Here is a 57,671-nt window from a genome sequence, read left to right on the forward strand (position 1 = left end):
TATCTAGGGTAAACTTTAATTGGGTCATTATTAATCTCTCCTCATTGTTTATCGTCGTTGAAAACATTGTAACCAAGAGGGATTAATTTGACCCTTTTCCTTTTTACACAATTATATGGACTTAATCAGTTCAAAAGGCGTAAGTGCAAATTGATTGCCTCTATGCGCAAGTTCAAGAACCGTATGCACAAATTCCGAGAGCATGTGCAAACTCAGTTGCGTTATCCGCAAGTTCAAAAGGAGTAAGTGCAAATTAATCGCCTCTATATGCAAGTTCAGGAGCCGTATGCACAAATTCCGAGTGCATCCGTAAACTCATTTGCTTTATCCGCAAGTTGAAAGGCGTAAGTGCAAATTGATTGCCTCTATGGGCAAGTTCAGGAGCCGTATGCGCAAATTCCGATGGCATGCGAAAACTCATTTGCGTTATCCGCAAGTTCAAAAGGCGTAAGTGCAAATTGATTGCCTCTATGTGCAAGTTCATCTCCTCCAAGCGCAAATTCAGGAGCCTCATCGGCAAATTAGAGGCGCTGCACCCTTTCTATTATTCAAAAAGGAAACAAAAAAAGACACACTGTTTTTCAATGTGTCTTTCATTTGTTGTACAATTTATTCGTTCTATTATTAGATTTAGAGATTTATTTCAAACAAAACACAACATCTCCATGACAGTTAGGAAACTGACTCCTCGCTTCTCGGGGAAGACATTGGCGTTTGTTTTCTTATAATACGATTAACTCTTTAGGGAACTTCGTAAGTACTTCGACACCATCTGCTGTGACAACTACATCATCTTCAATTCGAACTCCTGTAATTTCAGGGTGGTATATTCCAGGCTCAATTGTAAATACCATGCCGGTTTCTAGTTTCATATCATTTACACCGGTGATTGATGGGAATTCATGAACAGAGATGCCAAGTCCGTGTCCTAAACGATGTGTAAAATATTCTCCATAACCAGCCTCAGTAATTACATCGCGAGCAGTTTTATCTAATTCCATAGCTGTAATACCTGGTTTTACAGCGTTTACCGCAGCTTCTTCCGCACGGCGGACTGTTTCGTATATCTCACGCTTCTCGGCACTTGGTTCGCCAAAAGCTACTGTACGTGTGATGTCTGAGCAATAGCCGTTGTAAACAACGCCAAGGTCAAATAATACAAAGTCGCCTTTTTGGATTTTACGGTCCCCAGGGTTACCGTGTGGAGAGGCGGTTTTAGGTCCACTTAATACCATTGTATCGAATGCCATTTGTGAACCACCTTTATCTTTTACAGCTAGTTCAATTGCTGTTAATATTTCTAATTCCGTTTTACCTTCTGCAATTTCTTTGCATCCGACTTCAATTGCATAATCTGCAAGTTCTGCTGCTTTTCTCATATTTACTAATTCTTCTTCTGATTTAATGACACGTAATTCATTAATTTTTTCATCCAGTCTTGAAATTTGAACAGAAGGTATTCTATCTAGAATCGCTTCTTGACGTTCAACTGTCAAATGGGCTTTTTCAATTGCTAATGTATTTATTGACCCAACTTTTTCTTGTATATTTTGGACTAAAATATCCCAAGCATTTTCTGTATCTTGATGACCAACAATACCTCCCGTCCACCCAGTTGCTAATGCATCTGGAACTTCCATTTGTGGGCAAATAATGAATGGAGTTTTATCTTTAAAAATCGCAACACCGAGTAGTCGTTCATGTGGATTGCTTCTGAATCCTGTGAAATAAAAAACATTATCTGGAGTTGTTATAAACGCTACATCAATATTGTTTGATTGTAAAAAACTTTGAATTTTTTCTACTTGTTTCATCTAGGCACCTCTTTTAAATTTTATATGTTAAGAATATCAGAATAAAGGATTTCTAGCATCTATGTTGAATGAGAATAAGAGAATAAATATGTATTAAAAGGAGAGAGTAGACGATGAAAATCAGTTACCACGGACATTCAGTTGTAAAAATTAAAACAAGTACACATACAATTTTAATTGATCCATTTATAACGGGGAATAGTTTAACCGATTTAAAAGTCTCTGATGAAAAACCAGATGCAATTTTGTTGACTCATGGACATAACGACCATGTTGGCGACACTCTTGAAATTGCTAAGCAATGCAATGCACTAGTAGTTGCAACATTCGAGCTAGCTGAATACTTAGAGACATTAGGTGTTAAAACACATGCAATGGGGATAGGTGGTTCATATACTTTTGATTTCGGCCAAGTAAAATATACGCAAGCTTTTCATAGTTCTTCATTTACAACTACAGAAAATGAAACTATTTATACTGGAACGCCAGGAGGAATATTATTTACTGCTGAAGGAGAAACGGTTTATCATGCTGGAGACACAGCACTTTTTGGCGATATGCAGTTAATAGGTAAGAGAAATAATATTGATATTGCCTTTTTACCAATTGGGGATAATTTCACAATGGGGCCAGAAGATGCGGCATATGCAACTGAACTTTTAAATCCTAAAATTGTAGTGCCGATTCACTATAATACATTTCCTCCAATTAAACAGGATCCAACAAAATTTGAGGAATTAGTAAAAAATTCAGAAGTTCAACTACTAAACGCAGGGGATTTTGTACAAGTGTAACGATGCTGGAAAAAATGCGAAATGTGGTACAATAGACGAATAACAATCGTTTGGATGTGACTACATGACAACAAAACACGAGCAAATTTTAGCATATATAGAAAAACTACCTGTAGGGGATAAAATATCGGTAAGACAAATTGCGAAAGATTTATCTGTTAGTGAAGGAACTGCATATCGTGCCATAAAAGAAGCAGAGACAAGAAGGCTTGTTAGTACAATTGAACGAGTTGGGACTATTCGGATCGAATTAAAGAAAAAAGAACATTTCGAACGACTTACTTTTGCGGAAGTTGTAAATATAGTAGATGGGCAAGTTCTGGGAGGAAAAGCAGGCCTTTATAAAACATTAAATAAGTTTGTCATTGGTGCAATGCAAGTAGAAGATATGATGCGTTATGTTGAGCCTAGCAATTTACTTATCGTTGGAAACCGTTTTAGAGTACATGAACATGCTTTACGAGCAGGTGCAGCGGTACTTGTGACAGGTGGTTTTGATGTTTCAGAAAAAATTAAAAAAATAGCAGATGATTTGGAGTTACCTGTCATTTCCACGAGCTACGATACTTTTACAGTCGCTACGATGATTAATCGAGCAATCGACGATCAACTTATCAAAAAAGATGTACTTCTTATTGAAGATATATATATTCCCCTTAAAGATACTACGTTTTTACGTACTCATGATTATGTGAAGCATTATCGAGAATTGAATGAGTTAACGACGCACGGAGGATTTCCGGTTGTTGATCAGGCAAATAGATTGGTTGGCATAGTGACAGCTAGAGATGTGATAAGTAGAGATAGTATCGAATTGATAGAAAAAGTGATGACGAAACATCCTATTTCCATTACCTTGAAAACAAGTGTAGCATCAGCAAGTCATCGAATGATTTGGGAAGGAATCGATTTGATGCCTGTTGTTGGGGACAACAATCATTTAGAAGGTGTAATAAGTAGACAAGATGTCTTGAAAGCTTTGCAAGCGGCATCTAGACAGCCACAAAATGGTGAAACAATTGATGATATTGTAAAACAGCAAATAAAATCAGTGTCGACAGAGGATTTTATTTTTGAATTTGTTGTGACACCGCAAATGACAGATCACTATGGTGCAATGTCCTATGGCGCTTTTTCCATACTACTAACAGAGACAGGATCACAAACATTAAAAATTCGAAAACGTGGAGAAAGTGTTGTAGAAAATATGACTATTTATTTTTCGAAACCAATACAATTAGAAAGTATTCTTCGCGTGCACACTAGAGTGTTAGAAATGAGTAGAAAAGTAGCGAAAATGGATTTAGAAGTATTCAATGAAAAACAACTTGTAGGTAAAGCAATGATAACGTATCAGTTGTTAGAACGATAAAAAAATGATGCAGCTCTCTTAGCTGCATCATTTATTTAAACTAAGTTCCTCTTCCACGAACTTTCCGTAGTGCTTGGATGCTTTAAAATTGTGAAACATAAAATAGCCTCCAAGAAAGATAAATAATCCTGAAATGACATAAGTAACGGATGAAGGAAAAACTAGTAAATAATTAAATCCAAAAAACAATAAGAATGCTCCTAAACAAATAGAGGCTTTCGCAGAAAACCACTTTTTTCGTATAGGTAAATTAGTTCGAAACTGTTTCGTTTTGAAATAAAAATACCACACAAATGAAACAATAATTGCAAATACTAATATTCCATTAAGTATCATTATGAACCTCCAATAAAAAGATAAGCTTCCATCATTGTAAAGGGAAAATGGTTAAAATGCGAATAGTAAACTTGATTAAGCGAGGGAATATGACATGAAAAGACAAATCATTGACACAATCGAAGGATATGACACAATTATTATACATCGGCATGTAAGGCCAGACCCTGATGCATATGGCTCTCAAATAGGGTTGAAAGAGCTTATCTCGTTAAACTATCCAAATAAAAAAGTATTAGCTACTGGAAATCATGACAGTACATTAGACTTTTTAGCACAGCCAGAAAATGTTACGGATGAGGACTTTCAAGATGCTTTAATTATTGTTACAGATACAGCAAATACAGAAAGAATAGATGATGATCGATATAAACTTGGTAAGTATGTTATTAAAATTGATCATCATCCAAATGATGATACATATGGAGACTTACTTTGGGTTGATACGAATGCAAGTTCAGTGAGCGAAATGATTTGTGAACTTTTTGAAGAAGCGAAAGCTTATAAAGGCTGGAAGATGGACAAGGTTGTTGCAAGGTTACTTTTTGCTGGAATTGTAGGAGACACAGGAAGATTCATGTTTCAGAGTACTACTTTGCAAACAATGAAGTATGCTGGTGATCTACTTTCATATGAATTTAACCGTACAGACCTTTTTAATGGTATGTATGAGATGGATAGAAATCTACTTCACTTAAAGGGTTATGTGTATGAAAACTTTGAGATGGATGAAAACGGAATTGGATTTGTTAAACTGACAAAAGAGATTTTACAAAAATATAATGTAGCAGAGTCCGAAGCCTCATTATTAGTAGGTTCTTTAGCAGAAGTAAAAGGAATGAAAAGTTGGGTATTCTTTATTGAAGATATAAAAGAAATCCGTGTACGCCTACGTTCTAAAGGTCCAGTTATCAATACCATTGCAAAAAAATATGGTGGTGGAGGTCATCCACTTGCTTCTGGAGCTTCTGTAAAGACATGGGAGGAAGCAGATCAAGTTATCGAGGACTTAAAAAAAGCTGTAAATTGAGGTGTTTTATATGGAAACAGTATATCCACAAATTGTGACATCAGCGGATATGCTGAAAAGTACAATTCAATTGGAGCAACTCATCCAAAAATTGAAAAAGAATAACGCGAAGGCAGCCGCTATTACAAACAGTAAATTGTATGGTATGTTGCCTTTTTGGCATGAATTAAAAAAACAAAAAATTCATCCGGTAATTGGATTATCGATTCGAGTACAGTTGGACACCCAGTCATGTTCGATCATCATTTACGCTAAGAATAATGATGGATATGAAAATTTATTAAAAATTTCTAGTAGTTTGGAAACAAGAGAACTTTCCGAATTACCAAAAAAGTGGCTTCAAGCGTACAAAAAAGGTTTAATTGCACTTTATAAATGCGATCAACACTTTTCACAAGAAGGAATCGTAGAGCTTAATGAAATATTTGGAGTATCTAACCTGTATGTTGGAATAGAACGTCCCAATGGAATAAAACAAGAAATGGAAAAGACAGTAATACCGTTTGTAGAACAATTATCGATTCCTATCACTGCGTTTCATATGAGTAGATATATTGAAAAAGAAGATGCGTTTGCGTTTGAAGTGTTACATGCAATGGAGCAATCAGTAAAAATGTCCGATGCAAATCGTTTAAAGCCTTCAAATGATTCCTACCATCTTCTTACTAATGAAGAGTGGGTAAATTGGTTTTCAGATGCTCCTCATTGGCTCAAAAATACGGAAGTAATGTTAAACAGTTGTCATGTATCATTTGAAAAAACAACACATTATATGCCAAAGTTTCCTTTGCCACCATCGATATCTGCGAAAGATTATTTGCATAAACTTTGCGAAGATGGATTGAAATTACGTGTGAATAATATAACTCCATCATATATAGAACGACTAAATTATGAACTTCAAATAATTAGTAAAATGCAATATGAGGACTACTTCTTAATCGTCCAAGATTTTATGAAGTTTGCAAAACAAGCAGAAATATTAACTGGTCCTGGTCGAGGTTCTTCTGCAAGTTCTCTCGTTGCTTATTCCCTTTTTATTACGAATGTAGATCCACTAAAATATGGTCTCCTGTTCGAGAGATTTTTAAATCCCGAGCGAATTACTTTGCCGGATATTGATATCGACTTTGCTGATTCAAAAAGAATGGAAGTAATACAATATGTTGCTGAAAAGTATGGGAAGCAGTATGTATCTCAAATTATTACCTTTGGAACATTATCGGCAAAAGCAGTTGCAAGAGAAGTGGCTAGAGTATTTGGATTTGAGTCATCTACTTTAGAAGCTATTTCTTCCTTTATTCCATCAAAACCTGGAATTTCATTAAAAGAAGCGTATGATCAATCTCAAAAACTTCGTGAGTTCGTACAAACTGAAGAAATTCGAAAAAAATGGTTTCAAGTTGCATTAGCTCTAGAAGGATTACCAAGAAATGCATCTACTCATGCTGCAGGTATAGTACTTTCTCCAGTTCCACTTGTCGATGTAGTACCAATACAGAATGGTCATGATGACATTTTTTTAACCCAATGGCCAATGAACGAAGTGGAGCAAATCGGTTTATTAAAAATGGATTTCCTCGGGTTAAGAAATTTAACAATTATTGAGCGGATCTTAAATCTAATTAACTATAATAGATCCTCCAAATTATTGTTAGAGGATATTCCATTAATTGATGAACAAACTTTAATCCTTTTACAAAATGGAGATACAACAGGTGTTTTTCAATTAGAATCACCTGGTATGCGGAATGCTTTAAAACAAATAAAACCAACAAAATTTGAAGACATAGTAGCAGTAAATGCACTTTATAGACCTGGTCCGATGGAGAGTATCCCGCTTTATGCTAAACGGAAGCTGGGGCAGCAAGCTGTTATATATGAACACCCTGTATTAGAACCAATTTTGAATGAAACATACGGCATTATTGTATACCAAGAACAAATCATGCAAATTGCTTCCCAAATGGCAGGCTTTACTTTTGGAGAAGCGGATTTACTTCGAAGAGCTGTAAGTAAAAAAAATCGAGACATTTTGCAGAAAGAACGTACTCATTTTGTTCAAAAGGCAATACATCTAGGGCATACAGAAGAAGCTGCTTCATCTGTGTATGATTTAATCGTTCGATTTGCAGATTACGGATTTCCGAAGAGTCATGCTGTAGCATACAGTATAATTTCTTATCAAATGGCTTATTTGAAAGCCCATTTCCCTGTCCCGTTTTACTGTGCACTATTAAGTACTACAGCAGGAAATCAGGAAAAGCTGAATCATCTATTAATCGAAATGAAACAAAAAGGTATAACTGTACTACCGCCATCTATTCATAAGAGCAATATTTATTTTTCAGTTGAAAACGGAAGTGTACGTTTTGGATTGCAAGCGATTAAAGGAGTTACCCATTCGTTTACACAAAAATTGGTGGAATTAAGAAAGAAACAATCTGGAAAATGGAATGATATTTTCGATTTAGCTTCCGATTTAACAGCGATTCATTTTACTAGAAAAAATATTGAGCCTCTTATTAAAGCTGGAGCTTTAGATGATTTTAAAGAAGAACGATCAACTTTACTGGCGACATTAGACCCAGCAGTAAAATATGCAAAGCTTGTAAGTCCAACGGAGGACAGTGATTTGTTTGAAGGGGATAATATTCATTTTGGAAAATCAAAATATATAAAAATGGATCCATTTCCATTAATGACAAAACTACAATTTGAAAAAGAAGTTTTAGGTCAATACTTCTCAGAGCATCCAACTGTATCTATGAAAAAAAGTATGGGAGAAAAAATAGAAAACATTTGGGACGTGCAACAATCGATTAAAGAATGGAAAGTTAAAGTAGTTGGTCTTATTCAAGAAGTAAAAAAAATTCGGACCAAAAAGGGAGAATCGATGGCTTTTCTAACTATTCAAGATGAGACCGGAAGTATTTCCGTAACTTTATTTCCAGAAGAATATGCAAAATTTAATTCATTATTAGAGGAATTGTCAATCGTTGTCGTAGAAGGTAAATCGGAGCGCCGAAATGGACGTACTCAAATATTAGGGAAATTAGTATTGAGATAAACTGTACATTTATCGTGCAGTTTCAGATTGAAAACAAAAGGCAGTTGGAATGAGCTTAATCCCAACTGCCTTTAAAATTTTTCTTAATTTTGTTCAATAAATCTCTAGCATTAACGAGAAGCTGATGTGGCTTTTAAAATAAAGTTTGATCAAAAATACCACGAAAACCCAGATTTTACGATAAATAAAAAGAATCCATTTTGAAAAAAGATTGATCAAAATGGATTCTTACCCAGCAGATTTAAGTTTAGTTTTTATAAAAAAGTTTTAATCACTTTCGAGGTGCCTAAAGATTATTTTCGACTTGGCTAAAAATGATATAGTGACTCCTATTACGTAGCGTGAGGGTCAAGCATTTATCTTTTTTTGAAAACGGTGCAACTTTCTTAAAGCATCGCATCTTCTTTATAAAGTAAGGGTAAGCTTATTAAAAGCATAACGATCCCTAGTCCTAAAAAATATAGTGGCATCGCAAGGACTGTTCCGTTATGGAAAACGCTCATACCATAGATTGTAGCGCTGACGAGTAAATAATAACCTAAGCTAAATATCGCACCCGCAGAACCAATGACGTCTTGAAAGTCAATGAGCGCTAAGCTTAAACAGTTTGGTAAAGCGGTACCTGTACCAAATAAAATAATGAACACACTAACAATCATGGTTGGCATTTGTAATGAAATCGATAAAAAATGTACCGATGTAGCGAGCAATGTACCGATGAGCATAATGGCTAATCCGCGTACGATAATCTTCTCAGGTTTTGTGTGGCTAACGAGTCGTTTAGATAGCATCGCACCTGCGATAGAAGCGAGCGCAACGATAATGCCTAAAAAACCATACATCGCACTTGTTAGAGTAAAGTATTGCGTAAAAATAAATGGTGCTTCGGTATAATAGCTAAATAATACACCGTTAATACCGCCAATTAATACGCCGTAGCGCCATAGACGCGCATTTGTAATCATGCGCTTCACTATTGGTAGTATAGGCTTCATTTCGATTGTAGTAAGCGCTGTTTCAGGTAACCGTAAAAACGCATAGCAAAATACAATAACGCTCATAGCAATTAACACCCAAAATACGACTTTAAAGCCAAAATAATAATCGGTAAAGCCACCGATTAACGGGCCAAGGGCAGGTGTGAAGGCAAGGGCAGCTGAAATTTGAGCAAACAATTTATGACGCTCAACACCAGAAAAGCTTTCGCGTAAAATCGTTTGAGTCACGACAGAGCCAACACTTGCACCAAACGCTTGAATAAAGCGTGCGACTAATAAAACCGCCATTTCATTTGCTATTAAACAAAGTACGTTACCAACAAAATATAAAAACAGCCCATAAAGCATTGCCTTGCGACGACCGATTTTATCGGATAAACGCCCAAAGAAAAATACTCCGAAGGCAAGAGCGATAAAGTACACACTCATCGTAAGCTGTGCATCACTCATAGAAGTTTCAAACGCTTCTGCGATAGAAGGTAATGATGGGCTAAAAATAGTTTCACTAATTTGTGGGAAGCCTACTAATACAATCAGTAATAATAAGCTAAGTGTTTTGTTTTCGATGTTTTTCTTCAAAATAATCCTCTCCTAGATAATTATAGGTTTGAAAGAAAAACATCGTAGCGTGGGAAATGGTGGCTTCACAAGTTTAATTTTTTCTAAATCACTCATGAATTCACTTCCTTCTAATTAAAAATTATACCAACCAAAGGGATAAAACGGTGCAACTTATTTATAAACGGTTAATCTTTTTTATAAACGATCGAACTTTATTTCAAACCAACAGCTGAAATCAATCTGAACATCCAATTTACGAACTAAATGGTCTTGTCTTGTGGCTCAATCAAATCGTACCACAATCCACACTCTACTTTTTTTTTTAGAAAATCGTTGAAAAAGGCGACACTCCTGCGGAATAGCGTTAGTCGAAGACCCCGCAGTTAAGCGAGAAGGGTATTGAGAAAGTGTTATTCCAAAAATTTTCTATCAAATAGTCGTTATAAGAGAATTTATCGCTTTGTCATTCGCTTTCCGCGGGCGAGCGACGAGCCTCCTCCTTCGCTCTGCTTCGTGCGGGGTCTCGTCTGTCTCGCTTTCCCGCAGGAGTCTCATGCGTCACGCTAAATTCTCTTAAATAAATACAGCAAATAGTTCCTACAAAAATACTAATTCGAGTTTTCAGTGCCCTCGTAGTGAGGAGACTGAGGCGACGCCCGCGGAAAAGGGCCGTTTCAACGATTTTTTTTTAATTGGACTATTTTGGACAACCCCATCTGGAATAGTCAATTATTGGGGCTTTTTTAGTGCTTCATCCAAACTCCTTTTTTAATTCTAGAAAATCGTTGAAAAAGGCGACACTCCTGCGGGAATAGCGTTAGTCGAAGACCCCGCAGCGAAGCGAGGAGGCTAAGGCAACGCCCGCGGAAAGGGAGCCATTTCAACGATTTTCTTATTTCTTGGATTTTGGACAACCTCATCTGACAACGTCGATTTATAACACTTTTTTCAGTGCCTTCAGCATAGGGATTGCACTGAAAACCTCTCTATTTTTCATGTTTTACTTTTTTATTTTTAGAAAATCGTTGAAAAAGGCGACACTCCTGCGGGAATAGCGTTAGTCGAAGACCCCGCAGCGAAGCGAGGAGGCTGAGCTACGCCCGCGGAAAGGGAGCCATTTCAACGATTTTCTTATTAATTGGACTTTGGACAACCTCATCTGACAACGTCGATTTATAACACTTTTTCAGTGCCCTCAGCATAGGGATTGCACTGAAAAACTCTCTATTTTTCATGTTTTACTTTTTCATTTTTAGAAAATCGTTGAAAAAGGCGACACTTCTTTGGGATTAGAGATAGTCGAAGACCCCGCAGCGAAGCGAGGAGGCTAAGGCAACGCCAGCGGAAAGGGAGCCGTTTCAACGATTTTCTTAGGAAAACCTGAGCTATTCTAAATAAAAATAAATATACAAAACTGAACTGTACATTTATTGTGCAGTTTTTTCTTTACGTTTTATCGATAATTTTGTATCATATTAACTACGAGTGGTCAGACCACTTTGTAATTAATGGAAGAGTGTGGGGAGTATGAATCCAAAAAATAATTCCAGCAAAAGGTTTTTGGAAATAGTGAAACAACTGAGAGAGCTTATTCACCAAGAAAACGTTGCAGTTGGTGGGAAATTGCCATCAGAAAGGGAACTGGCGGAACGTTTACAAGTTGGAAGGTCAACAGTTAGAGAAGCGCTCAGAAGTTTAGAATTACTTGGGTTAATTGAAACGAGAAGAGGGGAAGGAACCTTTCTTTCTGACTTTCGTAAACATCAATTAGTAGAATTATTATCTACCTTTATATTACAGGAGTCTACTTCTAAAAAAGATGTACACAAAACAAGGGAAACTTTAGAAAAAGAAGCGATTCGTACTTTATGTCATTCAGAGAATTATACAAAACATTCCATTTGGGATGCATTTATAGTGAAATTACAACACGAAGAAGTATCTAGAGAGGATATCATTCGTGAAATAATTATTACATCCAATAATCGACTAGCATTGAAAATATGGTTCTTATTAAAACAATTCGCTGGTGAACCGTATAGAAGTCAAATGAGCATAGATGAAAAAAATGTTTGGATACAGCTGCTTACTAGTTTGAAAAATGGTGATGAACTTATGTCAATATCTCTTTATAACGAATGGCTTTTGTTAATGGATAGGAGAGAAATATAAATGATACGAGATATTTTTAGAAAAAATCATAAAAAGAAGTATGCAACAATACCTACTGATAAGGCAAAACATGATGTACCTGAAGGAATCATGATGAAATGTCCTGAATGTAGAAAAAACGTTTTTACAAAGGACTTAATGAAAAATTTAAAAGTATGTCCTTCTTGCGGTCATCACATGAAAATGACTGCTTTTGAACGTGTTGAAATCTTTTTAGATGAAGGTTCTTTCGTTTCAATGGACGATCATTTGCAAACAGATAACCCTTTAAATTTTCCAAGCTACACAGAAAAAATAAAATCAGATATGAAAAAAACTGGTATCAACGAAGCAGTTTTAACTGGTACTGGCGAAATAGAAGGACAACAAATCGTTGTTGCAATTATGGATTCACACTTTAGAATGGGGTCTATGGGCTCTGTTGTAGGTGAAAAGATAACGAGGGCTGTAGAAAAAGCAACTGAGCTACAAGTGCCTTTTATTATTTTTACTGCAAGCGGGGGAGCTCGAATGCAAGAGGGGATACTATCCCTCATGCAAATGGCAAAAACATCTGTTGCTTTAAGAAGACATAGTGATAACGGGCTATTATATATTTCGATTTTGACACATCCAACAACGGGTGGTGTATCAGCTAGTTTTGCCTCAGTTGGCGACATTAACTTGGCTGAGCCGAAAGCATTAATTGGATTTGCTGGTAGAAGAGTTATTGAACAAACAGTTCGTGAAAAGCTTCCAGAAGATTTTCAAACGGCAGAGTTTTTACTGGATCATGGTCAGCTAGATGCAGTCATTCACAGGAAAGACATGCGTAATACTGTCTCATCAATTGTGAAAATGCATGTTCAAAAGGAGGTTACAACATGGTAAAAGCACTACCATTTGAAGAGCCGATTGTTCAACTAAAAACGAAAATTGATGAACTAAAAGAATACACTGCCAATGCAGATGTAGACATGACAGCTGAAATTGAAAAGTTAGAAGAAAGACTGAAAAAACTAGAACAAGATATTTATGAAAATATGCAACCTTGGGACCGTGTTCAAGTAGCACGTCACCCTGGTCGTCCAACTACTAGAGATTATATTCAATTAATATTTACTGACTTTATCGAACTTCATGGCGACCGATTATATGGAGATGATGCAGCAATCATTGGTGGTATTGCGTTATTAGACGGTAAACCAGTAACTGTAATTGGGCATCAAAGAGGACTAGATACAAAAGAAAATATTAAACGTAATTTTGGTATGCCACATCCAGAAGGTTATCGAAAAGCACTTCGATTGATGAAACAAGCTGAAAAGTTTAACCGACCAATCATTTGTTTTATCGATACAAAGGGGGCTTATCCAGGAAAAGCTGCTGAAGAACGCGGTCAAAGTGAAGCAATTGCTCGAAACCTAGTTGAGATGGCTGGATTAAAAGTACCAGTTGTCAGTGTAGTAATTGGAGAAGGTGGAAGTGGAGGTGCACTAGGTTTAGGTGTTACAAATCATATCCATATGCTTGAAAATTCTACTTATTCAGTAATATCGCCAGAAGGAGCAGCTTCAATCTTATGGAAAGATTCATCACTTGCAAAACAAGCTGCTGAGGCGATGAAAATTACCGCACCTGATTTAAAAGAGATGAAAATCATCGATACTGTTATCAAAGAAGTACATGGTGGAGCACATAGAGATATAGAAGCACAGGCATCCTATATGAAAGAAACTCTCTTAAACTCCCTTCGAGAGCTTTCTAAATTAACTGTAGATGAATTAATAAATAATAGATACGATAAATTTAAGCAAATTGGAGACTTTACTGAGTAATATGGATTGGACAGTTGAGAGACGCTTGTAGGCTTTGCTGTTATTATACGGTTATTGATCATACGAGCGTTTCAAGACAGTCAAAGGATTCTCTTCGAACATAGTTTATTAAATTTGAAATGTGTCTGACGGACACATTTTTTTTTGCTTAATTTCGTGATAAGCTAATATTAATAAATATATTAAATCTGGAGGGTGCATTGTGAAGCGAATAGGTGTATTAACAAGTGGTGGAGATGCCCCAGGTATGAATGCAGCGATTCGTGCCGTGGTCAGAAAAGCGATATACGAAGGTCTAGAAGTAGTTGGTATATATCATGGGTATCAAGGATTAATAGAAGGGAATATGGAAGAATTAGATTTAGGATCAGTTGGTGATATTATTCAAAGAGGTGGCACGAAACTGTTATCAGCAAGATGTCCTGAATTTAGAACAATTGAAGGTCAACAAAAAGCAATTGAACAGTTACGAGCAAATCAAATCGATGGATTAGTCATTATTGGAGGAGATGGTTCGTATCGAGGTTCCATGACATTAACGAAAAATGGATTCCCTTGTGTTGGCATTCCAGGAACTATTGATAATGACATACCTGGTACTGATTATACGCTTGGTTTTGACACAGCTTTAAATACTGTCATCGATTGTATTGACAAAATAAGAGATACTGCAACGTCTCATGATCGTACTTTTATAATTGAAGTAATGGGTAGGGATGCTGGGGATCTTGCTTTGTGGGCGGGCCTTGCAGGTGGTGCAGAAACAATTATTATTCCAGAAGTAGACTACAATATTGAAGAAGTAGTTGAAAGGTTAAAAAGCGGAACTGCTCGTGGTAAAAAGCATAGTATTATTATTGTAGCAGAAGGGGTTATGAGTGGATCAGAATTTGCAGCTAAGTTAATGGAGCATGCAAGTATTGAAACCCGTGTTTCTGTTTTAGGCCATATCCAACGCGGAGGTTCACCAACTGGTAGAGACCGAGTATTGGCAAGTATGTTCGGAGCAAGAGCTGTTGAAGTATTATTGACAGGTCAAGGTGGGCGTGCAGTTGGCATCCAGAATCATCAAGTGGTAGACTATGATATGAATGAAGCATTTGAAAAGAATGAGGTTTTTGATTCAATAATGTATCAGTTATCAAAAGAATTATCAATTTAAAAATGCGATATATTTTTTTTATAGAAAGGATTAGACAATGAGAAAAACAAAAATAGTATGTACAATTGGACCTGCAAGTGAATCAGAGGAAATGTTACAAAAATTGATTGAAGCAGGTATGAACGTTGCTCGATTAAACTTTTCCCATGGAAGTCATGAAGAACATGCGGCTAGAATTCAAAAAATAAGAGAAGTTTCAATCAAAGCTGGAAAAATTGTAGGGATTCTATTGGATACAAAAGGCCCTGAAATTCGAACGCATAAAATGGAGAATGATGCAATTGAGTTGCAGTCTGGTCAAACAATTGAAATCTCTATGACGGAAGTTTTGGGAAATGTTGATCGTTTCTCGATTACATACGAAAAGTTAATCGAAGATGTGAAAGTGGGTTCCATTATTTTACTTGACGATGGATTAATCGAATTAATCGTAACGAAAATAAATGAGAACGAAGGAATTATTACAACATTTGTTCAAAACGCAGGTACTCTAAAAAATAATAAAGGCGTTAATGTACCAGGTGTATCCGTCCAACTACCAGGGATTACAGAAAAAGATGCAAAAGACATTTTATTTGGTATTGAGCAAGGAGTAGATTTTATCGCGGCATCTTTTGTTCGTCGAGCTAAAGATGTGTTAGAAATTAGAGAGTTGCTTGAACATAATAATGGTTCGCATATTCAAATTATCCCTAAAATTGAAAACCAAGAAGGCGTCGATAATATTAACGAAATCATTCAAGTTTCGGATGGTTTAATGGTTGCGAGGGGAGATCTTGGTGTTGAAATCCCAGCGGAAGAAGTACCTCTAGTTCAAAAAAGTCTAATTCAAAAATGTAATATCGCAGGTAAGCCAGTTATTACAGCGACTCAAATGTTAGATTCGATGCAGCGTAATCCAAGACCTACTCGCGCTGAAGCAAGCGATGTGGCTAATGCAATTTTAGATGGTACGGATGCTATTATGCTTTCAGGGGAAACTGCTGCAGGGTTATATCCAGTAGAATCTGTCCAAACGATGGATAAAATCGCAAAAAGAACAGAAAATGCAATAGATTATCGATCTATTGTAACAAAGTTAAGTAAAGCACGTGAAGTAAACTTAACGGATGCCATTGGTCAAGCAGTTGCACATACAGCGATAAATTTAAAAGTAAAAGCTGTAATTGCACCTACAGAGAGTGGTCATACTGCGAAAATGATTTCTAAATTTAGACCGGGTGTTCCGATAATAGCGGTGACTTCTTCTATTCAGCCTTCAAGGAAATTAACACTTGTTTGGGGTGTCTATCCGATTGTCGGTAAAAAAGCACATTCAACAGATGAAATTTTAGAAGTAGCAGTAGAAGAAAGTATCCTTCATCATTATGTGACTCATGGTGATCTAGTTGTCATCACAGCAGGAGTTCCAGTAGGAGAAGCAGGTACTACTAACTTGATGAAAGTTCACGTCATTGGTGATATGGTTGCTAAAGGTCAAGGAATTGGTAAATTAACATCGTTTGGGAAAGCTATAGTAGTGAATAATGCACGAGACTTACTAGGACAAGACACTTCTGATAGTATCATTGTAACGATTGGTTCTGATCGCGAAATGATGCCAGCAATTGAAAAATGTAAAGGACTAATTACAGAAGAGGGCGGGTTAACTAGCCATGCTGCTGTAGTTGGTTTAAGCTTAGGTATTCCTGTAATTGTCGGTGTAAACGATGCAACAAAACTAATTAGTAATGGTCAAGAATTAACAATTGATGCTGAAAGTGGCGTTATTTATCACGGACAAGCAAGTATTATTTAAGGTTTTTTTGACATGATTACTATATAATCTATAATTGCCTCACCAACTAAAGGTGGGGCAATTATTATATGGAAGGTGATTGTATGAAATGGCTAATTAGTTTATTCATTGTTATTCCTGCAGTAGAATTGTATATTTTACTACTATCAGGAAAAGCGATTGGAGTTAGTAATACATTTCTTCTTATATTAGCAAGTGGAATTGTCGGTGCGTATTTTGCAAAACGACAAGGAATGAAAGCATTTCGCGAGGTTTCAGATAGTATTAAAAATTATCAAGCACCAGGTGATGCTGCTATAAATGGAATATGCGTCTTTGTTGGATCAATTTTAGTCATTTTACCTGGTTTTATTTCGGATATTATCGGGATTTTATTATTGTTTGGCCCAACAAGAAATTTATTTAAACCACTTATTTATAAATGGATTAGAAAAAAAATGAAAAATGGTCAAGTAATCGTTATGAAGTCTTTGTAAAATCAGACCATTTGTTTGCGAATAAATAAATGAATGGACTAAATAGAATCCCAATAAAACCAAATATCAAAATGGCTGTCGCGCTTAGGAAGAATACGTGAACAGCCTTTATTTGCATAGAAGAAGACCATAGTACGGACTCTACAATATGCCTAGTTAATTGTACAAATATATATAAAAGAAACACGATTATTCCAACTGTATGTTGATCGACTAGAAAAAAATAAATACTGAGTGGAATCATAACTAGGCCAGTCCCTAAAAAGGGTACACTATCAACTAAAGAAATTAGAAAAGCGTACTTAATTGGTTGTTCCATTCCTAATACGAAAAATCCAGCTGATAAAAGAAACAAAGTTAAGAAAAATAATTTTAGTTCCACAGAAATAAATTTGTTCAATACTCCCGAAACTTTGTTAAATGCTTTTTGACACAGAGGTCTTGTTTGCTTTGGAAAGTATACGAGAAACCAGAGACGATCCTTCAAAGATTCATGCAAAGAAAAAAACAAACCCATGCTAAAAAGTAGAAGTTCAAAAAAATAAGATGGCAAATGCGTCAAATACACGAGAAGATCGTTCATAAATTTGTTTAATAATGTTTGAAATTTTCCTTCAAACATTAAAAAAATAGGATGCCTTTGTATTTCAGCTACTGGCAATTTTACTAAATGGGCATGAATAAGTGGGATTATATCAATGAGAGTTTGTACCAAAAAGAATAATAATAAAAGAACTCCAGATAAAATGACAGCTTCTGTAAGCAATACACTTAATGTAATTGGAAGTTTGAATTTTTTATAAAAGAAATTAGTAATTGGGTATAAAAAATATCCACATAAAATTGCTAATGCTAGAGGGTAGGCTATAAATGATAGCAGTATAATAATAGTAATGGGGATCCATTGTGTCAGAACTTCTTTCTTATTTATTTGAAAAGCAATCATTTTCACCCATTCTTTTCAAAAAATTAGTAGATAGAAAGTTATTTTTTAATAATCTTAAGCGTTTTCATTCACAAAATCGCCTATATTGATTATAATACGATAGTAAGCATTACTAAGGTACATATCATTAACAGATGAATCTTTATTTACCGTTTTTTGTAGATGAAGTTCTATTCTGTAAAAGAGGGAGAGATTTATATGACAGCAACTCGTGGTTTAGAAGGAGTTGTAGCAACGCAGTCTGCCATCAGCTCAATTATTGATGACACACTTACATACGTTGGCTATGATATCGATGATTTAGCAATTAATGCAAGTTTTGAGGAGGTAGTATTTTTACTTTGGAATAAACGCCTTCCTAAAGCAGATGAACTAGCGGAATTAAAACAACTATTAGCTGATAATATGGCTGTTCCCCAAGAAATTCTTAATCATTTTACTACTTATCCAATATCAAACGTACATCCTATGAGTGCTTTAAGAACTGCCGTTTCTATGTTAGCATTATATGATGATGCTGCAGAAGATATGTCAGATGAGGCTAACTACTTAAAAGCTATTAAACTTCAGGCAAAACTTCCAACTCTTGTGACAGCTTTTTCTCGAGTTCGTAAAGGACTTAAACCAGTTGCTCCTAAAACAGATCTAGGCTATGCTGCAAATTTCTTATACATGCTTTCTGGCGAGTTACCAGAAGATATTGAAATCGAAGCATTCAATAAAGCACTAGTACTTCATGCTGACCATGAACTAAATGCTTCTACATTCACTGCACGTGTTTGTGTTGCGACACTTTCAGATATTTATTCTGGTGTAGTTGCTGCAATCGGTGCTCTAAAAGGACCATTACACGGTGGAGCAAACGAGCAAGTAATGAAGATGTTATCAGAAATTGGTTCCGTTGAAAAAGTGGACTGGTATATTAATGATAAATTAGCAAACAAGGAAAAAATTATGGGCTTTGGACACCGTGTTTATAGAAAAGGTGATCCACGTGCTAAACACTTACGCGAAATGTCAAAAAAATTAACAAGTATTCGTGGCGAGTCGAAATGGTATGAAATGTCTGTTAAAATTGAAGAAATCGTTACTGGTCAAAAGAATTTACCACCTAACGTAGACTTCTATTCAGCATCTGTATATCATTCATTAAATATCGATCATGATTTATTTACACCAATTTTTGCTGTATCTCGTGTGTCTGGTTGGACTGCACACATTCTAGAGCAATATTCAAACAATCGTTTAATCCGTCCTCGTGCAGAGTATGTTGGACCGGGCATGCAAAAATATATCCCAATTGAAGAAAGATAATAAGGAATTATTATTAGATTAGGGCTGAAACATACAATGTTTACGGCCCTATGATTATGATAGTAGGAGGAAATTGAAAATGACAAACAAAATCACTGTAGAAAATGGTGTACTAAACGTACCAAACACAGCAATTATTCCTTTCATTGAAGGTGACGGAACTGGTCCAGATATTTGGGCAGCAGCGTCAAGAGTATTAGAAGCTTCAGTAGAAAAAGCATATAATGGCGAAAAGAAAATCGAATGGAAAGAAGTACTTGCTGGTCAAAAAGCATTTGATCAAACTGGCGAGTGGTTACCACAAGAAACTTTAGATGTGATTAAAGAATATTTAATCGCTATTAAAGGACCTCTTACTACACCAATCGGTGGCGGTATTCGTTCACTAAACGTTGCATTACGTCAAGAGCTAGATCTATATACTTGCCTTCGCCCAGTTCGTTATTTCACAGGTGTACCATCTCCTGTTAAACGTCCTGAAGATACAGATATGGTTATTTTCCGTGAAAATACAGAAGATATCTATGCTGGTATTGAATATGCAAAAGGTTCAGATGAAGTGAAAAAGCTAATTGAATTTCTTCAAAATGAAATGGGTGTTAACAAAATTCGTTTCCCTGAAACTTCAGGTATCGGTATTAAACCAGTTTCTGAAGAGGGTACAAAACGTCTAGTTCGCTCTGCACTTAACTATATTATTAAAGAAGGTCGCGAATCTTTAACACTTGTTCATAAAGGTAACATCATGAAATTCACTGAAGGTGCTTTCAAAACTTGGGGTTACGAAGTAGCTGAACAAGAATTTGGCGATAAAGTATTTACATGGAATCAGTACGACAAAATTAAAGAAGAACAAGGTACAGAAGCTGCTGATAAAGCACAATCAGATGCTCTTGCGGCAGGTAAAATCTTAGTAAAAGATTCTATCGCTGATATCTTCTTACAACAAATTTTAACTCGTCCAAAAGAGTTCGATGTAGTTGCAACAATGAACTTAAATGGTGACTATATTTCTGATGCACTAGCTGCTCAAGTTGGTGGTATTGGTATCGCTCCAGGTGCTAATATTAACTATGTAACTGGTCATGCCATTTTTGAAGCAACTCACGGAACAGCTCCAAAATATGCTGGTCTTGATAAAGTAAACCCTTCTTCCGTTATTCTTTCAGGTGTATTAATGCTTGAACATCTTGGCTGGAATGAAGCTGCAAAATTAATCATGGATTCAATGGAAAAATCTATTGCTTCTAAAGTTGTTACTTACGACTTTGCTCGTCTAATGGACGGAGCGACTGAAGTAAAATGTTCAGAATTCGCAGATGAACTAATTAAAAACATGTAAGAAGTTATTGAAACTTGGTTTTATTAGAGAGGGTTTTTCCCTCTCTTTTTATATAAAATAAAAGGAGAGTTTCGAAATGACATTGAAACGAAATAAAATCTCAGTAATCGGTGGCGGATTCACTGGTGCTACAACTGCATTCCTACTAGCTCAAAAAGAACTAGGAGATATTGTTTTAGTCGATATTCCTCAAGCTGAAAATCCAACTAAAGGGAAAGCATTAGATATGGCTGAAGCTGGTCCAGTTCAAGGCTTTGATGCAAGTATCATTGGAACTTCAAACTATGAAGATACAAAAGACTCAGATGTAGTGATCATTACAGCTGGTATTGCTCGTAAACCAGGAATGAGCCGTGACGATCTAGTTCAAACAAACCAAAAGGTTATGAAAGCTGTAACTAGTGAGATTGTTAAATATTCTCCAAATACAATAATCATTGTATTAACTAACCCAGTTGATGCAATGACTTACACTGTTTATAAAGAATCTGGTTTACCAAAAGAACGTGTTATCGGGCAATCAGGCGTACTTGATACTGCTCGTTTCCGTACGTTTGTTGCTCAAGAATTGAACCTATCTGTTAAAGATGTAACTGGTTTCGTTCTTGGTGGACACGGTGATGACATGGTTCCATTAGTAAGATATTCATACGCGGGTGGTATTCCATTAGAAACACTAATCGATGCAGCTCGTTTAGAAGAAATTGTTGACCGTACTCGTAAAGGTGGAGCTGAAATTGTTAACCTTCTTGGTAATGGTTCTGCTTACTATGCACCAGCTGCATCATTAGTTGAGATGGCGGAAGCAATTCTTAAAGATCAAAAACGTGTATTACCATCTATCGCTTACTTAGAAGGTGAATATGGTATGAACGGTATTTATCTTGGAGTACCAACTGTATTAGGTGCAGATGGAATTGAAAAAATTATCGAATTAGAACTAACAGAAGAAGAGAAAACATTATTAAATAAATCTGCTGATTCTGTTAAAGCAGTTATGAACGTTCTAGCTTAATATTATGTAAATCAGCTGCTTGTCAGTGAATTTGCATTTAATGGTGATCGAGCAGGTGAAAAACCTGCTCGATTTTTTACTTCTCAGGAGTTATCTAATTTGGACTTTTAGATAACTTTCTACAAGCGCTTCTACGTACAGACTCAACTATCGCTGCAGAAGAATGTGCGCCTGACGGTTACTTACTTTGTTCTTAGGTGTTTTCGGACTGTTTTGGACAGGAGGACTACTTACTATTCCATTACTGGGATTTTGAATGGTAGGGACGGCCCCTTCAGCATTTCCCTCTTTTGATACTACAAAAAATTGAAATGTTATAGAGGAGAATTGAATATGTCAGCTCCTATTTAACGTTGAAAACATCCACCACAAGATTATCAAAAAGCGATAGGGGGAGGAGAAGCAGTCACTTACCCTACTTCTTAAAGGTTTTTTAAGGTAATGGTATAGTAGATGTGTATTCCTAAGAAGTCCAGAAATGATAAGCGCCTTGCACTTTTACTGCACTTATTGTTAAGATAGAGGTAGTTTAATGAATGGGGGAAGACGTATTGTTATTGGGGAAAATAAGCAAAATGGGTAGAAAGATTGAAGATCTTTCTGTTGGCGATAAATTAACCATTACTGAAAAGATGGAAGACAAAGATTTGCTTCTGTATCTAGGGTTAACAAATGATAACAATCCATTATATATTCAGCATGATTATGCATCCCAAACACTTTTTGAGAAACCAATTGTTCCGCCGATAATGTTAACAGGAATAATAACGTCTGCTATATCAAAGTATTTACCTGGACCAGGATCTCATTTAAGAAAGCAATCGTTAAACTTTCCAATACCAACATATCATTATTCTGTCATTGACTTTACCTTCGAAGTGAAAGAGGTCCATGTTCATACAAACGAGGTCGTGATTCAAGTATTTGCACAAAATCAGGATGAACAAACAGTAGTGGAAGGTGTATTCCATGTTTCACCACCATTGCTAAAAAATAAATAGATTTACTTAAGAACAGTCTTTGTAGTCGATTGATTTGGAATGGGGGTTTCAAATCAACTTGGAGGCCAAAAAATGAGAAAAGTATTGGTAGTAGATGATGAAAGCTCAATCGTAACATTATTAAAATATAATCTAGAAGAAGCTGGTTTTGGTGTTATTACAGCTAGTGATGGTTTAGAAGGATTAAATCTAGCATTAAACGAACAGCCAGATGTAATAGTACTAGACTGGATGCTACCTCATATGGATGGCATGGAAATATGTAAAGAGCTTAGATTAAAAAAAATTCAAACACCTATTATTATGCTTACTGCAAAAGATGAAGAGTTTGATAAAGTTCTCGGTCTTGAGTTAGGTGCAGATGATTATATGACAAAACCGTTTAGTCCGAGAGAAGTAACTGCCAGAGTAAAAGCAATGATACGCCGTTCTGGCATGTCTTCTGAAACTCAAAACACGGAACAAAAGCCTACAGAGGAGCAATACACTTTTGGTCCACTACAAGTTTTTCCTGAACGCTTTGAAGTTTTATTAAGCAACGAACAAATTGAATTTACTCCAAAAGAATTTGAGTTACTTGTTTATTTAATTGAAAATAAAAATAGAGTTTTAACACGAGATCAGCTGTTAAGTGCTGTATGGAATTATGATTTTGCAGGAGATACTCGAATTGTGGATGTACATATTAGTCACTTAAGAGACAAAATTGAAGTAAATAGCAGAAAGCCGATATTCATTAAAACGATTCGAGGTCTTGGGTATAAGTTCGAGGAGCCAAAGTCTCTATGAGAACCTTTCAATCACGAATTTTACGTACGTATTCTATATTAATTGGGTTAATATTAGCTGGACTAGGAGTTGTCCTTGGACAGCTTTTTCCTGTTTTTGTAGATCGTTCTGCACAATCAGTCATCAGTTCAAAAATGGATACGTTATCTGACTATTTGAGCACAACGGATTTAACAAAAAATGAGCAACAAGCTGTCATTCAACAAATGTCCTCAAATCTCAATAGTGACGTCTCTATAAGTGAGCAACATTCGCTATGGCTATTTTTATTTCTTACGTTCCTAATAGCTTTTCTTATTGCATTGTTACTAGGGTCAAGTATTTTTAAAAAATATGCCCAACCAATTGAACACTTAACAGAAACTGCAATGGAACTCGCTCGAGGTAACTATCGAATTAGAGCATTTGAAGATGATTTTTCTGGTATGTCCATGCTCAGTAATTCTATTAATATTCTCGCTCGTAATTTACATGATATTTCAGTTATGCGTGAAACGGAAAAAGAACGTTTAAAGACATTGATTGAGAATATGGGCAGTGCGTTAATTATGATTGATCGAACTGGAATCGTGACAATAGTCAATCGATCGTTTTTAGAACAATTACAAATTTCTTTAGAAAATATTGATGGTAAACTTTTTAGCAAAATTGGATTGCCTGAAAAAATTGAAGAGTTTATCGATAAATTATTTTTAACAGAATCCTCTAGCAGAGAGCAAATTCAATTCCAAAGAAATTTACACACATATTATAAGGATGCTTATGGTGCACCAGTCATTGGAGAACACGGAAAATGGCTTGGGATTGTAGTAGTGATGCATGATATAACGGAACTTGTAAAATTAGAACAAGTTCGAAAAGATTTTGTGGCGAATGTATCTCATGAACTAAAAACACCGGTCACTTCTATTAAAGGATTTTCGGAGACATTATTATACGGTGCGTATAAAAATGAAGAAACATTACTTTCTTTTCTAGAAATTATTCATAAAGAAAGTAATCGATTGCAGGTGCTTATTAACGATTTGCTGGATTTATCAAAAGTGGAGCAAGTAGGCTATGAAATCTCATTACAAAAAGTAAGACTTAGTGATATTCTAAATCGTGGGCTGGAAATGACGACACATTTAGTGGAAGAAAAAAATATGATGATTGAATCGATAGTAGATGAAGAGGTCTATGTATTAGGAGACACAAATCGATTAATCCAAATAATGATGAATTTACTCGCAAACGCCATTAACTATTCACCGGAAAATACAACTGTAAGAGTTAATATTTTTAAAAACCAAAAATATGGAATTTTTCAAATTAGAGATGAAGGAATAGGGATTTGCGAATCTGAGATTAATCGAATATTTGAACGTTTTTATCGTGTCGATCGGGCAAGAAGTAGAAACTCTGGGGGTACAGGTCTTGGACTTGCTATCGTGAAACATCTCGTTGAGGCACATCACGGATTAATAGAGGTAGAAAGTAAAGTTGGAGAAGGTACAGTATTTAATGTGTACATTCCAATTGCTAAAAGTTAACGGAGGTAATTATGAATAACCAACCTTTTATTCCTATCATTATAGGGACAGACATAAACGCATACAATATGGCAATTTCATTCCATGAGGAATATAATATAAAACCGATTTTGGTTGGGAAAGAAGAAATGTCTTTTACTAAATTGAGTAATGTAATAGAGCATGTTGAAATCCACGCAAATCTTTGGGATAAAAATGCGTTTGTTTATGTTTTAACTCAGATTGCAGATAAGTACAAGACTAATGGCAAGCGATTATTACTCATAGGTACGAACGATTTTTATGTACGATTAATTATCGAAAATGCAACAGCGTTGAAAAAAATGTATGTTTTTAACTACATGACTGAAGATCTAATGAATAATCTACTTGTCAAATCTAATTTTTACAAGTTATGTGAAGAACACGGAATCGATGCGCCGAAAACATATTACTATTCTTGTTTAAAGAAAGAGCCTTTCACAGAAGAAGTTCTTTTCCCTTTAATCATAAAACCTAGTAACGGAGTTCAATATTATAAAAATAAATTTCCAGGACAACAAAAAGTGTATCGCGTAGAAACTCGTCAAGAATTGAATGATGTAATAAACCAAGTGAATGCAAGTGGGTATGAAGAAGATTTAATCATACAAGATTATATTCCTGGAGACGACACGTATATGTGGGATTCCGTTATTTACATGAGTTCAAAAGGAAAAGCTCAGTTGAGTACATTTGCACAAGTTGTATTACAAGAACATACTGTTACAGCAATAGGTAACTATACTGCACTTATTACAAGATATAATGAAGAAATGATGAAAAAGCTTTTACACTTTTTAGAAGCAGTAGGATATGTAGGATTTGCAAATTTCGATTTGAAATTTGATGAACGTGACGGGAAATTTAAAGTATTCGAAGTGAATATTAGACAAGGTCGTTCTAGTTATTACACAACGGCTCTAGGGCATAATATGGCAAGATATTTTGTAGATGATGTTATTTATGAAAAAGAAAAACCACTCACGTTGTTAAATGAACACTATTTATTCACCGTTGTTCCGAAAATAGTATTAAACAAATTTGTTGAGAATAAAGAGATTCAAAAGGAAGTTCGAATGCTTATCAAAAAAGGGAAATGGGGAAACCCGCTTTTTTATAAAAAGGATAATCATTTTACCCGGAAACTTTATTTGTTAGCTCGCCAGTTTAACTATTATAAAAAATATAAAAATAATAATTGGTAAGGAAAAATTTACATTGTATTTATAATAGATTTACAATTATTTGTTACATTTAAATAGACCCCTTTTCCAAACGATTTACCTAAAAAAAGCTAGCGCTATGCTAGCTTTTTTTATTGCTTAGAAATAATGAGCTTATTCTAGTTGCAGAAAACATATTCTACTATGTTCCTAAAATAACAAGTTCATTTGGTTTTTCTTATTTTTGAAACTTAATGCGAGGTTAGACCGTAAAAGAGATATACATAGAAAGGGGAAATAATATGAGTACAAAAAGATTAATCTCTATTATTGCAGTTTCATTTATTGGAATTATTTTATTATCTGCAGTTTTTACTTCCTGGTATACAGTAGATGAATCGGAACAAGCAATAGTGATTACATTTGGTGAAGCAAGTGATCCTATTACAGAATCAGGATTAAAATTTAAACTGCCTTGGCCAATTCAAAAAGTAGAAAAACTTTCGAAAGAGACATTCGGTCTTAAATTCGGATATAAACAAACACCTGATGGAAAGGTGGATTCATTTGATAAAGACACCAAAATGATAACTGGGGACGACAATATCGTCTTAACCGATTTAATCGTTCAATGGAAGATTACAGATCCGAAAGCATATTTGTTTTATTCGGAAAATCCTCAAGAATTACTTCATGATGCAACATCTGCCTCCATTCGTTCTGTTATAGGAAATTCGAGAATAGATGATGCATTAACTTCAGGAAAAGCACAAATTGAAGCAGATACAAGAGATTTACTAGCTTCTTTAATAGAGAAATATAATGTTGGGATTACAGTTCTGTCTGTTAAATTACAAGATGTTGAGCTTCCAAATGCTGAAGTTCGTTCGGCATTTACTGCTGTAACTGATGCGGAAGAAACAAAGAATACAAAAGTCAATCAAGCGGGTAAATACGAGAATCAAAAAATGAGTGAAGCAGAGGGAGAAAAGGACGCTATTATTTCCAATGCTACTGGATATAAAATTGCTCGAATCGAACAAGCAAAAGGAGATGTAGCCCTTTTTAATAAGCTCTATGCGGAATATCAACATAATAAAGAGATTACGAGACAACGACTTATTATGGAAACGCTCGATGCAGTGTTACCAAATGCGCAAATTTATATTATGAATGATGAAGGTGGTACGATGAAGTATTTACCACTCCAAACAATGGATTCAAATAAACAAACTCCACCTCCTGCAACTTCATCGAACGAAACAAAAACTGAGGAAGGGGATGGAAACAATGACGGAAAATAAAAACCCTTTTTCTAACTTAGAAGCAAAGTTTAAAACAGTTGAAAACAAACCTAAAAAAGAAAAAGCACCAATCGATTTTAAGAAACACTATAAATCGTTTATTACTATATTTATAGCATTTATTGTTATAGTAATAGCCTTCGCAAATGTTTATGTTGTAAAAGAAGGAGAATATAAAATAATCCGTCAATTCGGAGAGATTGTGGGAGAGAAAGAAACACCTGGAATCTATATGAAAATACCATTCATCCAAAGTGTGACGACAATACCAAAATATCAAATGAATTATAAACTTTCTGAAAAAGAAATAAACACGAAAGATAAGAGACGCATTATCATTGACAATTACGCTGTATGGAGAGTTGTTAATCCGAAGGAAATGATTAAGAATGCCGGAAGCTTAGTGAATGCAAGTTCTCGTATGGAAGAATTCATTTATTCTGTTGTACGTTCGGAGCTTGGTCAGCTAGAGTATAGTGAAATAATAAATGATGAGAATTCATCTCGAGGTAGCTTAAATGATCAAATTACGATGCATGTAAATGAACTTTTACAAAAAGATAAATATGGAATAGAAGTAGTAGATGTTCGTATAAAACGTATTGATCTTCCTGAAGAAAATGAACAATCTGTTTATAATGAGATGATTTCAGAACGTCAAAAAATAGCGCAAAAGTTTTTGTCCACTGGTGACGCAGATAAACGACGCATAGAGGCTGAAACAGATCGTAAAGTAAAAGAAATGCTAGCAAGTGCTAAAAAGAATGCTGCAATTATTGAGGCAGAAGGAGAAGCGGAAGCTGCGAAAATTTATAACGAAAGTTTTTCAAAAGATCCTGAATTCTATTCTCTTTACCGGACACTTGAATCATACAAAAAAACAATTGGAGATGATACGATGATTATTATTCCATCTGATTCTCCGTATGCAAAATTATTGTCTGGTTACTTACAATAATACGCGCCGTCATTTTCCTTTCTTCTTACTCACGTGGTAAGATATAGGGAATGACGGTTTTATTTATTTGTCGCAACTAAGCGGTATTTTACGCATTTAAAATAAGGAGTGAACGTTTATGTCATCTGAAAAAATTCTTTTATTAGATGGAAATAGTCTCGCATATCGAGCATTTTTTGCATTACCTTTACTAACTAATGAACATGGCATTCATACAAATGCTGTTTATGGTTTTACATTAATGCTTCAAAAAATAATGGAAGAAGAAAATCCAACTCATATGTTAGTCGCATTTGATGCTGGTAAAACTACTTTTAGACACTCAACTTTTGGCGAGTATAAAGGGGGAAGACAAAAAACTCCACCAGAGCTTTCCGAACAATTTCCATATGTACGAAAGTTGATAGATGCATATGGGATAAAAAGGTACGAGTTAGAAATGTTCGAAGCGGATGATATTATCGGAACGCTATGTAAGCAAGCAGAAGAAAAAGGTCAACAAGTAATTGTAGTATCCGGAGATAAAGACTTAACACAGCTTGCAACAGAAAATACTACCGTATATATTACGAGAAAAGGTATTACAGATATTGAAAAATATACTCCTTCCCATGTGGAAGAAAAATACGGGTTAAGCCCTCTTCAAATTATTGATATGAAAGGTCTCATGGGGGATGCTTCAGATAATATTCCGGGTGTTCCTGGAGTTGGAGAAAAAACTGCAATAAAATTATTAAAAGAACATGGTTCTGTAGAAAATCTGTATCAAGCATTAGACACAGTTAGTGGAGCGAAGTTGAAAGAAAAGCTTGTTGCAAACGAAGATCAAGCTAAAATGAGTAAAATACTTGCAACGATTGAGACAAATGCACCAATCGAAGTATCTGTAGATGATTTGACATATAGCGGTCCAAATATGGAAGAGGTTACGTCAGTATGGAAAGAACTTTCATTTAAAACCCTATTAGAGAAGTCGGAATATGTAACAGATGAACAAACAAGGACAGAAATAAAATTTGAAGTTTTGGAGAATGTAAATCAGTCAATTCTTAAAGATACGATGGTAGTTCATCTCGAAATGTATGGTGAGCAATATCATACAAGTGAACTATTAGGAATTGCTCTATACGATGGAGAAAAATCATATTTTATTCCTGGCTCCATGGCTTTTCAATCAAAAGCTTTTTGTGAATGGTTAGAAGATGAAAATAAAGTTAAGTACTTAGTTGATTCAAAAGCTGTTCAAGCTGTCAGTAAAAAAAATAATGTGAGCTTACATGGAGCTGATTTTGATCTACTACTTGCCGCATATATTGTGAATCCTTCCATTTCGTCCGAAGATGTAGCTACTATGGCGAAAGAATTTGGTTACTTTGATGTGCTGACAGATGAAAACGTATATGGAAAAGGTGCTAAAAAGGCGACTCCTGAGTTGGATAAGCTAGGAGAACATGCAAGTAGAAAAGCACAAGCTGTCTGGAAACTAAAACCAACCCTGGAAGAAAAACTTCATGAAAATGAACAATATTCGTTGTATAAAGAATTAGAATTACCGCTAGCATCGATTCTTGGAACAATGGAGTCGGAAGGTGTAAAAGTAGAAGCAAAAGTTTTGAAAGAAATGGGAGTAGATTTAGAACAAAAGTTGCTTACCATAGAAAAAGATATATATGAACTTGCAGGAGAAGAATTTAATATTAACTCCCCTAAACAATTGGGCGTCATATTATTTGAAAAAATCGGATTAACTCCATTGAAAAAAACGAAAACAGGCTATTCAACAGCTGCAGATGTACTTGAGAAGCTTGAGAGTGAGCATGAAGTTATTTCACATATTTTAAACTATCGTCAATTAGGGAAGCTTCAATCAACGTATATCGAAGGTTTGATGAAAGAAATTCATGAAAATGACCAAAAAATTCATACACGCTATCAACAGGCCCTGACTTCTACAGGGCGATTAAGCTCCATAAATCCTAACCTTCAAAATATACCGGTTCGTTTAGAAGAAGGAAGAAAAATTAGAAAAGCATTCGTTCCATCCAAACCTGATTGGGTTATGTTTGCTGCTGATTATTCGCAAATTGAGCTTCGAGTACTTGCTCATATGTGCGAGGATGAAAAACTTGTCGAAGCATTCAATCATGATATGGATATTCACACGAAAACAGCGATGGATGTATTCCACGTAGAAAAAGAAGATGTGACCTCTGATATGCGAAGAGCTGCTAAAGCAGTTAACTTTGGAATCGTATATGGTATTAGTGATTATGGTTTATCACAAAACTTAAATATAACAAGAAAAGAAGCAGCAACGTTTATAGAACAGTATTTGAATAGTTTCCCTGGTGTAAAGGGATATATGGATGATATCGTTCGTGAAGCAAAACAAAAAGGATATGTAACAACAATCTTAAAAAGAAGAAGGTATTTACCTGAAATAACGAGCTCTAATTTTAATTTACGTAGTTTTGCAGAGCGAACAGCTATGAATACACCTATCCAAGGAAGCGCAGCGGATATTATAAAAAAAGCAATGATTGATATGGCGAAGCGATTAGAAGAAGAAAAAATGCAAGCCAAAATGTTATTACAAGTACACGATGAATTAATTTTTGAGGCACCAAAGGAAGAAATAGAGCGTTTAGAAAAAATTGTACCAGAAGTAATGGAATCAGCTATTAAGCTAATAGTTCCTTTAAAAGTGGAGTATGCTTATGGTCCATCTTGGTATGATACGAAGTAAGGAGTTTTTGTAATGCCTGAATTACCAGAAGTAGAAGGACTTGTTCGATCATTAAAACCAATTGTTACTGGTAAAACAATACAATCGGTAGAGGTATCGGAAACAATAATGACATCTAAAGCAAATGGGAAAGAAGCAGTTTTAAAAGGGACTGATGTACAAAGCTTTTGTGAGTCAATGCCTCGAATGACAATCAAACAGATTGAAAGAAGATCTAAATATATTTACTTTCATGTAATAAAAGATGGCATCCCGTATTTACTTGTTTCCCACCTCGGAATGTCAGGAGCTTGGTTCTATGTAAGAGGCTTACATGAAATTATTGAAGAAAAATTCAAGCGTCATACGCATATCATCTTCTATTTTGAAGAAGGTGGTATGCTTGTTTATGCAGACATTCGCCGTTTTGGAGAGCTTCGATTGTTAAAAAAGGAAGAAGATTATCCGCCTTTGTTATTAATGGCCCCAGAGCCGTTTGACTTGAATGCACTAGATCATTACTTAGAAATGAGTACTCTCCCTAAATATGAAAATAAACCAATTAAAGAATTCATTATGGACGGACATGTTGTTTCTGGATGTGGCAATATATATGCAACAGAAGCGTTATTTCGAATGAGAATTCACCCAAATCGCAAAGTAAAAAGGATTAGCAAGGAAAGAAAAATACAGTTATTCCATGAAATCGTCATTGTACTTTTAGATAGTATTGAAAATGGAGGAAGTAGCATTTCTGATTATCGCAAAATAAATGGTGAATCAGGGAATATGCAAAACAGATTACAAATGTACGGCAAAAAAGAATGTCCTGTTTGCCATGCAAAAACGGTACAGAAAACAATTGGTGGAAGAACTTCTACTTATTGCGGATCATGCCAGAGGTAATGGAGGTTACAAATGATTATAGGGTTAACTGGAAGTATAGCAAGTGGGAAAAGTACGGTTTCCAATATGTTAAAGAATTTAGGATATCCAATTATTGATGCGGATGTAGTTGCCCGCATTGTAGTGGAAAAAGGAACGAAAACGCTAGAAACAATAAAGGAAGTATTTGGAGAAGAGATTATTTCAGAAGATGGCTCACTAAATCGTGAAAAATTAGGAGATATCATATTCAATAGTCCACATAAACGAAAGCAATTAAATGACATAATACATCCAGCAATCCGGGAAGAGATGCTGCGACAAAAGGAAGAATTATTAACAGAAGGACATAAAACAATTGTAATGGATATTCCATTATTGTTTGAAAGCAAGCTTCAATCTTACGTAAATAAAATTTTGGTCGTTACTGTGACAGAAGAAACTCAGCTTGCAAGATTGATGGCTCGTAACAATTTTACGTTGGATGAAGCAAAGGCAAGAATTCAATCACAATTGCCGCTTTCTATTAAAGAACAAGGTGCAGATGCAGTTATTTATAATAATGGCACAATACAATCTACAGAGGAACAACTAAAGAAAATATTAGCTATTTGGAAAAGTGAGTAATCTGAAAAAAAAGAAATTTGCGGATTTTTGTATAAGGGCTACATGATTTCTAAAATGTGTTATACTAATGCCAGGTTATAAAATATAAAGTATCACACAGTTACGGGAGGACTTTTTTACATGACAGCTTCAATAGCAATAAATGGGTTTGGACGAATTGGAAGAATGGTATTCCGCCAAATAATTTTACAAGATGATGTAAATGTAGTTGCAATTAATGCTAGATATCCATTGGAAACACTAGCACATTTAATTAAATATGATTCCACACATGGCATTTTCCCTGGAGAAGTCCAAGTTGAAAATGAAGCTTTAATTGTAAATGGCAAACGTGTTCAAATCGTTAATGATCGTGATCCAGCGAATTTACCTTGGAAAGAATTGAATGTTGACATAGTAATCGAATCTACAGGGCAATTTAACGATGGTGAAAAAGCAGCACTTCACCTTACCGCTGGGGCTAAAAAAGTAATTATCACTGCTCCTGCAAAAAATGAAGATGCAACTATCGTAATTGGTGTAAATGACGATAAATTAGATTTAACTAATCATCATATTATTTCTAATGCTAGCTGTACTACAAACTGTTTAGCACCAGTTGCAAAAGTGTTAAATGACACTTTTGGAATTGAAAATGGATTAATGACAACTGTCCATGCATATACGAATGATCAAAACAATTTAGACAATCCGCATAAAGATTTAAGACGTGCTCGTTCTTGCGGACAATCTATTATTCCAACTTCTACAGGAGCTGCAAAAGCGCTAACGCTAGTTCTTCCTGAATTACAAGGTAAAATTCACGGAATGGCACTTCGAGTTCCAACACCGAATGTTTCTTTAGTAGATTTAGTAGTAGATTTGCAGAAAGATGTAACGGTAGATGAAGTAAATGCTGCATTTATTAAAGCATCTGAAGGATCTATGAAAGGAATTCTAGGATTTACAAAAGAACCACTTGTTTCCATTGATTTTAATACAACTACATTTTCTTCCACTGTAGATGGATTAACAACAATGGTAATTGGTGACCGTAAAGTTAAAGTACTCGCTTGGTATGATAATGAGTGGGGTTATTCTGCTCGAGTTGTTGATTTAACGAAAAAAGTAGCTTCTAGCCTTTAATTTTATATCCTCTTTCAAATTTTTTTTGAAAGAGGATTTATTATTTGTTGCATAATTAACTAAAACATCATATAATGAGAATCGTGTACTTCGAGTACATGGACTACTTAAAGGGTTAGGACCTCTTTGGACTAACTTTCCCCCGTGGTAGTCAACTTTGATTATTCTTTTTTACCTAAAATATTATCAAAGGGGGAAACGGACATTGGAAACAATGGGACGTCACATTATTGCAGAACTATGGGAATGCGATTTCGACAAACTTAACGATATGCCATTTATTGAGCAAACATTTGTTGATGCTGCACTTAAATCTGGAGCAGAAGTCAGAGAAGTTGCATTTCACAAGTTTGCGCCACAAGGTGTAAGTGGAGTCGTTATTATATCTGAATCACATTTAACGATTCACAGCTTTCCAGAGCATGGTTATGCGAGCATTGATGTATATACATGTGGTGATTTAGATCCATCAATCGCAGCTAATTATATTGCAGATGCTCTTAATGCTGGAATACGCGAAACGATTGAAATGCCTCGTGGTATGGGTCCAGTTAATGTTCCTAAGTCACGCATGACAGTTCAAGCGTAATAGACTTAAGCCGAATGAGTTAGCAGAGGAAGCGATTCCTCTGCTTTTTCGATTTTATTGAAGAATATTGTTATAATGAATATACAAATTATCGTAAGGAATTAGGAGAGGTAAATATGAGATGCCCAGCTTGTCAGTATAATGGCACAAAAGTTGTCGATTCACGTCCAGTTGATGACAATAAGGCAATTAGAAGAAGAAGAGAATGTGAGGATTGTGGATTTCGATTTACTACATTCGAAAAAGTAGAGGAAACTCCATTAATTGTTGTAAAAAAGGACGGCTCTCGTGAAGAGTTTAGTCGTGAAAAGGTATTGAGAGGATTAATACGTGCATGTGAAAAAAGACCGGTTGCATTAGATCAATTAGAGGATATTGTATTTTCTATTGAAAAAGAGCTAAGAAGAACCGGAAATTCCGAAGTGAAGTCTGAAGAAGTCGGAGAAAAGGTAATGGACAAACTGTCACAGGTTGATGAAGTTGCTTATGTAAGATTTGCTTCCGTATACCGTCAATTTAAAGATTTAAATGTTTTTATAGAAGAACTTAAAGAAATTTTAAAGAAGAATCCATCTTTATAAGAAAAGTGGTAGATGCCTTTTTGTTCCAAGCTTGCGCAGATGGCGTCTGAAGTAAATTTTTATCTTATCAGATATAAAAGGAGAGTAGGTGCAATTGACGATGTTATATAAGGAGCTACAACCAGCTGACATGTATATGATTCGATTGCCATATTCTTTTTCAGACTATGATCGTCAATTATTAACATTATTTTATCAACCATTAGTTGGGGCAGAATGCATTAGTTTGTATTTAACATTGTGGGCAGAGGGAGAGTCAAAAAACGACGAACAATGGCCACATTATCAGCTTATGAATGTATTAGGTGTTTCCATTAGCAAAGTTTTTCAAGCAAGAATTGCGTTGGAAGCGATTGGATTACTTCGTACATGGCAAAAGTCTGAAAGTGATGGACGAATTTTTTATTACGAGCTTTCAGCCCCATTAGATGCAGATGCATTTCTTAAGGACCCTTTATTGTCGATGTTTTTGTTAAATAAAATAGGTGAAAATGCATATAAACAGTTACGCACCCGTTTCATCCAGACGGCGAATTGGAACGATGGATTTAAAGATGTCTCCCGTACATTTGTAGATGTTTTTAAACCATCTACTAAAACAGGTCATTCTGTTTCTTATGAAGATGAATTCGAATCTAAACAAAGAAATTCATCACTTCCTTTTTATTATGAGGAATTTGACTTTTCTTTATTGCAGGAAGGATTATCTGAGCAACTTGTTCCAAAATCAGCGATGACGATTGAAGCAAAGGAAGTAATTGCAAAACTTGCTTTTTTATATAATTTACATCCAGTTGAAATGCAAAAAGTAGTCATTCTGGCCTTAGATGATGAACTACATCTTTCGGAGGCAAGATTAAAAAAAGCATGCGCAGATTATTATAAACTAACAGTTTCGAAAAAGGCTCCTGTCATTCAAAATGTCGCTAAGGTTAAAAAAACTACTGCTATCAATAAAATGCCATTGACGAAAGAAGAGGAGCTTATTCATTATCTGGAAACGACTCCCCCTGCTGCAGTTTTAAAAGATATAGCGAATGGAAAAGAACCGATTTTAGCGGATGTTCAGTTAGCGAACCATTTAGTAACTCATTATAATATGCCAATAGGAGTTGTAAATGTTCTACTCCAATATGTCTTATTGCGAACGGATATGAAATTAACAAAAAACTATGCTGAAAAAATTGCATCTCACTGGATGAGAAAAGATGTAAAAACAGCGAAAGAAGCAATGGAACTCGCTAGAAGTGAACATGAACAGTATATTAAATGGAAAAATGAAGGTTCTAAGCAGAAGAACTATGCGAAAAAACCAACAAGAGAAGAGAAAGTACCTGATTGGTTTTATAAAAAAGATGGAGAAAAGAAACAGTCTGGAATTGAAAGTAATGGAATACAAAATATAGATGAAGAACGAAAAAAATTGTTAGCTGATTTGAATGCATTAAAAAGGTAGGTGGGAAAAGTGGAGCGAATTAATGAAACTTTAAAAAGAGTTGTTCAATCACCAGAATTTTCTTCAAGACTTGAAGAAATGAAAAGAGAAGTATTAGAAAATCCAGGTATTCAAAAATTTTTAGAGGATAATGCAACCGACATTTCAAAGCAGATAGTTGACCGTAGCTTGAGTAAGTTATATGAATATAAGTCACAGTCTCTGAATTGCGCTTCTTGCCAGTCACTAGAATTATGTGTGAATTATATGAAAGGCTACGAACCTAGGTTAGTGTTAGATCGCAATCTAATCGATTTAGAATATGTTCGTTGTAAGCGAGGAATTATTGAGGATGAACGAAGAAAAGTAACTTCTATGATTGATAGTATTCATATGCCAAAAGAGGTAATGGAAGCTCATCTTACTAATGTAGATGTAAATGATGGCAGTAGAGTAGTCGCGGTTCGTGCAGCAGTAAACTTTCTAGAAGAATGGGAGCGGACAAATACATTGCCTACAAAAGGGCTCTATATCCACGGTAAGTTTGGTGTTGGAAAATCTTACTTGCTTGGTGCATTAGCCAATGAATTGGCGGCAAGACATGTACATTCTGTAGTCGTATATGTTCCAGAATTTTTACGTGAGATGAAACAAGCGATTCAAGACCAATCTCTTGCGGAAAAAATAGAGTTTGTTAAAAAAGCGCCTGTTTTAATGCTCGATGATATTGGGGCAGAAACAATGTCAAGCTGGACAAGAGATGAAATACTCGGAACAATACTTCATTTCCGAATGTCAGAACAACTCCCTACATTTATGTCTTCTAACTTTAACTATGACGAATTAGAACATCATTTATCCATTACTCAACGTGGAGAAAAAGAAGTGGTAAAAGCTGGCCGTATTATGGAGCGAATTCGTGCACTTACAATTCCAGTACCACTTAACGGAAAGAATTGGAGAGAATAATAAAAAATAATCTTTTCTGATGAAATAGGATAGGTCCTAAAAGAGAACGAAGATATATATCTTCGTTCTTTTTTTGATTTATAACAGATATAATAATTGATTGAAAATACTATTGCTTTTTAAATATTATCCATTATAATTGAAATTGATAATCGTTTTCAGTGATATTATCGATAATTATTAAGGAGAGAAAATAATTGAAAAAAATAATTAGTTTATTTGTGATAAGCTTGCTTCTTATCCTAGCAGCTTGTGGAAATGAGTCAAGCGATCCTGCAAAGAAGTCTAGTACTACAGAAAAAGAGGAAACGGTTACTGAAAGTAAAGAAGTTAATTTATATACAAGTCGCCATTATGATGTGGATGATGAGCTATACGCTAAATTTGAAAAAGAAACTGGTATTAAAGTAAATGTAATTAAAGGCGAAGCGGATGAGTTATTAGAGCGCATTAAACGTGAAGGTGATGCAACTCAAGCAGATCTTCTTTACACAGCAGATGTTGGTCGTTTGTATCGTGCAAAAGAAGATGGGGTTCTTCAGGCTGGTTCAAGTGAGCTATTAGACAAACAAATTCCTAAGAAATTTCAAGATAATGACCAAATGTGGTATGGTTTGACGAAACGTGCACGTGTTATTATATATAATAAAGACAAAGTAAAACCAGAAGAGTTATCTACATATGAAGCTTTAACGGAAGACAAATGGAAAGGCCGTGTGCTAATTCGTTCTTCAGAAAATGTATATAACCAATCTTTACTTGCTTCCTTTATCGACATTAATGGGGAAGAAAAAGCAAAAGAATGGGCAGCTGGAATTGTTAATAATTTAGCACGTAACCCTGAAGGGGGAGATCGCGACCAAGCAAAAGCGATTGCTGCAGGTATTGGTGATGTTGCTATAATGAATACTTACTATTACGGCCAAATGCTAAATTCGGAAGATCCTGAAGAAGTAAAAGTTGCGGAAGGATTAGGTGTTTACTTCCCGAACCAAGAAACTACAGGAACACATGTTAATATTAGTGGAGCAGGAATTGTAAAGCATTCTAAAAATAAAGAAAATGCTATTAAGCTTCTTGAGTTTTTATCTGCTCCAGAAGCACAAGAAACATTTGCAACTGCAAACTTTGAATATCCTGTAAACGTTGATGTTGAACCTTCAGAACTTCTAAAGTCTTGGGGAGATTTTAAAGAACAAGATATTCCGCTTTCTGTTTTAGGTGACAATAACGCTAAATCTATTATGATTTTCAACGAGGTTGGTTGGAAGTAATTAAGAGTACTCCCTTGCTGATAATTTCGGCAAGGGGTTTCTTGCTATTATAAACTGAGGTGTTTTCTTCGATGAAGAGGCTTATGCTAAATGTAAATAGTTGGACTATTTCAGCATGTTTCATAATTATTTTATTGTTTCTACCCAATCTTACAATTTTGAAGGGAGTTTTTGTTCCCTCTAATGAAAATTGGGATCATTTGAAAAACTTTGTTTTACAAGATTACATACAAACATCTGTTTTATTAGTAGTTTTTACAGCTTTTTTTAGTATCGTAATAGGATTAAGTCTTGCTTGGCTTATTGCACAATATCAATTTCCTTTACGAAACTTTTTAAAGTGGGCGCTAATTTTGCCCTTAGCCATACCTCCATTTATTGGAGCATATACATATCACGGTATAGTAAACTATACTGGTGTAATTCAAAAGACCCTACGCAATGAATTTGATATAGCAGTTAACCCTTCTTTTTTTGATATTATGAATATTCCTGGTGCAATATTTATTTATACGCTGTTTTTGTATCCTTATGTTTATACGATTACGCGCATTTTTTTATCCAATCAATCTGCTTCATTGATCGAAAGTGCTAAAATTCTTGGGAAAGGACCTTGGCAAATATTCTTTCAAATAGTAATACCGATCTCAAGAGTCGCAATCATTGGAGGGTCAAGTTTAGTTGTTCTTGAAGTATTGAATGATTATGGTGTAGTTAAATATTTTGGTATTCAAACATTTAGTACGGCAATATTCCAAACGTGGTTTGGGTTTGGTGACATAGAAACGTCCATTAAATTGTCTGCTTCATTAATGGGATTTGTTATATTAATTTTAGTTTTCGAGAAACTACTTAGAGGAAAAAAACAGTTTAGTTTCGCTTCGACCAAAGTGAAGCCATTGCCATTAATTAAGTTGGTTGGTTTGAAAGCCTTATTTGCAACTTCCTATGTTTCAGTCATTTTTTGTTTCGCATTTTTAATTCCAGTTGCTCAGTTAGTGAGTTGGTTTATATTAACTTTTGGAAAAATTCCAATCGATGAATTTTTTCTCCATATAAAAAATTCAGTACTTGTAGCTGGAATTAGTGCAACGATAATTATTTTTTGTGCGCTTATTGTAGGGAACTTCAGTCGCATAGTCAAAGGGAAATATGTAAAATTACTTCCTAAGGTTACTGTGCTTGGTTATTCGATTCCTGGTGCAGTTATTGCTGTTGCAGTAGTTACTTCATTTATTGCATTAGATCGTTTTCTCTCTCCTCTTTATTCAGCTATGGGAATAGATTCAAAGCTTGTTTTAAGTGTGAGTATAGTAATGTTAATTACTGCTTATATCATTAGATTTTTTGCTATTGGTTACAATGCAATAGAATCTGGTTATGATAAAATTGGTGTCGATTTTAGTCATGCATCTCGTATGCTTGGGGCAGGTTTGATAAAAACATTTGTCAAAGTGGATCTTCCAATGATGAAAGGTGCCATAATAAGTGGATTTATCCTTGTTTTTATAGATATTATGAAAGAAATTCCATTAACTTTAATATTGCGTCCGTTTAATTTTGATACACTTGCAACAAAAGCTTTTCAGTACGCAAGTGATGAAAGAGTCATGGCAGCTTCACAAGCTTCTCTTTTCATTATTACGATAAGTGCAATTGCCATTTTTGTGTTTCATTATTTACTTGAAAAGGAGCCAAGATAAGATGTTTATAGCAATTGAAAATGTATGCTTTTCTTATTCTAACTCGAAAGAAAATGCAATTGATGGGTTTAGTATGACTATTGATAAAGGTGAAGTGATTTCGATATTAGGAAGAAGTGGTAGTGGCAAAAGCTCCATTTTACGTATTTTAGCAGGATTAGAATTGCCAACTAAAGGAACATTTAAGATAGCTGATAATATATTATTTAATCATAATATTTTTGTTCATCCGGAAAAGCGTGGGATTGGTTTAGTTTTTCAAGATTATGCCCTGTTCCCTCATATGACAGTAATTGAGAATATTAAGTTTGGCTTATTTAAATTAAGTAAAGATGAAAAGAAAAAAAGATTGAAGGAAGTTTTAGAATTAGTAGAATTAACAGGCTTTGAAAATAGGTACCCGTATCAATTGAGTGGTGGTCAACAGCAACGAGTTGCGATTGCGCGAGCACTTGCGCCAAAGCCAAATCTTCTACTTCTAGATGAACCTTTTTCAAATTTGGATGCAGAATTACAGTATAAAATTCGAAAAGATTTACGTGATATATTAAAGAAAGCTAATATCACATCTATTTTCGTAACACATGATGAAAATGATGCTCATGCTTTAGCAGACAGAATAGTGAAAATTGATAAAGGTAGAATTGTCAAGATTGGTAGACCTTGCGATATGCTAGGTACCCCAATTAAAGATGGAGTATTGCAATAAGGGTGAGCAAAAAATGCTTGCAATTTTTTTTACTCACTAGTATACTTTCTTCCATAAGTATATTTGATGCGTTGAAGAGGACAACAATCAGTTTGTACGACTTTTTAGAGAGAGAAGCCTTGGCTGTAAGCTTCTTAAGTATCGGCAATCGATTTACCACCTCGGAGCAGTAGCTGTGAATTCATTTAGCAACTACCGGTCACCGGCCCGTTAGCCGATGCAGAGCTTCGTCTATTATTTGTATGGATAGACAGAAGAAGGGTGGAACCACGATTGAACCTCGTCCCTTTTTAGGGACGGGGTTTTTTTATTGTTTTTACAAAAAAATGTTAGTGTTGTTCTACTTAGTTTGTACCTAATTTCTAGGTACCCTGCGCTTTTCTAATTATAAAAGGAGTGTTCAAAATGTCAGATGTTATTAAGTTAAAATTTCCAGATGGAGCAGAAAAGGAATTTCCAATTTCTACAACAACAGAAGAAATTGCTCAATCAATTAGCCCTGGGTTACGCAAAAAAGCATTGGCTGGTAAATTAAGTGGACAATTGATCGATCTAAAAACTCCAATAACAAAAGATGGAGATATCGCAATTATTACACCAGAATCAGAAGAAGCATTAGAAATTTTACGTCACAGTTCAGCACATTTACTAGCACAAGCAGTAAAACGTCTATTTAAAGACGTGAAACTTGGTATTGGTCCGGTTATTGAAAATGGATTCTATTATGATATCGATTCCCCAGAACCAATTACTGCAGACGATTTAGCGACAATCGAAAAAGAGATGAAAAAAATTATCAATGAAAACATTGAAATTATTAGACATGATGTCTCTCGACAAGCAGCATTTGAAAAATTCAAAGCAATAGATGATGAATATAAATTAGAGCTATTAGAAGCAATTCCAGAAGACGAGCAAGTATCTATTTACGAGCAAGGTGATTTTTTCGATCTTTGCCGTGGTGTCCATGTACCATCAACTGGTAAATTAAAAGAATTTAAATTGTTAAGTATTGCAGGAGCATATTGGCGTGGAAACAGCGACAATAAAATGCTTCAACGTATATACGGTACTGCATTCTTCAAAAAAGAAGATCTTGCACATCATCTACAAATGCTAGAAGAGGCAAAAGAACGTGACCATCGTAAAATTGGGAAAGAACTAGATTTGTTCATGAACTCTCAAAAAGTGGGTCAAGGTTTGCCACTTTGGTTACCAAACGGTGCAACAATTCGTCGAGTAATCGAACGATATATCGTAGATAAAGAGCTTAAACTTGGCTATAAACATGTGTATACACCTGTACTTGGATCTAAAGATCTTTATGAAACATCTGGTCACTGGGAACACTATCAAGATTCTATGTTCCCTCCGATGGAAATGGATAACGAAACATTAGTATTGCGTCCGATGAACTGTCCACATCATATGATGATTTTCAAAAATGGTATGCATTCTTACCGTAATCTGCCGCTACGTATCGCTGAGCTAGGTACAATGCATCGTTATGAAATGTCTGGTGCTGTTTCAGGATTACAACGTGTACGTGGAATGACTTTGAACGATGCTCACCTTTTCGTGCGTCCTGACCAAATTAAGACTGAATTCCAAAAAGTAGTGGAGCTAATCATTTCTGTCTATAAAGATTTTGACTTAAAAGACTATTCATTCCGTCTATCTTACCGTGATCCACAAGATACAGAGAAATATTTCGATGATGATGCAATGTGGGAAAAAGCACAAAATATGTTAAAAGAAGCAATGGATGAGCTTGGATTAGATTATTTTGAAGCGGAAGGCGAAGCAGCGTTCTACGGACCGAAATTAGACGTTCAAGTTAAAACTGCTATTGGTAAAGAAGAAACGTTATCAACTGTTCAACTTGACTTCTTGTTACCAGAACGTTTCGATTTAACTTATGTTGGGGAAGATGGTAAACCGCATCGTCCAGTTGTAATCCACCGTGGTGTTGTTTCTACAATGGAGCGATTTGTTGCATTCTTAATCGAAGAATACAAAGGTGCATTCCCAACTTGGTTAGCACCAGTTCAAGTAGAAATTATTCCAGTTTCCAATGAAGTGCACTTCGATTATGCTAAACAAATTGAAGGAAAATTAGTTGCCGCTGGTTTACGTGTAGAAATGGATGACCGCGAAGAAAAACTTGGTTATAAAATCCGTGAAGCACAAATGCAAAAGATTCCATACATGCTTGTTCTTGGAGATAAGGAATTAGAAGCAGGTAATGTTAACGTACGTAAATACGGTGAACAACAATCAGAAAGTATTCCATTTGAAGAATTTTTAGTACGTATTCAACAAGAAGTACAACATTAAAAAGAAAAGTGGAAGCTTCTGTAGCCTTTAAATTCTAAATCAAAAAATATTGTTGACACAGTATATGTGTCATGGTATAGTTATTAAGGTTATTGAATACAAGTTTGTGGTATAAGAAGAGGCTGCCCGCTTCTCACCTGTTTGACACATTATGTTGTTGACTGGTAAGCACACGATCGACTGTAACATGTAGGTTGCTACATGTCTCATATCGGCGGGCAGACATAAATCTTATGTCTGTCCGCTTTTTTGTTGGATCGAATCGGCGTAAGTAATTCGTTAATTCGGAATTTATGCCCAAACCATGTATTCGCGACACTATTTGGAGGTGGATTGTTATTAGCAAAGACATGTATGTAAACGATGGCATTCGAGCACGCGAACTACGAGTTATAGATCAAAATGGTGATCAGCTTGGTTTAAAAACACGTAATGAAGCTCTTGAAATTGCAGGTCGTGTAAATTTGGATCTTGTCCTTGTGGCTCCTCAAGCCAAGCCGCCGGTCGCTCGTATCATGGACTATGGTAAATTCAAATTTGAGCAGCAAAAGAAAGATCGTGAAGTTCGTAAAAATCAAAAAATCATCGTAATGAAAGAGGTTCGTTTGAGCCCAACAATCGATGAACATGATTTCCAAACGAAATTGAAAAATGCGATCAAGTTCCTTGAAAAAGGAGATAAAGTGAAAGCATCTATTCGTTTTAAAGGTCGTGCCATTACTCATAAAGAGATTGGTCAACGAGTATTAGATCGTTTTGCTGAAGCTTGTACGGAAGTATCCACAATCGAGTCAAAACCGAAAATGGATGGCCGTAGCATGTTCTTAGTGCTTGCACCAAAGAACGAAAAACAGTAATAGAGTACAATTGTTTAGGAGGAATTCGACATGCCGAAAATGAAAACTCACCGTGGAGCTGCGAAACGTTTCAAAAAAACGGGTACAGGTAAATTAAAACATGACCGTGCTTTTGGAAGCCACTTATTCGCTAACAAATCTACTAAAGCTAAACGTAAACTACGTAAAACTAAAGTAGCTTCTTCAGGCGATTACAAACGTATCAAAACTTTACTTACTTACATGAAATAATAAGAGAAATTCAATCATTCGAAAGAATAGCAGGAGGTAATGAACTATGCCACGCGTAAAAGGCGGAACAGTGACGCGCAAGCGTCGTAAAAGAGTATTAAAATTAGCTAAAGGTTATTACGGTTCAAAACATACACTATATAAAGTAGCAAACCAACAGGTTATGAAATCTTTAATGTATGCATACCGTGACCGTCGTCAAAAGAAACGTGATTTCCGTAAATTATGGATTACACGTATCAATGCGGCAGCTCGTATGAACGGACTTTCTTACAGCCGTTTAATGCACGGATTAAAATTAGCTGAAATCGAAGTTAACCGTAAAATGTTAGCTGATCTAGCTGTAACTGATGCAGCAGCATTTACACAACTTGCAGATGCAGCAAAAAAAGCTATCAATAAATAATAATTCACAAAAAGACTGATAGAAGCTCTATCAGTCTTTTTTGTACTAGGAGTTATATGATGACAGAAATAATCCTTTTCTTTATATTTATCATGTCTTTTATTGCTTTTGTAGTAATGGGCTATGATAAATCACAAGCTAAAAAACATGGAAAGAGAGTTCGAGAGAGAACCTTGTGGATGCTAGCCATATTTGGTGGTGGTATTGGTGCTTATGTAGGAATGCAAATGTTTCGGCATAAAACAAAGCATACAAATTTTCGTGTTGGGTTCCTAATGCTATTAGTTTTATATGCTTTTTTAATATTTTGGATAGTAAAAACCAACAACTCTTTTATCATATGAGCTGTTGGTTTTTATCATTATTCATCTTTCATTAATTGCTCTATTGGACTCTTCCAGTTGATTTTGGCTGATGGGTAATTCATTTTAATTTCGTTTTGTAGAAAACGGAAATCACCTTTTGTAAAGCCTTGCAGCTTTGAAGAATCCTTTGTCCACACGAAAATAGACACTACTTCAAATGCTTGATCTGTAGTACCTAAATATTTTTCTCCTTCAAATAGGGCACCTTTATACGTAATGAAAAAGTTTTTTCGGACATTTTTTATATCATCATAAAAATAATACTGTTCTTTTTCGTATGCCTCGTCCAGTTTTCGCTTAGGATCAAATAAATAACGAAGAATTTTATAAAAAGCATATATTATAATGACAATTATTAGCAATCGAAGTAAATGGATCATAACAAATGTCCTCCTTGTAAAATACATAGTAACTGCTATACGATAGAGAAGGTAGTTTGGTTTCAAAATAAATTAAAATTTTTGGAGGAAATAATGAATTTAGAAAAACTTTTTACGATGCAGCAGGCATTAGACGAATATATTCAATCAAATAAACAGGTGAAGGAAGATGTATTTTCGAAAAAAGGGCTGGCTTTACTTGTAGAATTAGCAGAACTAGCCAATGAAACAAGATGTTTTAAATTTTGGAGTGAGAAAGGCCCATCAGGGCAATATGTAATACTTGAGGAGTATGTGGACTCGATCCATTTCTTACTTTCACTTGGAATTGAGAAAGGATTTACTGATCTAGAAAGTTGGCCTATCGAAAATATAGAGGCTGAGTTAACGGATCTTTTTCTTTTAACAAATGAAGCAATAATATCATTTTTGAAATCTCCAACTAGAAATAATTATGAAAAAATGTGGGTGCTGTATGGAGCAATCGCTAAGAACTTGGGCTTTAGCGGTGAAGAGGTGTTACAGGCATACATACAAAAAAATGAAACAAATTATGAACGCCAGAAAAGTGGTTATTAAATAATTTCTATGAAACCAAATCAAACGCAAACCGTAAAAATTACTAGAATTATAAGTATTTTTTGGAGGTGTTGCCAATGAAAAAGATGGTTGCCATAATTGTATTATTACTTATGACTTTTTCCTTTAGTGGGATTGCAGAGGCAAAGTCCTATTCAATCGATTCGGTACATATTAAATCATGGATTCAACCAAATGGAGATCTTTTAGTTAATGAAGTATTTACTTATAATTTTGACGGGGAATTTAATAATCTCAGCCGATCCTTCCCTAAAATACACGATAATAATGTAATAAACTTCTATGCTTATGAACTATCTCAATTAAAACCAGAGCCTGGTTTTATAGATGATGCTACGCTCAAACAATTAAAAGTATCTAAAGAGAATGGAGTTTTTCGAACTAAAATAAATAAAGAGAATCAACAAGTTTCATTTTTATATGTATATACATTAAAAAATAGTATAAAAGCATATGATTCTTATAGTGAATTGAAAGTAACCTATTTTGAGAATGTGGATGCACATGATCAGAACATTAATAATGTGATAATTGATTTTATTCTTCCAAGCACAACGGATCCAACTAATTTTGATGGTGTGCTATTTGATAGAAATGCAATGAAAACTGAAAGGTCACAGTACGGAATTAGATTTAAGACACCAATTTCGGAAGCATACACCGAAACAAAGACAAGCTTTTTCTTTCCATCTTCCATGATGACTAATATGAAAAGAACGATTGCTCCAATTCCTTTACAACAAGCATTAGAAAATGAAAAGCAAAAACAGAAAGAAATGGAAAAGCGTATTTCTTATTTAGATAAGCTTCTTGTAATTATCCCAAAAGTTACGCAAGGTATACTTATAGTCGTCATTATTCTTTTTTTATTACCACAAAGGCATTTTTGGAGAAAAGGTTCAAAAGAGGATGTAATGAATACAGATATTTTATATTTATACTTTGTTGATCGAGCTGGTAAGCCAAATACTAAAACATTTTTGGCGGGGTTATTTTCGATGGTAGAAAAAGGGGCTGCGACTGTAAGGAAGACAAAAGCAGCACTGCGTTTCAAAGAAGATTCTCATGCACCAAAGGAAACACTGGATTTTCGATTGGTTAAAGGAGCATTAGCAACTTCTGATTTTGAGAAACAGATGATTGATTGGCTTTTTACAACAAGGAGTAACTCCAGAAAATGGGCATTTCATTTACATGACGCTGCTGGTGCTGCTAGAAATAGCAAGACGTCCAGTTATTTTCATGGAAGAGTAAAAGACTTTAAAAAGAAGCAGATGAAATGGCATCGGTTAGTAGAAAGAGATTTAGAGGAAGCGGGAACTTTTAATCGTATGCTTCCCTTCATAATACTAAGCCTGGCAACAATCATATTATCTACAATGACAGCTTTTTCCTATTATGCAGACTTACAAAGCGGTTGGGGAATTGGATTTGTATTAGGTCTAACATTATTGTTTCTACTAGTATTATGGGTAAAAAAACGTCCAAATATATTTTTTAGTATATATATTATTATTATGTACTTTGCAACAACTCCTCTAGTTAATAATAAATTAGTCGATATTTTAGTGAATTTGTTATTCATGGTCACGGTTTTATATATAGTACTTCCAAGAAACATATTATCCATGAATGCAGTTCGTGCAAAGGATGCAATACGTTCATTTAGAAGTAGCGTTAAATCAGGAATACCTGTTCATTTAAGTGATAACGATCAAGAAAAATGGGTTATCAGATCGTACCTACTTGGTAGAAAAAATAAAATAAAATCTTCTGTGCAAGATGTATCGGCTCCTCTTGCTGCCTTGTTATTAACATCAACGGATCCAATTGACTATGTCACTCAGTCATGGAAATGGACTAAAGCTGCTTCATCTGATGGAGGAGCCTCGTGGGGAGGATCTTCTAGCGGAGGAGCTGGAGGAGGTAGCGATGGTGGTGGCGGCGGAGCTGGAGCAGATTAACCTGTTGAAATTTTGAAAATACAAACGTTTTAGAATATAATGGATAAGAATAATATTTAGGAGGTCGAAATAATGACGAAGCTAGATGAAACATTAACTATGTTAAAAGATTTAACGGATGCAAAAGCAATTCCGGGAAATGAACGCGAAGCACGAGAGGTTATGGAAAGATACATAGCACCTCATGCGGATAAAATCGAATATGATAATCTAGGAAGTTTAATCGCTGAAAAAGTCGGCGATGCAAATGGTCCTAAAATTATGGTTGCAGGACATTTAGATGAAGTTGGATTTATGATTTCTAAAATCGATGATAAAGGTTTCTTAAGTTTTCAAACAGTAGGTGGCTGGTGGTCACAAGTAATGCTCGCTCAACGTGTAACAATTGTGACTCGTAAAAGGGGAACAGTTACTGGTGTCATTGGTTCGAAACCTCCACATATATTAACTCCTGAAGCACGTAATAAAGCAGTAGATGTAAAAGATATGTTTATCGATATTGGTGCTTCTTCCAAAGAAGAAGCGATAGAGTGGGGAGTATTACCTGGAGATATGGTTGTTCCTTATTTCGAATTCTCAGTAATGAACAATGAAAAATTACTTTTAGCAAAAGCATGGGATAATCGAATTGGTTGTGCAGTTGCGATTGACGTATTAAAAGGATTGAAAGATGAAAATCATCCGAATATTGTATACGGTGTAGGAAATGTACAAGAAGAAGTTGGTCTTCGAGGTGCTAAGACTTCTACTGTAAAAGTTAAACCAGATGTTGGCTTTGCAGTTGATGTTGGAATTGCAGGAGATACACCTGGGATTACAGCAAAAGAATCGACTAGTAAGATGGGAGCAGGTCCGCAAATCATTTTATTTGACGCATCAATGGTGTCACATAAAGGATTACGTAACCTTGTAGTAGACACTGCTGAAGAAAATAATATTCCTTACCAATTTGAAATGATTCCTGGCGGTGGTACAGACGCAGGGGCTATGCATATTACATTAGATGGAGTACCTGCACTATCAATCGGAATTGCAACCCGTTATATTCATTCACATGCAGGTATTCTACATCGTGATGATTATGAAAATACAGTAAAACTAATAATAGAAGTAATAAAAAAATTAGATCAAGATACAGTAAACAAAATTAAATTCGAATAATAATGGACGTCTAGAAGGGTTTTAATACTTACACTTCTAGACGTTTTTATTATAATAAAAATGTATAAAAATTCAATTGACTTTATGTTTATTCATAATTATAATAGGTGATACATAAATATACGTTAAAAGGAGTTTTTATAAATGAAATTACTTGAGTGGGTATACTTAAAAGTTGTCGATAGTTTAAAGGGTAAAGATCTACTAACACTTTTAGATTACTCAAAAGAGGAAGTGAGTGAGTTAATCCAACTGGCAGACGATTTGAAAAAATTGACGAAGGCAGGTAAGTGTCCCCCTTTATTAGAGGGTAAAACATTAGGAATGATTTTTGAAAAACATTCCACACGTACTAGAATTTCATTTGAAGTTGGCATGAAGCAATTAGGTGGGAACGGAATGTTTATGCATGCACGTGATCTTCAAATTGGCCGAGGTGAATCTGTACATGATACAGGGCATGTATTATCCGGTTATTTAGATGGAATTATGATTCGTGCGAATTCACATGAAATGGTGAAAGAACTTGCTGAACACGCAAGCATTCCTGTTATTAACGGATTAACCGATATGTATCACCCTTGCCAAGCGTTAGCTGATATTTTAACGATTTATGAAGTGAAAGGGAATATGAAGGGATTAAAGATTGCCTATATTGGAGATGGAAATAATGTTGCCCATTCTTTAGTAATTGCGGCTGCATACATGGGGATGCATATTGCTGTTGCAACACCAATTGGATACGAACCAAATGATGAAATTATCCAAAAAGCCACTGCGATCGCACTAGAAAACGGCGGCTCTCTATATGTTTCAAATGATCCATTAGAAGCAGCTGTAAATGCAGATGTTATTTACACAGATGTTTGGACCTCAATGGGGCAAGAAGAGGAAGCAGCTAAACGACTTGCAGACTTCAAAAACTTTCAAATTAATGATGAGCTTGTAGCAAATGCAAAATCAGACTATATGTTTTTACATTGCTTACCTGCACATCGAGAGGAAGAGGTTTCAACTTCTGTGATCGACGGACCAAACTCTTATATTTTTCAACAAGCTGAAAACCGCTTGCACGCTCAGAAAGCAGTGCTTGCATCAGTAATGGCATAGATAGTAAATGAAACACCGGGATGAACTGGCAGGGTTTGCCACCATACCGTAAATAGTCTAACGCGATGTCGATCGTCAAGATGGATGGCTTCATCGCTACATAGGAAGAGTGATTCGGGAGACGCTGAATCACTCTTTATTATATTTTAGGAAATTATAAAATTCTGTACATAAGTTATATTCCTACAAGCGCTTCTTCGTCCAGACTCCAGCGCCTAGTCCTCGAGGTCAAATGTAAATAGCTGCAGTGACTTGAGTTACTTTGCCCCTCGCATCTTTTCGGAAATCATGTGACAGTCGTATGACCTTCGCCCTCCTACAAGTTCAAACTGTTAAAGCTTTGGGGAATGAAGGAATTGATACTGTCTTATTCTAATACTCCAGAAATCACATCTTCCAAAAGGTAATGTACTTAAAATAAACAGGGAATATAACTCGTATTAAAATATCAAATAAAAGTTAAGTTGAATTAACATAATGTTAATAATAGTTGACTTTATGTTAACAATACATTACATTATGAATATAATAGTTAACATCTCGGAAGAAGGTTTTTTAAGTGCTCAAAAATCGTGTAAAAGAATTGCGTGCAAGATTTAGTTACACACAAGGTGAACTAGGGGAAAAAGCTGGGGTGACAAGACAAACGATTGGATTTATTGAGAAAGGTGATTTTTCACCATCCATTACGCTCTCTTTAAAACTTGCTCATATTCTAGAGTGTAAAGTGGATGAACTATTTTGGTTAGAAGGAGAGGAATGGAAATGAAAAAAGATTTTCGGGTTCAGTACCCACTATGGCAAATTGGTTTTATGTTAATTTTTATGTTATTTGCTCTTGTATTAACTGGAGCAGTAACTAATTTTGTTAATGATGCAACTTCATTTTCTTATTCAGTTGAACTAGGAGCATTAGAAGGATTAATAATGTTATTAATCATACCACTATACTTAATTTTACTTATTGCATTTACCAGTAAGTTATCTAAATTCAACAAAGAACATCCGACAAGTAAATTAACAATTTGGAGAAATAGACCTTTAGAGTATGTAGAAGATGATGAAGCTTGGCAGATGATAACTAGAAACGCAACGCAAAAGGTATACACTTTCTTTTCATGGTCATTGCCATTATCAGCAGTTTTCCATTTATTTGTTCCGAGTTCAAGCTTACTAATCATTATAAATATCGGAATTCTTTCTTTATTTCAATATCTCATTTATTATTTCCATGTACGAAAACATGTAAAAAGCGAAGATGAATAAAAAACAATCCGTGAAGAGCTACTCTTCTTCACGGATTGTTTTTATTTGAATGCAGTTGCAAGTTCGTTTAATACAGAATCTCGTTTTGTATCATCCGCCATCTTCCACCATTTTTCAAAGAATACGCCAAGACCAGGAAGTAAATGTTCTTCGCCTCTTTTAATCGCATCTTCTACTACTTCGCGAATATCGGTTGCTGAATTACCTTTCATATTCGCCGAAATTGCTTCCCGAATTTGAAAATCCATTTTTCATCACTCCTCGCAATTATCTTCCCCAAACTCTCGCAAGCTATACATGAATTTGTTACACTTATTTAAGATTAGAGAAAGTTGCCGTATAGTCATTGTACTAGCAACTGAAGACTAGACAGATACTAAGGAGAAAGTTATACTTTGTTATCTTTAATAAAAAAGGCGGTTACTTATATATGAAACGAATTGAATCCCCACAAAATTCACTAGTAAAGCATTGGAAAAAGCTATTAAGTGTTCGAAAAGAACGAGATAAAACAGGCGAATTTATTATAGAAGGTTATCATTTGGTAGAAGAAGCAATTCAGAAAAAAGAAAACGTATTAACGATCATGATAAGTGATAATTGTAATATTCCATTGAGTTGGGATGTAGAAAATTTAGAAGTAGTAGAAATAAATGAAGTGATAAAAAACGAACTTGCTGAAACAGAGCATACACAAGGAATATTTGCACATTGTAAACAAAAAACTGTGGAAGGACAAGAACAGTTGGACTGGAATCGTCTCCTATTAATAGACGCTGTTCAAGACCCTGGTAATATTGGGACGATGATTCGTACTGCAGATGCAGCGGGAATAGATGCAGTTATTCTTGGAAAAGGGTCTGCAGACGCATACAATCCTAAAACACTACGTTCTGCACAAGGATCACATTTCCATATTCCCGTTGTAAAAGGTGACTTACATGAATGGGTGGAGCAGTTAAAAAATCGAAATGTAACTGTTTATGGTACTGCTTTAGAAAATTCTACACCATTTAATGAAGTAGTGAAAAGTAATACGTTCGCTCTAATCGTTGGAAATGAAGGTAGTGGTATTGACAAAGAGCTACTTCAACAAACTGATCAAAATATTATAGTGCCACTTTTAGGACAAGCCGAATCATTAAATGTAGCAGTTGCAACAGGAATACTATTGTACGGATTGTCATTATAACGCGCAAATAAAAACAATATCGCAAGTAAGTGATGAAATGTTGTGCATTATTGAAATAATGCGTATTAAGGTTCTAATTAAGTTACCGATAGGATTTAGCGCTCTGGCGTTCGCTTTCCGCGGGCGCTGCCTTAGCCTCCTCGCTACGAGGGCACTGAAAAAGTGTTATTCTAATAAATTTTCTATCAAATAGTCGTTAAGAGAATTTATCGCTTTGGCATTCGCTTTCCGCGGGCGAGCGACGAGCCTCCTCCTTCGCTCTGCTTCGTGCGGGGTCTCGTCTGTCTCGCTTTCCCGCAGGAGTCTCATGCGTCGCGCTAAATTCTCTTAAATAAATACAGCAAATAAGTTCTACCAAAATACTAATTCGAGTTTTTCAGTGCCCTCCTCGCTACGCTGCGGGGTCTTCGGCTAACGCAATTCCCGCAGGAGTCTCACGCCGCCGCTTTGAATCAGATATTAAGTAGTTTTTCTATGTTTTAATTCAGTAAATTGCAATAATCAATAAGCGGTTCATTGGAAGCAACCAATTCAATTTTAAGGTTCTAATTAAGTTGCCGATAGGATTTAGCGCTCTGGCGTTCGCTTTCCGCGGGCGTTGCCTTAGCCTCCTCGCTACGCTGCGGGGTCTTCGGCTAACGCTATTCCCGCAGGAGTCTCACGCCGCCGCTTTGAATCAGATATTAAGTAGTTTTTCTATGTTTTAATCCAGTAAATGGCAATAATCAATAAGCGGTTCATTGGAAGCAACCAATTCAATTTTAAGGTTCTAATTAAGTTACCGATAGGATTTAGCGCTCTGGCGTTCGCTTTCCGCGGGCGTTGTCTTAGCCTCCTCGCTACGCTGCGGGGTCTTCGGCTAACGCTATTCCCGCAGGAGTCTCACGCCGCCGCGCAAAATCCGATATTATGTAGTTTTTCAATGTGTGACTCCAGTAAATGGCAATAATCTACAAGCGAATCATTGGAAGCAACCAATTTTGATATTGTATTATGCATAATTTAGAAGATGCGTAACATTTCGAAGTATACGCGTAATACTTATTGGAAAATCTTATCAGATAAATAAAGCGGATATAGTTGCCGTAGCGCGTAGTGCCGCATGGCCGAAGTCATGAGACCCACTCGTGCGCAGCACGAGTTGGCTCATGCAAGGTGCGGCTAGCGCGAAGGCTTACAAATCCTAAATGTCACTGTATAAGTAATTGTTGCACATAATATAAAAAAGTCATACTTGAAGAAAAGTTTAGAACTCCGTATAATAGACTATAATTTGATATATAAAAGCTGTCATCGGGAAAAGTATATATGACGATTCGATATAAAGGGATTTTACACCTTGACTGAAAGTGTAAAAGGAGAATGCATATAGAAGTTCACCCCGCTAGCTGCCACCGGGACCAGCAAATGCTGTAAAGGTGTGCCGGTGTAGAGCCGTTAGTCGAATTGAGTGATTGCACATTTTTATCGTGCAATAATCAGGGTGGTACCGCGAAATTAGTCCTCGTCCCTTTTATAGGGGCGGGGTTTTTTATTTTGGAAGGAGGAAGAAAAGATGGAAGCACAACTTCAACAGTTAAAAGAAGAGGCATTACAGAAAATTGAAGCTTCTCAAAATGTGAAAGAATTAAATGATGTGCGTGTTGCATATTTAGGAAAAAAAGGACCGATTACGGACTTACTAAAAGGAATGGGTAAGCTTCCTGCAGAAGAACGTCCGAAAATGGGGGCACTTGTCAATCTAGTTCGTGAAGAAGTAACAGAAGTATTAGAAGCTCGTATGACTCTTCTTCAAGAACAAGCAATTCAAGAGCAATTAGAAAAAGAATCCATTGACGTAACATTACCAGGTCGTCCTGTGAAAACAGGAAATCATCATCCTTTAACTCGTGTAGTAGAAGAAATTGAAGATTTATTTATTAGCATGGGATACGAGATAGCAGAGGGACCTGAGGTAGAAAAAGACTATTACAACTTTGAAGCGTTAAACTTACCAAAAGGTCACCCAGCACGTGATATGCAGGATTCTTTTTATATTTCAGAAGACATTCTACTACGTACTCACACGTCTCCGGTACAAGCGCGTACGATGGAAGCAAAACAAGGAAAGCCAATTAAAATTATTTGCCCAGGTAAAGTGTACCGTCGTGATAATGACGACGCGACACATTCACACCAATTTACACAAATCGAAGGCCTTGTTATTGGTGAAAATATTCGCATGAGTGATCTAAAAGGAACACTTTCTGTATTTGCGAAGAAAATGTTTGGAGAAGATCGTGAAATTCGTTTACGTCCAAGTTTCTTCCCGTTCACTGAACCTTCAGTTGAAATGGATATTTCTTGTTTCAAATGTGGCGGCAGTGGCTGTAACGTTTGTAAGAAAACTGGTTGGATTGAAATTTTAGGAGCTGGCATGGTTCATCCAAACGTTCTAGAGATGGCTGGATATGATTCGAAAAAGCTTTCTGGCTTTGCATTTGGTATGGGACCAGAACGTATTGCAATGTTGAAATATGGAGTGGAAGATATTCGTCATTTCTATACAAATGATGTGCGTTTCTTATCGCAATTCCACCGAACAGAAGTGTAAGGAGGAAATGACATGTTAGTTTCTACGAAATGGTTAGCGGAATATGTGAATACACAAGGACTTGATCCGAAAGAATTAGGGGAAAAAATTACTCGTTCAGGTATCGAAGTCGATGCAGTAATAGATCGTTCTCACGGAATGACAAATGTAGTAGTTGGGTATGTGAAGGAATGTGTGAAGCATCCAGAAGCAGATAAGTTGAATATTTGCCAAGTTGACGTTGGAGAAGAAACAACACAAATTATTTGTGGAGCTCCAAACGTTGCAGAAGGGCAAAAAGTAATTGTTGCTAGACCAGGAGCAGTACTTCCAGGTGGTATGAAAATTAAAAAAGCAAAACTTCGCGGAGAAGAATCGAACGGTATGATTTGTTCTCTTCAAGAGCTTGGTATTGAGGGAAGACTTGTTCCAAAAGCATATGCAGAAGGAATTTACGTGCTACCTGAAACAGCGACCGTTGGAGAGAGTGCACTTCCACTACTTGGATTAGATGATACTGTGCTTGAACTTGGTTTAACACCAAACCGTTCGGATGCTCTAAGTATGCTAGGGGTAGCGTATGAAGTAGGTGCGATTTTATCAGAGGATATGAAATATCCAGAAGCAGGATATACGGAAAGCAATGAAAAAGCTACTGATTATTTAAGCTTACGAGTAGATGCAATGTCCGAAAATCCAATGTACGTAGCAAAAGTAGTAAAAAATGTGCAAATTAGTGAATCACCACTTTGGCTACAGCACCGCCTAATGGCAGCTGGCGTTCGACCACATAACAACGTAGTAGATATTACAAACTACGTATTGATGGAATACGGTCAACCACTTCACGCATTTGATTACGATCGTCTTGCAACGAAAGAAATCGTTGTTCGTCTTGCAAATGAAGGCGAGAAAATAGTCACACTTGATGATCAAGAGCGTACACTTAAATCGAATCATTTAGTCATTACAAATGGTAAGGAGCCAGTTGCACTCGCAGGAGTGATGGGTGGAGCAAATTCCGAAGTACATGACGGTACAACGACGGTAGTAATCGAATCTGCTTACTTTGCTAGTGGAACTGTTCGTCAAACTTCAAAAGACCATAGCTTACGCAGTGATGCGAGTGCTCGTTTTGAAAAAGGTGTCGATCCGAATCGCGTGATTGCAGCAGCTGAACGTGCGGCAAGTCTGCTAGCAGAACTAGCTGGTGGAGAAGTATTAGCTGGATCTGTAATTGTTGACGAATTAGATAAAGAGCCAGTTGAAGTTGTTGTATCTCCGGACTTTATCAATAATCGTTTAGGTATGAAAATTTCATTAGAAGAAATGACTTCTATCTTAACGAGACTAAAATTTGACTTTGAAGCTGCTAATGGGTTTTTATATATTAAAGCTCCAACTCGCCGTCAAGATATTAAAATTGAAGAAGATATTGTCGAAGAAATTGCTCGTATGTATGGCTATGATGAAATTCCAATGACATTACCAGTGGGAGAATCTATTCCTGGTGGACTAACATCTTACCAAGCAAAGCGTCGACAAGTACGTGCTTATTTGGAGGGTGCTGGCCTTTATCAAGCAATTACGTATTCATTAACTTCTAAAGAAATGTCTCAAAAATTCGCTTTAGAAACTGCTCCAGTAACGGAATTATTAATGCCAATGAGTGAAGAGCGCAGCACACTTCGTCAAAGCCTAATCCCTCATTTACTTGATGCAGTTACTTATAATACTGCCAGACAAGCAGAATCTGTAGCACTTTATGAAGTAGGATCTGTCTTCTTAGGTGAAACTGAATCAGGTCTACCTCATGAACAAGA

At 35.6% G+C, this 57,671-nt stretch carries 50 protein-coding genes and 1 other annotated feature (1 of these 51 running past the window's edge); of the genes, 44 read left to right on the forward strand and 6 right to left on the reverse strand.

Translation table 11 applies throughout. From position 1 onward, the window contains the following. Positions 1 to 722: 722 nt before the first annotated feature. Positions 723 to 1,814 carry a M24 family metallopeptidase gene (locus FG384_RS10150; protein WP_142642488.1) on the reverse strand — a complete coding sequence of 364 codons (1,092 nt, stop codon included), beginning with the start codon at positions 1,812 to 1,814 and terminating at the stop codon, positions 723 to 725. Between the two features lie 113 nt (positions 1,815 to 1,927). Between FG384_RS10150 and FG384_RS10155 the strand changes: the two genes are divergently transcribed. Together FG384_RS10155 and FG384_RS10160 are read left to right on the forward strand one after the other, a co-directional pair. Next, positions 1,928 to 2,608, forward strand: a complete 681-nt coding sequence (locus FG384_RS10155) for a metal-dependent hydrolase (protein WP_142642489.1) — start codon at positions 1,928 to 1,930, stop codon at positions 2,606 to 2,608. 64 nt (positions 2,609 to 2,672) lie between these two features. After that, complete coding sequence (locus FG384_RS10160; protein ID WP_142642490.1) at positions 2,673 to 3,980, forward strand: DRTGG domain-containing protein; 1,308 nt, start codon at positions 2,673 to 2,675, stop codon at positions 3,978 to 3,980. 27 nt (positions 3,981 to 4,007) lie between these two features. Here the strand turns inward: FG384_RS10160 and FG384_RS10165 are convergent, their stop codons facing one another. After that, positions 4,008 to 4,316: a YtpI family protein gene (locus tag FG384_RS10165; protein WP_205961777.1), complete on the reverse strand. Its 309-nt coding sequence runs from the start codon at positions 4,314 to 4,316 to the stop codon at positions 4,008 to 4,010. A gap of 94 nt (positions 4,317 to 4,410) precedes the next feature. Between FG384_RS10165 and FG384_RS10170 the strand changes: the two genes are divergently transcribed. Together FG384_RS10170 and dnaE are read left to right on the forward strand one after the other, a co-directional pair. Beyond that, a complete protein-coding gene (locus FG384_RS10170) occupies positions 4,411 to 5,346 on the forward strand; it encodes a DHH family phosphoesterase (RefSeq protein ID WP_142642491.1) in 936 nt (311 codons plus the stop codon). A 10-nt stretch (positions 5,347 to 5,356) separates the two neighbouring features. Next, entirely contained in the window at positions 5,357 to 8,416 is a 3,060-nt protein-coding gene (gene dnaE / locus FG384_RS10175) for a DNA polymerase III subunit alpha (protein WP_142642492.1), read from the forward strand. 386 nt (positions 8,417 to 8,802) lie between these two features. Here the strand turns inward: dnaE and FG384_RS10185 are convergent, their stop codons facing one another. Continuing rightward, positions 8,803 to 9,993, reverse strand: a complete 1,191-nt coding sequence (locus FG384_RS10185) for a multidrug effflux MFS transporter (RefSeq protein ID WP_142642493.1) — start codon at positions 9,991 to 9,993, stop codon at positions 8,803 to 8,805. Between the two features lie 1,509 nt (positions 9,994 to 11,502). Here FG384_RS10185 and FG384_RS10190 point away from each other — a divergent pair. The 6 genes from FG384_RS10190 to FG384_RS10215 all read left to right on the forward strand — a co-directional run bounded on the left by FG384_RS10190 (position 11,503) and on the right by FG384_RS10215 (position 17,400). Next, positions 11,503 to 12,147 carry a FadR/GntR family transcriptional regulator gene (locus FG384_RS10190; protein ID WP_142642494.1) on the forward strand — a complete coding sequence of 215 codons (645 nt, stop codon included), beginning with the start codon at positions 11,503 to 11,505 and terminating at the stop codon, positions 12,145 to 12,147. Then, positions 12,148 to 13,017: an acetyl-CoA carboxylase, carboxyltransferase subunit beta gene (accD, locus tag FG384_RS10195; RefSeq protein WP_142642495.1), complete on the forward strand. Its 870-nt coding sequence runs from the start codon at positions 12,148 to 12,150 to the stop codon at positions 13,015 to 13,017. It begins immediately after the preceding gene. Then, positions 13,011 to 13,964 carry an acetyl-CoA carboxylase carboxyl transferase subunit alpha gene (accA, locus tag FG384_RS10200; protein WP_142642496.1) on the forward strand — a complete coding sequence of 318 codons (954 nt, stop codon included), beginning with the start codon at positions 13,011 to 13,013 and terminating at the stop codon, positions 13,962 to 13,964. Before accD ends, accA begins: the two co-directional genes overlap by 7 nt. A gap of 202 nt (positions 13,965 to 14,166) precedes the next feature. After that, entirely contained in the window at positions 14,167 to 15,126 is a 960-nt protein-coding gene (gene pfkA, locus FG384_RS10205; protein ID WP_142642497.1) for a 6-phosphofructokinase, read from the forward strand. Positions 15,127 to 15,163: 37 nt separating this feature from the next. Next, complete coding sequence (pyk, locus tag FG384_RS10210; RefSeq protein WP_142642498.1) at positions 15,164 to 16,924, forward strand: pyruvate kinase; 1,761 nt, start codon at positions 15,164 to 15,166, stop codon at positions 16,922 to 16,924. 83 nt (positions 16,925 to 17,007) lie between these two features. Further along, positions 17,008 to 17,400, forward strand: a complete 393-nt coding sequence (locus FG384_RS10215; RefSeq protein WP_142642499.1) for an FxsA family protein — start codon at positions 17,008 to 17,010, stop codon at positions 17,398 to 17,400. Here FG384_RS10215 and FG384_RS10220 read toward each other — a convergent pair. Further along, the gene (locus FG384_RS10220; RefSeq protein WP_142642500.1) at positions 17,384 to 18,346 is read right to left on the reverse strand and encodes an AI-2E family transporter; all 963 of its coding nucleotides are present in this window, start codon (positions 18,344 to 18,346) and stop codon (positions 17,384 to 17,386) included. The two genes, FG384_RS10215 and FG384_RS10220, sit on opposite strands and share 17 nt — an antisense overlap. Before the next feature lie 198 nt (positions 18,347 to 18,544). Between FG384_RS10220 and citZ the strand changes: the two genes are divergently transcribed. The 25 genes from citZ to FG384_RS10345 all read left to right on the forward strand — a co-directional run bounded on the left by citZ (position 18,545) and on the right by FG384_RS10345 (position 45,582). Next, on the forward strand, positions 18,545 to 19,660 hold the full coding sequence (gene citZ, locus FG384_RS10225) for a citrate synthase (protein ID WP_142642501.1): 1,116 nt from the start codon (positions 18,545 to 18,547) through the stop codon (positions 19,658 to 19,660). A 79-nt stretch (positions 19,661 to 19,739) separates the two neighbouring features. Further along, entirely contained in the window at positions 19,740 to 21,002 is a 1,263-nt protein-coding gene (gene icd, locus FG384_RS10230) for an NADP-dependent isocitrate dehydrogenase (protein WP_142642502.1), read from the forward strand. A gap of 76 nt (positions 21,003 to 21,078) precedes the next feature. Beyond that, entirely contained in the window at positions 21,079 to 22,017 is a 939-nt protein-coding gene (gene mdh, locus FG384_RS10235; protein ID WP_142642503.1) for a malate dehydrogenase, read from the forward strand. 551 nt (positions 22,018 to 22,568) lie between these two features. After that, a complete protein-coding gene (locus FG384_RS10240; RefSeq protein ID WP_142642589.1) occupies positions 22,569 to 23,018 on the forward strand; it encodes a MaoC/PaaZ C-terminal domain-containing protein in 450 nt (149 codons plus the stop codon). 72 nt (positions 23,019 to 23,090) lie between these two features. Beyond that, positions 23,091 to 23,807, forward strand: coding sequence for a response regulator transcription factor (locus FG384_RS10245; protein ID WP_142642504.1), 717 nt, complete (start codon positions 23,091 to 23,093; stop codon positions 23,805 to 23,807). Beyond that, positions 23,804 to 25,339, forward strand: coding sequence for a two-component system histidine kinase PnpS (gene pnpS / locus FG384_RS10250; protein ID WP_142642505.1), 1,536 nt, complete (start codon positions 23,804 to 23,806; stop codon positions 25,337 to 25,339). The genes FG384_RS10245 and pnpS overlap by 4 nt, the downstream gene beginning before the upstream one ends. Before the next feature lie 11 nt (positions 25,340 to 25,350). Continuing rightward, positions 25,351 to 26,565, forward strand: coding sequence for a carboxylate--amine ligase (locus FG384_RS10255; protein ID WP_142642506.1), 1,215 nt, complete (start codon positions 25,351 to 25,353; stop codon positions 26,563 to 26,565). A gap of 260 nt (positions 26,566 to 26,825) precedes the next feature. Further along, on the forward strand, positions 26,826 to 27,827 hold the full coding sequence (gene hflK / locus FG384_RS10260) for an FtsH protease activity modulator HflK (protein ID WP_142642507.1): 1,002 nt from the start codon (positions 26,826 to 26,828) through the stop codon (positions 27,825 to 27,827). Next, entirely contained in the window at positions 27,814 to 28,785 is a 972-nt protein-coding gene (hflC, locus tag FG384_RS10265) for a protease modulator HflC (RefSeq protein ID WP_142642508.1), read from the forward strand. Before hflK ends, hflC begins: the two co-directional genes overlap by 14 nt. Before the next feature lie 118 nt (positions 28,786 to 28,903). Continuing rightward, entirely contained in the window at positions 28,904 to 31,531 is a 2,628-nt protein-coding gene (polA, locus tag FG384_RS10270) for a DNA polymerase I (RefSeq protein ID WP_142642509.1), read from the forward strand. Between the two features lie 12 nt (positions 31,532 to 31,543). Next, complete coding sequence (gene mutM, locus FG384_RS10275; RefSeq protein WP_142642510.1) at positions 31,544 to 32,416, forward strand: bifunctional DNA-formamidopyrimidine glycosylase/DNA-(apurinic or apyrimidinic site) lyase; 873 nt, start codon at positions 31,544 to 31,546, stop codon at positions 32,414 to 32,416. Between the two features lie 12 nt (positions 32,417 to 32,428). After that, on the forward strand, positions 32,429 to 33,022 hold the full coding sequence (coaE, locus tag FG384_RS10280; RefSeq protein WP_142642511.1) for a dephospho-CoA kinase: 594 nt from the start codon (positions 32,429 to 32,431) through the stop codon (positions 33,020 to 33,022). A gap of 120 nt (positions 33,023 to 33,142) precedes the next feature. After that, positions 33,143 to 34,147: a glyceraldehyde-3-phosphate dehydrogenase gene (locus tag FG384_RS10285; protein WP_142642512.1), complete on the forward strand. Its 1,005-nt coding sequence runs from the start codon at positions 33,143 to 33,145 to the stop codon at positions 34,145 to 34,147. 205 nt (positions 34,148 to 34,352) lie between these two features. Continuing rightward, entirely contained in the window at positions 34,353 to 34,736 is a 384-nt protein-coding gene (gene speD, locus FG384_RS10290; RefSeq protein WP_142642513.1) for an adenosylmethionine decarboxylase, read from the forward strand. Between the two features lie 116 nt (positions 34,737 to 34,852). Then, complete coding sequence (nrdR, locus tag FG384_RS10295) at positions 34,853 to 35,317, forward strand: transcriptional regulator NrdR (RefSeq protein WP_142642514.1); 465 nt, start codon at positions 34,853 to 34,855, stop codon at positions 35,315 to 35,317. A gap of 100 nt (positions 35,318 to 35,417) precedes the next feature. Beyond that, positions 35,418 to 36,773 carry a replication initiation and membrane attachment family protein gene (locus FG384_RS10300; protein WP_240793399.1) on the forward strand — a complete coding sequence of 452 codons (1,356 nt, stop codon included), beginning with the start codon at positions 35,418 to 35,420 and terminating at the stop codon, positions 36,771 to 36,773. A gap of 9 nt (positions 36,774 to 36,782) precedes the next feature. Continuing rightward, complete coding sequence (gene dnaI, locus FG384_RS10305) at positions 36,783 to 37,721, forward strand: primosomal protein DnaI (protein ID WP_142642516.1); 939 nt, start codon at positions 36,783 to 36,785, stop codon at positions 37,719 to 37,721. Positions 37,722 to 37,918: 197 nt separating this feature from the next. After that, positions 37,919 to 38,995, forward strand: a complete 1,077-nt coding sequence (locus FG384_RS10310; RefSeq protein ID WP_142642517.1) for a Fe(3+) ABC transporter substrate-binding protein — start codon at positions 37,919 to 37,921, stop codon at positions 38,993 to 38,995. Positions 38,996 to 39,066: 71 nt separating this feature from the next. Then, complete coding sequence (locus FG384_RS10315) at positions 39,067 to 40,698, forward strand: ABC transporter permease (RefSeq protein WP_142642518.1); 1,632 nt, start codon at positions 39,067 to 39,069, stop codon at positions 40,696 to 40,698. A 1-nt stretch (position 40,699) separates the two neighbouring features. Further along, positions 40,700 to 41,407, forward strand: coding sequence for an ABC transporter ATP-binding protein (locus tag FG384_RS10320; RefSeq protein ID WP_142642519.1), 708 nt, complete (start codon positions 40,700 to 40,702; stop codon positions 41,405 to 41,407). Between the two features lie 405 nt (positions 41,408 to 41,812). Beyond that, the gene (gene thrS / locus FG384_RS10325; protein WP_142642520.1) at positions 41,813 to 43,744 is read left to right on the forward strand and encodes a threonine--tRNA ligase; all 1,932 of its coding nucleotides are present in this window, start codon (positions 41,813 to 41,815) and stop codon (positions 43,742 to 43,744) included. Between the two features lie 293 nt (positions 43,745 to 44,037). Further along, a complete protein-coding gene (infC, locus tag FG384_RS10330; protein ID WP_082355151.1) occupies positions 44,038 to 44,601 on the forward strand; it encodes a translation initiation factor IF-3 in 564 nt (187 codons plus the stop codon). 30 nt (positions 44,602 to 44,631) lie between these two features. After that, positions 44,632 to 44,832 carry a 50S ribosomal protein L35 gene (gene rpmI / locus FG384_RS10335; RefSeq protein ID WP_053588661.1) on the forward strand — a complete coding sequence of 67 codons (201 nt, stop codon included), beginning with the start codon at positions 44,632 to 44,634 and terminating at the stop codon, positions 44,830 to 44,832. 46 nt (positions 44,833 to 44,878) lie between these two features. Continuing rightward, positions 44,879 to 45,238, forward strand: coding sequence for a 50S ribosomal protein L20 (rplT, locus tag FG384_RS10340; protein WP_142642521.1), 360 nt, complete (start codon positions 44,879 to 44,881; stop codon positions 45,236 to 45,238). A gap of 59 nt (positions 45,239 to 45,297) precedes the next feature. Beyond that, positions 45,298 to 45,582 carry a DUF1294 domain-containing protein gene (locus FG384_RS10345; RefSeq protein WP_142642522.1) on the forward strand — a complete coding sequence of 95 codons (285 nt, stop codon included), beginning with the start codon at positions 45,298 to 45,300 and terminating at the stop codon, positions 45,580 to 45,582. A gap of 17 nt (positions 45,583 to 45,599) precedes the next feature. On the opposite strand, the gene FG384_RS10350 is transcribed toward FG384_RS10345, so the two are convergent. Continuing rightward, positions 45,600 to 45,983, reverse strand: a complete 384-nt coding sequence (locus FG384_RS10350; RefSeq protein ID WP_142642523.1) for a sigma-w pathway protein ysdB — start codon at positions 45,981 to 45,983, stop codon at positions 45,600 to 45,602. A gap of 93 nt (positions 45,984 to 46,076) precedes the next feature. On the opposite strand from FG384_RS10350, the gene FG384_RS10355 reads away from it, so the two are divergent. The 6 genes from FG384_RS10355 (at position 46,077) to FG384_RS10380 (ending at position 52,084) form a co-directional block, all read left to right on the forward strand. Continuing rightward, positions 46,077 to 46,562 (forward strand): dUTP diphosphatase, encoded by a 486-nt coding sequence (locus FG384_RS10355; RefSeq protein WP_142642524.1) that lies wholly within the window; start codon positions 46,077 to 46,079, stop codon positions 46,560 to 46,562. Between the two features lie 77 nt (positions 46,563 to 46,639). After that, positions 46,640 to 48,547: a DUF2207 domain-containing protein gene (locus FG384_RS10360; RefSeq protein WP_142642525.1), complete on the forward strand. Its 1,908-nt coding sequence runs from the start codon at positions 46,640 to 46,642 to the stop codon at positions 48,545 to 48,547. 72 nt (positions 48,548 to 48,619) lie between these two features. Beyond that, positions 48,620 to 49,708 carry a M42 family metallopeptidase gene (locus FG384_RS10365; protein ID WP_142642526.1) on the forward strand — a complete coding sequence of 363 codons (1,089 nt, stop codon included), beginning with the start codon at positions 48,620 to 48,622 and terminating at the stop codon, positions 49,706 to 49,708. Positions 49,709 to 49,852: 144 nt separating this feature from the next. Then, positions 49,853 to 50,818 (forward strand): ornithine carbamoyltransferase, encoded by a 966-nt coding sequence (gene argF / locus FG384_RS10370; RefSeq protein ID WP_142642527.1) that lies wholly within the window; start codon positions 49,853 to 49,855, stop codon positions 50,816 to 50,818. Between the two features lie 559 nt (positions 50,819 to 51,377). Then, on the forward strand, positions 51,378 to 51,587 hold the full coding sequence (locus FG384_RS10375; RefSeq protein ID WP_142642528.1) for a helix-turn-helix transcriptional regulator: 210 nt from the start codon (positions 51,378 to 51,380) through the stop codon (positions 51,585 to 51,587). Further along, positions 51,584 to 52,084, forward strand: coding sequence for a hypothetical protein (locus FG384_RS10380; RefSeq protein WP_142642529.1), 501 nt, complete (start codon positions 51,584 to 51,586; stop codon positions 52,082 to 52,084). The genes FG384_RS10375 and FG384_RS10380 overlap by 4 nt, the downstream gene beginning before the upstream one ends. Before the next feature lie 41 nt (positions 52,085 to 52,125). Here the strand turns inward: FG384_RS10380 and sspI are convergent, their stop codons facing one another. Next, the gene (sspI, locus tag FG384_RS10385) at positions 52,126 to 52,332 is read right to left on the reverse strand and encodes a small acid-soluble spore protein SspI (protein ID WP_142642530.1); all 207 of its coding nucleotides are present in this window, start codon (positions 52,330 to 52,332) and stop codon (positions 52,126 to 52,128) included. Positions 52,333 to 52,514: 182 nt separating this feature from the next. On the opposite strand from sspI, the gene FG384_RS10390 reads away from it, so the two are divergent. From FG384_RS10390 to pheT, 3 genes are all read left to right on the forward strand, one after another. Continuing rightward, on the forward strand, positions 52,515 to 53,276 hold the full coding sequence (locus FG384_RS10390; protein ID WP_142642531.1) for a TrmH family RNA methyltransferase: 762 nt from the start codon (positions 52,515 to 52,517) through the stop codon (positions 53,274 to 53,276). Between the two features lie 1,280 nt (positions 53,277 to 54,556). Beyond that, positions 54,557 to 54,791: a binding site (T-box leader), on the forward strand. Between the two features lie 40 nt (positions 54,792 to 54,831). Beyond that, positions 54,832 to 55,869: a phenylalanine--tRNA ligase subunit alpha gene (pheS, locus tag FG384_RS10395; RefSeq protein ID WP_142642532.1), complete on the forward strand. Its 1,038-nt coding sequence runs from the start codon at positions 54,832 to 54,834 to the stop codon at positions 55,867 to 55,869. Between the two features lie 12 nt (positions 55,870 to 55,881). Then, positions 55,882 to 57,671, forward strand: the 5' portion of a protein-coding gene (pheT, locus tag FG384_RS10400; RefSeq protein WP_142642533.1) for a phenylalanine--tRNA ligase subunit beta. The gene runs 622 nt beyond the window's last position; only the first 1,790 of its 2,412 coding nucleotides appear in the window; the start codon lies at positions 55,882 to 55,884; its stop codon lies off the right edge, out of view.

This window comes from Psychrobacillus vulpis, from assembly GCF_006861825.1.
Lineage (GTDB): Bacteria > Bacillota > Bacilli > Bacillales_A > Planococcaceae > Psychrobacillus > Psychrobacillus vulpis.

What these genes read in the sequence shown, in the direction of transcription:
- FG384_RS10365 (WP_142642526.1), top strand. Translation starts at nt 48,620, where the DNA reads ATGACGAAGCTAGATGAAACATTAACTATGTTAAAAGATTTAACGGAT.
- pnpS (WP_142642505.1), top strand. Translation starts at nt 23,804, where the DNA reads ATGAGAACCTTTCAATCACGAATTTTACGTACGTATTCTATATTAATT.
- FG384_RS10165 (WP_205961777.1), bottom strand. Translation starts at nt 4,316, where the DNA reads ATGATACTTAATGGAATATTAGTATTTGCAATTATTGTTTCATTTGTG.
- polA (WP_142642509.1), top strand. Translation starts at nt 28,904, where the DNA reads ATGTCATCTGAAAAAATTCTTTTATTAGATGGAAATAGTCTCGCATAT.
- FG384_RS10345 (WP_142642522.1), top strand. Translation starts at nt 45,298, where the DNA reads ATGACAGAAATAATCCTTTTCTTTATATTTATCATGTCTTTTATTGCT.
- nrdR (WP_142642514.1), top strand. Translation starts at nt 34,853, where the DNA reads ATGAGATGCCCAGCTTGTCAGTATAATGGCACAAAAGTTGTCGATTCA.
- accA (WP_142642496.1), top strand. Translation starts at nt 13,011, where the DNA reads ATGGTAAAAGCACTACCATTTGAAGAGCCGATTGTTCAACTAAAAACG.
- FG384_RS10320 (WP_142642519.1), top strand. Translation starts at nt 40,700, where the DNA reads ATGTTTATAGCAATTGAAAATGTATGCTTTTCTTATTCTAACTCGAAA.
- pyk (WP_142642498.1), top strand. Translation starts at nt 15,164, where the DNA reads ATGAGAAAAACAAAAATAGTATGTACAATTGGACCTGCAAGTGAATCA.
- sspI (WP_142642530.1), bottom strand. Translation starts at nt 52,332, where the DNA reads ATGGATTTTCAAATTCGGGAAGCAATTTCGGCGAATATGAAAGGTAAT.
- dnaE (WP_142642492.1), top strand. Translation starts at nt 5,357, where the DNA reads ATGGAAACAGTATATCCACAAATTGTGACATCAGCGGATATGCTGAAA.
- coaE (WP_142642511.1), top strand. Translation starts at nt 32,429, where the DNA reads ATGATTATAGGGTTAACTGGAAGTATAGCAAGTGGGAAAAGTACGGTT.
- FG384_RS10160 (WP_142642490.1), top strand. Translation starts at nt 2,673, where the DNA reads ATGACAACAAAACACGAGCAAATTTTAGCATATATAGAAAAACTACCT.
- FG384_RS10190 (WP_142642494.1), top strand. Translation starts at nt 11,503, where the DNA reads ATGAATCCAAAAAATAATTCCAGCAAAAGGTTTTTGGAAATAGTGAAA.
- FG384_RS10255 (WP_142642506.1), top strand. Translation starts at nt 25,351, where the DNA reads ATGAATAACCAACCTTTTATTCCTATCATTATAGGGACAGACATAAAC.
- argF (WP_142642527.1), top strand. Translation starts at nt 49,853, where the DNA reads ATGAAATTACTTGAGTGGGTATACTTAAAAGTTGTCGATAGTTTAAAG.
- hflK (WP_142642507.1), top strand. Translation starts at nt 26,826, where the DNA reads ATGAGTACAAAAAGATTAATCTCTATTATTGCAGTTTCATTTATTGGA.
- FG384_RS10355 (WP_142642524.1), top strand. Translation starts at nt 46,077, where the DNA reads ATGAATTTAGAAAAACTTTTTACGATGCAGCAGGCATTAGACGAATAT.
- rpmI (WP_053588661.1), top strand. Translation starts at nt 44,632, where the DNA reads ATGCCGAAAATGAAAACTCACCGTGGAGCTGCGAAACGTTTCAAAAAA.
- infC (WP_082355151.1), top strand. Translation starts at nt 44,038, where the DNA reads ATGCCCAAACCATGTATTCGCGACACTATTTGGAGGTGGATTGTTATT.
- FG384_RS10380 (WP_142642529.1), top strand. Translation starts at nt 51,584, where the DNA reads ATGAAAAAAGATTTTCGGGTTCAGTACCCACTATGGCAAATTGGTTTT.
- FG384_RS10350 (WP_142642523.1), bottom strand. Translation starts at nt 45,983, where the DNA reads ATGATCCATTTACTTCGATTGCTAATAATTGTCATTATAATATATGCT.
- FG384_RS10390 (WP_142642531.1), top strand. Translation starts at nt 52,515, where the DNA reads ATGAAACGAATTGAATCCCCACAAAATTCACTAGTAAAGCATTGGAAA.
- rplT (WP_142642521.1), top strand. Translation starts at nt 44,879, where the DNA reads ATGCCACGCGTAAAAGGCGGAACAGTGACGCGCAAGCGTCGTAAAAGA.
- FG384_RS10360 (WP_142642525.1), top strand. Translation starts at nt 46,640, where the DNA reads ATGAAAAAGATGGTTGCCATAATTGTATTATTACTTATGACTTTTTCC.
- hflC (WP_142642508.1), top strand. Translation starts at nt 27,814, where the DNA reads ATGACGGAAAATAAAAACCCTTTTTCTAACTTAGAAGCAAAGTTTAAA.
- FG384_RS10285 (WP_142642512.1), top strand. Translation starts at nt 33,143, where the DNA reads ATGACAGCTTCAATAGCAATAAATGGGTTTGGACGAATTGGAAGAATG.
- accD (WP_142642495.1), top strand. Translation starts at nt 12,148, where the DNA reads ATGATACGAGATATTTTTAGAAAAAATCATAAAAAGAAGTATGCAACA.
- FG384_RS10220 (WP_142642500.1), bottom strand. Translation starts at nt 18,346, where the DNA reads ATGATTGCTTTTCAAATAAATAAGAAAGAAGTTCTGACACAATGGATC.
- FG384_RS10170 (WP_142642491.1), top strand. Translation starts at nt 4,411, where the DNA reads ATGAAAAGACAAATCATTGACACAATCGAAGGATATGACACAATTATT.
- FG384_RS10300 (WP_240793399.1), top strand. Translation starts at nt 35,418, where the DNA reads ATGTTATATAAGGAGCTACAACCAGCTGACATGTATATGATTCGATTG.
- FG384_RS10155 (WP_142642489.1), top strand. Translation starts at nt 1,928, where the DNA reads ATGAAAATCAGTTACCACGGACATTCAGTTGTAAAAATTAAAACAAGT.
- FG384_RS10215 (WP_142642499.1), top strand. Translation starts at nt 17,008, where the DNA reads ATGAAATGGCTAATTAGTTTATTCATTGTTATTCCTGCAGTAGAATTG.
- mdh (WP_142642503.1), top strand. Translation starts at nt 21,079, where the DNA reads ATGACATTGAAACGAAATAAAATCTCAGTAATCGGTGGCGGATTCACT.
- FG384_RS10150 (WP_142642488.1), bottom strand. Translation starts at nt 1,814, where the DNA reads ATGAAACAAGTAGAAAAAATTCAAAGTTTTTTACAATCAAACAATATT.
- thrS (WP_142642520.1), top strand. Translation starts at nt 41,813, where the DNA reads ATGTCAGATGTTATTAAGTTAAAATTTCCAGATGGAGCAGAAAAGGAA.
- icd (WP_142642502.1), top strand. Translation starts at nt 19,740, where the DNA reads ATGACAAACAAAATCACTGTAGAAAATGGTGTACTAAACGTACCAAAC.
- citZ (WP_142642501.1), top strand. Translation starts at nt 18,545, where the DNA reads ATGACAGCAACTCGTGGTTTAGAAGGAGTTGTAGCAACGCAGTCTGCC.
- FG384_RS10245 (WP_142642504.1), top strand. Translation starts at nt 23,091, where the DNA reads ATGAGAAAAGTATTGGTAGTAGATGATGAAAGCTCAATCGTAACATTA.
- FG384_RS10315 (WP_142642518.1), top strand. Translation starts at nt 39,067, where the DNA reads ATGAAGAGGCTTATGCTAAATGTAAATAGTTGGACTATTTCAGCATGT.
- pheS (WP_142642532.1), top strand. Translation starts at nt 54,832, where the DNA reads ATGGAAGCACAACTTCAACAGTTAAAAGAAGAGGCATTACAGAAAATT.
- mutM (WP_142642510.1), top strand. Translation starts at nt 31,544, where the DNA reads ATGCCTGAATTACCAGAAGTAGAAGGACTTGTTCGATCATTAAAACCA.